Source organism: Streptomyces sp. NPDC054786 (assembly GCF_053611685.1).
The window spans coordinates 112,583-165,645 of sequence record NZ_JBSHAW010000007.1 but is presented as its reverse complement, the minus strand read 5'-3'; the positions used below and the strand labels follow the sequence as shown (position 1 = coordinate 165,645).

Annotated in this window: 49 protein-coding genes and 7 pseudogenes (1 of these 56 cut by a window edge); 31 read left to right on the top strand and 25 right to left on the bottom strand. The window is 67.9% G+C overall.

Annotation, left to right across the window (positions count from 1 at the left end; all coding sequences use genetic code 11):
- Positions 1–97: 97 nt before the first annotated feature.
- A complete protein-coding gene (locus ACWGI6_RS08755) occupies positions 98–2,179 on the bottom strand; it encodes an alkaline phosphatase family protein (protein WP_453266826.1) in 2,082 nt (693 codons plus the stop codon).
- 461 nt (positions 2,180–2,640) lie between these two features.
- Between ACWGI6_RS08755 and ACWGI6_RS08750 the strand changes: the two genes are divergently transcribed.
- Positions 2,641–2,982: a hypothetical protein gene (locus ACWGI6_RS08750; protein WP_453266825.1), complete on the top strand. Its 342-nt coding sequence runs from the start codon at positions 2,641–2,643 to the stop codon at positions 2,980–2,982.
- Between the two features lie 523 nt (positions 2,983–3,505).
- Here ACWGI6_RS08750 and ACWGI6_RS08745 read toward each other — a convergent pair.
- Positions 3,506–3,928: a hypothetical protein gene (locus ACWGI6_RS08745; protein ID WP_453266824.1), complete on the bottom strand. Its 423-nt coding sequence runs from the start codon at positions 3,926–3,928 to the stop codon at positions 3,506–3,508.
- A gap of 571 nt (positions 3,929–4,499) precedes the next feature.
- Between ACWGI6_RS08745 and ACWGI6_RS08740 the strand changes: the two genes are divergently transcribed.
- The 3 genes and pseudogenes from ACWGI6_RS08740 (at position 4,500) to ACWGI6_RS08730 (ending at position 7,517) form a co-directional block, all read left to right on the top strand.
- Positions 4,500–5,609 (top strand): serine hydrolase domain-containing protein, encoded by a 1,110-nt coding sequence (locus ACWGI6_RS08740; RefSeq protein WP_453266823.1) that lies wholly within the window; start codon positions 4,500–4,502, stop codon positions 5,607–5,609.
- 617 nt (positions 5,610–6,226) lie between these two features.
- Positions 6,227–7,042: pseudogene (locus ACWGI6_RS08735) on the top strand (IS5 family transposase); the annotation flags it as partial.
- A gap of 52 nt (positions 7,043–7,094) precedes the next feature.
- Entirely contained in the window at positions 7,095–7,517 is a 423-nt protein-coding gene (locus ACWGI6_RS08730) for a hypothetical protein (RefSeq protein WP_453266822.1), read from the top strand.
- 27 nt (positions 7,518–7,544) lie between these two features.
- Here ACWGI6_RS08730 and ACWGI6_RS08725 read toward each other — a convergent pair whose 3' ends face one another.
- Positions 7,545–8,411 (bottom strand): alpha/beta fold hydrolase, encoded by an 867-nt coding sequence (locus tag ACWGI6_RS08725; RefSeq protein ID WP_453266821.1) that lies wholly within the window; start codon positions 8,409–8,411, stop codon positions 7,545–7,547.
- Between the two features lie 65 nt (positions 8,412–8,476).
- On the opposite strand from ACWGI6_RS08725, the gene ACWGI6_RS08720 reads away from it, so the two are divergent.
- From ACWGI6_RS08720 to ACWGI6_RS08670, 11 genes and pseudogenes are all read left to right on the top strand, one after another.
- Positions 8,477–9,031 carry a helix-turn-helix domain-containing protein gene (locus ACWGI6_RS08720; protein ID WP_453266820.1) on the top strand — a complete coding sequence of 185 codons (555 nt, stop codon included), beginning with the start codon at positions 8,477–8,479 and terminating at the stop codon, positions 9,029–9,031.
- A gap of 37 nt (positions 9,032–9,068) precedes the next feature.
- Complete coding sequence (locus ACWGI6_RS08715) at positions 9,069–9,458, top strand: VOC family protein (RefSeq protein WP_453266819.1); 390 nt, start codon at positions 9,069–9,071, stop codon at positions 9,456–9,458.
- 224 nt (positions 9,459–9,682) lie between these two features.
- Positions 9,683–10,786: a hypothetical protein gene (locus ACWGI6_RS08710; RefSeq protein WP_453266818.1), complete on the top strand. Its 1,104-nt coding sequence runs from the start codon at positions 9,683–9,685 to the stop codon at positions 10,784–10,786.
- Positions 10,787–11,286: 500 nt separating this feature from the next.
- On the top strand, positions 11,287–12,018 hold the full coding sequence (locus ACWGI6_RS08705; RefSeq protein ID WP_453266817.1) for an SDR family oxidoreductase: 732 nt from the start codon (positions 11,287–11,289) through the stop codon (positions 12,016–12,018).
- Between the two features lie 30 nt (positions 12,019–12,048).
- Positions 12,049–12,495, top strand: coding sequence for a cupin domain-containing protein (locus tag ACWGI6_RS08700; RefSeq protein ID WP_453266816.1), 447 nt, complete (start codon positions 12,049–12,051; stop codon positions 12,493–12,495).
- Between the two features lie 482 nt (positions 12,496–12,977).
- A pseudogene (locus tag ACWGI6_RS08695) lies at positions 12,978–13,246 on the top strand (transposase); the annotation flags it as partial.
- 136 nt (positions 13,247–13,382) lie between these two features.
- Positions 13,383–14,522: an anion permease gene (locus tag ACWGI6_RS08690; RefSeq protein WP_453266815.1), complete on the top strand. Its 1,140-nt coding sequence runs from the start codon at positions 13,383–13,385 to the stop codon at positions 14,520–14,522.
- A 134-nt stretch (positions 14,523–14,656) separates the two neighbouring features.
- On the top strand, positions 14,657–14,896 hold the full coding sequence (locus ACWGI6_RS08685) for a hypothetical protein (protein WP_453266814.1): 240 nt from the start codon (positions 14,657–14,659) through the stop codon (positions 14,894–14,896).
- 769 nt (positions 14,897–15,665) lie between these two features.
- A complete protein-coding gene (locus ACWGI6_RS08680) occupies positions 15,666–15,974 on the top strand; it encodes a hypothetical protein (RefSeq protein WP_453266813.1) in 309 nt (102 codons plus the stop codon).
- A 43-nt stretch (positions 15,975–16,017) separates the two neighbouring features.
- A pseudogene (locus ACWGI6_RS08675) lies at positions 16,018–16,134 on the top strand (IS5/IS1182 family transposase); the annotation flags it as partial.
- Positions 16,108–16,434: a TetR-like C-terminal domain-containing protein gene (locus tag ACWGI6_RS08670; protein WP_453266869.1), complete on the top strand. Its 327-nt coding sequence runs from the start codon at positions 16,108–16,110 to the stop codon at positions 16,432–16,434. The pseudogene ACWGI6_RS08675 and the gene ACWGI6_RS08670, both read left to right, overlap by 27 nt.
- On the opposite strand, the gene ACWGI6_RS08665 is transcribed toward ACWGI6_RS08670, so the two are convergent.
- Together ACWGI6_RS08665 and ACWGI6_RS08660 are read right to left on the bottom strand one after the other, a co-directional pair.
- Entirely contained in the window at positions 16,422–17,900 is a 1,479-nt protein-coding gene (locus ACWGI6_RS08665; RefSeq protein ID WP_453266812.1) for a glycoside hydrolase family 43 protein, read from the bottom strand. The two genes, ACWGI6_RS08670 and ACWGI6_RS08665, sit on opposite strands and share 13 nt — an antisense overlap.
- Before the next feature lie 396 nt (positions 17,901–18,296).
- Complete coding sequence (locus ACWGI6_RS08660) at positions 18,297–18,437, bottom strand: hypothetical protein (RefSeq protein ID WP_453266811.1); 141 nt, start codon at positions 18,435–18,437, stop codon at positions 18,297–18,299.
- Between the two features lie 183 nt (positions 18,438–18,620).
- Here ACWGI6_RS08660 and ACWGI6_RS08655 point away from each other — a divergent pair, with 183 nt between their 5' ends.
- Positions 18,621–18,749 (top strand): hypothetical protein, encoded by a 129-nt coding sequence (locus ACWGI6_RS08655; RefSeq protein ID WP_453266810.1) that lies wholly within the window; start codon positions 18,621–18,623, stop codon positions 18,747–18,749.
- A 624-nt stretch (positions 18,750–19,373) separates the two neighbouring features.
- Here the strand turns inward: ACWGI6_RS08655 and ACWGI6_RS08650 are convergent.
- From ACWGI6_RS08650 to ACWGI6_RS08640, 3 genes are all read right to left on the bottom strand, one after another.
- Positions 19,374–20,207, bottom strand: a complete 834-nt coding sequence (locus ACWGI6_RS08650; RefSeq protein ID WP_453266809.1) for a PIG-L family deacetylase — start codon at positions 20,205–20,207, stop codon at positions 19,374–19,376.
- On the bottom strand, positions 20,204–20,578 hold the full coding sequence (locus ACWGI6_RS08645) for a transposase (RefSeq protein ID WP_453266868.1): 375 nt from the start codon (positions 20,576–20,578) through the stop codon (positions 20,204–20,206). Before ACWGI6_RS08645 ends, ACWGI6_RS08650 begins: the two co-directional genes overlap by 4 nt.
- Positions 20,579–20,690: 112 nt before the next feature.
- Positions 20,691–20,990: a hypothetical protein gene (locus ACWGI6_RS08640; RefSeq protein ID WP_453266808.1), complete on the bottom strand. Its 300-nt coding sequence runs from the start codon at positions 20,988–20,990 to the stop codon at positions 20,691–20,693.
- A 755-nt stretch (positions 20,991–21,745) separates the two neighbouring features.
- On the opposite strand from ACWGI6_RS08640, the gene ACWGI6_RS08635 reads away from it, so the two are divergent.
- Positions 21,746–22,561 carry an SDR family NAD(P)-dependent oxidoreductase gene (locus ACWGI6_RS08635; protein ID WP_453266807.1) on the top strand — a complete coding sequence of 272 codons (816 nt, stop codon included), beginning with the start codon at positions 21,746–21,748 and terminating at the stop codon, positions 22,559–22,561.
- Positions 22,562–23,007: 446 nt separating this feature from the next.
- Here the strand turns inward: ACWGI6_RS08635 and ACWGI6_RS08630 are convergent, their stop codons facing one another.
- From ACWGI6_RS08630 to ACWGI6_RS08615, 4 genes are all read right to left on the bottom strand, one after another.
- On the bottom strand, positions 23,008–23,706 hold the full coding sequence (locus ACWGI6_RS08630) for a DUF4232 domain-containing protein (RefSeq protein WP_453266806.1): 699 nt from the start codon (positions 23,704–23,706) through the stop codon (positions 23,008–23,010).
- A gap of 541 nt (positions 23,707–24,247) precedes the next feature.
- Positions 24,248–24,511, bottom strand: a complete 264-nt coding sequence (locus ACWGI6_RS08625) for a hypothetical protein (protein WP_453266867.1) — start codon at positions 24,509–24,511, stop codon at positions 24,248–24,250.
- Between the two features lie 1,487 nt (positions 24,512–25,998).
- Entirely contained in the window at positions 25,999–26,286 is a 288-nt protein-coding gene (locus ACWGI6_RS08620; protein WP_453266866.1) for a hypothetical protein, read from the bottom strand.
- Complete coding sequence (locus ACWGI6_RS08615; RefSeq protein ID WP_453266805.1) at positions 26,184–26,582, bottom strand: hypothetical protein; 399 nt, start codon at positions 26,580–26,582, stop codon at positions 26,184–26,186. The genes ACWGI6_RS08620 and ACWGI6_RS08615 overlap by 103 nt, the downstream gene beginning before the upstream one ends.
- 321 nt (positions 26,583–26,903) lie before the next feature.
- On the opposite strand from ACWGI6_RS08615, the pseudogene ACWGI6_RS08610 reads away from it, so the two are divergent.
- The 3 genes and pseudogenes from ACWGI6_RS08610 to ACWGI6_RS08600 all read left to right on the top strand — a co-directional run.
- Positions 26,904–27,773 (top strand): annotated as a pseudogene (locus ACWGI6_RS08610) (IS5 family transposase).
- A 50-nt stretch (positions 27,774–27,823) separates the two neighbouring features.
- Positions 27,824–28,630: a hypothetical protein gene (locus ACWGI6_RS08605; protein ID WP_453266804.1), complete on the top strand. Its 807-nt coding sequence runs from the start codon at positions 27,824–27,826 to the stop codon at positions 28,628–28,630.
- Between the two features lie 98 nt (positions 28,631–28,728).
- Positions 28,729–29,454: pseudogene (locus ACWGI6_RS08600) on the top strand (DDE-type integrase/transposase/recombinase); the annotation flags it as partial.
- 468 nt (positions 29,455–29,922) lie between these two features.
- Here ACWGI6_RS08600 and ACWGI6_RS08595 read toward each other — a convergent pair.
- From ACWGI6_RS08595 to ACWGI6_RS08585, 3 genes and pseudogenes are all read right to left on the bottom strand, one after another.
- Positions 29,923–30,206, bottom strand: a pseudogene (locus tag ACWGI6_RS08595) (hypothetical protein); the annotation flags it as partial.
- Between the two features lie 79 nt (positions 30,207–30,285).
- The gene (locus ACWGI6_RS08590; RefSeq protein WP_453266803.1) at positions 30,286–31,170 is read right to left on the bottom strand and encodes a SigB/SigF/SigG family RNA polymerase sigma factor; all 885 of its coding nucleotides are present in this window, start codon (positions 31,168–31,170) and stop codon (positions 30,286–30,288) included.
- Positions 31,171–31,808: 638 nt separating this feature from the next.
- Positions 31,809–32,086: pseudogene (locus ACWGI6_RS08585) on the bottom strand (arsenate reductase/protein-tyrosine-phosphatase family protein); the annotation flags it as partial.
- Between the two features lie 691 nt (positions 32,087–32,777).
- On the opposite strand from ACWGI6_RS08585, the gene ACWGI6_RS08580 reads away from it, so the two are divergent.
- Together ACWGI6_RS08580 and ACWGI6_RS08575 are read left to right on the top strand one after the other, a co-directional pair.
- Entirely contained in the window at positions 32,778–33,380 is a 603-nt protein-coding gene (locus tag ACWGI6_RS08580) for a GNAT family N-acetyltransferase (protein WP_453266802.1), read from the top strand.
- A 197-nt stretch (positions 33,381–33,577) separates the two neighbouring features.
- Positions 33,578–34,345 carry a lanthionine synthetase LanC family protein gene (locus ACWGI6_RS08575; RefSeq protein ID WP_453266801.1) on the top strand — a complete coding sequence of 256 codons (768 nt, stop codon included), beginning with the start codon at positions 33,578–33,580 and terminating at the stop codon, positions 34,343–34,345.
- Between the two features lie 247 nt (positions 34,346–34,592).
- Here ACWGI6_RS08575 and ACWGI6_RS08570 read toward each other — a convergent pair whose 3' ends face one another.
- Positions 34,593–34,823, bottom strand: coding sequence for a hypothetical protein (locus ACWGI6_RS08570; RefSeq protein WP_453266800.1), 231 nt, complete (start codon positions 34,821–34,823; stop codon positions 34,593–34,595).
- Between ACWGI6_RS08570 and ACWGI6_RS08565 the strand changes: the two genes are divergently transcribed.
- Together ACWGI6_RS08565 and ACWGI6_RS08560 are read left to right on the top strand one after the other, a co-directional pair.
- Complete coding sequence (locus ACWGI6_RS08565; RefSeq protein ID WP_453266799.1) at positions 34,822–35,640, top strand: phosphotransferase family protein; 819 nt, start codon at positions 34,822–34,824, stop codon at positions 35,638–35,640. The genes ACWGI6_RS08570 and ACWGI6_RS08565 overlap by 2 nt on opposite strands.
- A gap of 675 nt (positions 35,641–36,315) precedes the next feature.
- Complete coding sequence (locus ACWGI6_RS08560; RefSeq protein WP_453266865.1) at positions 36,316–36,723, top strand: RNHCP domain-containing protein; 408 nt, start codon at positions 36,316–36,318, stop codon at positions 36,721–36,723.
- 525 nt (positions 36,724–37,248) lie between these two features.
- Here the strand turns inward: ACWGI6_RS08560 and argG are convergent.
- Positions 37,249–38,694, bottom strand: a complete 1,446-nt coding sequence (argG, locus tag ACWGI6_RS08555; RefSeq protein ID WP_453266798.1) for an argininosuccinate synthase — start codon at positions 38,692–38,694, stop codon at positions 37,249–37,251.
- Positions 38,695–39,536: 842 nt separating this feature from the next.
- Positions 39,537–40,238, bottom strand: coding sequence for an FMN-dependent NADH-azoreductase (locus ACWGI6_RS08550; RefSeq protein WP_453266797.1), 702 nt, complete (start codon positions 40,236–40,238; stop codon positions 39,537–39,539).
- Between the two features lie 74 nt (positions 40,239–40,312).
- On the opposite strand from ACWGI6_RS08550, the gene ACWGI6_RS08545 reads away from it, so the two are divergent.
- The gene (locus ACWGI6_RS08545) at positions 40,313–41,194 is read left to right on the top strand and encodes a sigma-70 family RNA polymerase sigma factor (protein WP_453266796.1); all 882 of its coding nucleotides are present in this window, start codon (positions 40,313–40,315) and stop codon (positions 41,192–41,194) included.
- Between the two features lie 240 nt (positions 41,195–41,434).
- Here the strand turns inward: ACWGI6_RS08545 and ACWGI6_RS08540 are convergent, their stop codons facing one another.
- The 3 genes from ACWGI6_RS08540 to ACWGI6_RS08530 all read right to left on the bottom strand — a co-directional run bounded on the left by ACWGI6_RS08540 (position 41,435) and on the right by ACWGI6_RS08530 (position 43,783).
- Positions 41,435–42,259, bottom strand: coding sequence for an SDR family oxidoreductase (locus ACWGI6_RS08540; protein WP_453266795.1), 825 nt, complete (start codon positions 42,257–42,259; stop codon positions 41,435–41,437).
- Positions 42,260–42,529: 270 nt separating this feature from the next.
- On the bottom strand, positions 42,530–42,814 hold the full coding sequence (locus ACWGI6_RS08535) for an alpha/beta fold hydrolase (protein ID WP_453266794.1): 285 nt from the start codon (positions 42,812–42,814) through the stop codon (positions 42,530–42,532).
- Between the two features lie 651 nt (positions 42,815–43,465).
- Complete coding sequence (locus ACWGI6_RS08530) at positions 43,466–43,783, bottom strand: hypothetical protein (RefSeq protein WP_453266793.1); 318 nt, start codon at positions 43,781–43,783, stop codon at positions 43,466–43,468.
- On the opposite strand from ACWGI6_RS08530, the gene ACWGI6_RS08525 reads away from it, so the two are divergent.
- Positions 43,782–43,958, top strand: coding sequence for a DUF7691 family protein (locus tag ACWGI6_RS08525; RefSeq protein ID WP_453266792.1), 177 nt, complete (start codon positions 43,782–43,784; stop codon positions 43,956–43,958). The genes ACWGI6_RS08530 and ACWGI6_RS08525 overlap by 2 nt on opposite strands.
- Before the next feature lie 548 nt (positions 43,959–44,506).
- Positions 44,507–45,181 carry a maltokinase N-terminal cap-like domain-containing protein gene (locus ACWGI6_RS08520; protein WP_453266791.1) on the top strand — a complete coding sequence of 225 codons (675 nt, stop codon included), beginning with the start codon at positions 44,507–44,509 and terminating at the stop codon, positions 45,179–45,181.
- 320 nt (positions 45,182–45,501) lie between these two features.
- On the opposite strand, the gene ACWGI6_RS08515 is transcribed toward ACWGI6_RS08520, so the two are convergent.
- Together ACWGI6_RS08515 and ACWGI6_RS08510 are read right to left on the bottom strand one after the other, a co-directional pair.
- On the bottom strand, positions 45,502–47,445 hold the full coding sequence (locus ACWGI6_RS08515) for a YhgE/Pip family protein (protein WP_453266790.1): 1,944 nt from the start codon (positions 47,443–47,445) through the stop codon (positions 45,502–45,504).
- Positions 47,442–48,134, bottom strand: a complete 693-nt coding sequence (locus ACWGI6_RS08510) for an ATP-binding cassette domain-containing protein (protein ID WP_453266789.1) — start codon at positions 48,132–48,134, stop codon at positions 47,442–47,444. The genes ACWGI6_RS08515 and ACWGI6_RS08510 overlap by 4 nt, the downstream gene beginning before the upstream one ends.
- A 467-nt stretch (positions 48,135–48,601) precedes the next feature.
- On the opposite strand from ACWGI6_RS08510, the gene ACWGI6_RS08505 reads away from it, so the two are divergent.
- Entirely contained in the window at positions 48,602–49,345 is a 744-nt protein-coding gene (locus tag ACWGI6_RS08505; protein WP_453266788.1) for a hypothetical protein, read from the top strand.
- A 353-nt stretch (positions 49,346–49,698) separates the two neighbouring features.
- On the top strand, positions 49,699–50,082 hold the full coding sequence (locus ACWGI6_RS08500) for a hypothetical protein (RefSeq protein WP_453266787.1): 384 nt from the start codon (positions 49,699–49,701) through the stop codon (positions 50,080–50,082).
- A gap of 15 nt (positions 50,083–50,097) precedes the next feature.
- Here the strand turns inward: ACWGI6_RS08500 and ACWGI6_RS08495 are convergent, their stop codons facing one another.
- Together ACWGI6_RS08495 and ACWGI6_RS08490 are read right to left on the bottom strand one after the other, a co-directional pair.
- A complete protein-coding gene (locus ACWGI6_RS08495; RefSeq protein WP_453266786.1) occupies positions 50,098–50,433 on the bottom strand; it encodes a GNAT family N-acetyltransferase in 336 nt (111 codons plus the stop codon).
- A 449-nt stretch (positions 50,434–50,882) separates the two neighbouring features.
- Positions 50,883–51,380, bottom strand: a complete 498-nt coding sequence (locus tag ACWGI6_RS08490; protein WP_453266785.1) for a hypothetical protein — start codon at positions 51,378–51,380, stop codon at positions 50,883–50,885.
- A gap of 320 nt (positions 51,381–51,700) precedes the next feature.
- On the opposite strand from ACWGI6_RS08490, the gene ACWGI6_RS08485 reads away from it, so the two are divergent.
- Positions 51,701–52,306, top strand: a complete 606-nt coding sequence (locus ACWGI6_RS08485; protein WP_453266784.1) for a cadmium resistance transporter — start codon at positions 51,701–51,703, stop codon at positions 52,304–52,306.
- 414 nt (positions 52,307–52,720) lie between these two features.
- Positions 52,721–53,063 carry the 5' portion of a hypothetical protein gene (locus ACWGI6_RS08480; RefSeq protein ID WP_453266783.1) on the top strand. Its footprint extends 167 nt past the window's final position, so the window shows 343 of its 510 coding nt (coding positions 1–343); it begins with the start codon at positions 52,721–52,723; its stop codon lies beyond the right edge, outside the window.

The following is a 53,063-nucleotide window of genomic DNA, read 5'->3' as shown; positions in this document are numbered from 1 at the left end:
TCTGACATTTTATCGGTGGGGAGTTTTGGGGTCCGTGCCGTTGCCGCGGGGCGCGGGGGGCCTGGCCGGCCGCCGTCGCCACGGATGTCCTGGCCGATCAGTCCGTTCCGGTAGTGGCGATCCGGCCGGCGTAGCGCTGCGTCCAGGTCGTGTCGGTGTCGACGGTGACGACCACGTCGTAGTAGCCCTCCTGGGTCGGCCACATGACGGCCTTCGTCTCGCCGTAGGCCACCGTGACCTTCCGGGTACGGCCGAGGTAGTCGTGAGCGGTGAGCGTGTAGTTCACCGGCTTGGTGCCGTCGTTGTGCAACGTGAGCTTCACCTGAGCATCGTGCTTGGCGCCCTCGCCCTTCAGGAGGTCGGCTTCCACGCGCGGGAGGCCACCCTCCCCCTTTCCAGCGGGCGCGAGCTGGCCGGCGAAGGAGCGCACGAAGCCGTCGTTGGAGTAGATCGAGAACGCGTACTTGCCGTCGGTGGCCTTGGTGTCCCAGGTGTACTCGCGCGGCTTGCTCGCGGTGACGGTGAACGGCGTGCTGGAGAACGCCTGGTACTTGTCGGGGAAGACCTGGAAGCTCAAGGCCTTGTCTTTCGGGCCGCCGGTCAGGGTCATCCTGGCGGTGGCCGTCCCCGACGTGCGGTCCTCCGAGATCGTCGCGTGCGGATGGAAGCTCAGCGGGCGCGGTTTCATGTGGTTGGCGGCGATGGACACCGGCTGCTCGGCGTGCGGGTCCGGGAAGGTGGCCGGCCCCGGTTGCGGGTGGGCGAAGTCGAGCGCGCTGGTCAGGTCGCCCGCGATCGAGCGCCGCCAGTCGCTGATGTTGGGGCAACGGAACGGCTTGCCGAGGTGGGTCGCCCAGGTCTCGAGGAACTTGATCGTCGAGGTGTGGTCGAAGACTTCCGAGGCGACGTACCCGCCGCGGGTCCACGGCGAGACCAGCAGCATCGGCACCCGCGCACCGAAGCCGAGCGGGTAGTCGCCGGCGTACTCGCGCGCCGTGCCCGGCTCAGGCCATGGCGGCAGCACGTGGTCGAACTTCCCGTCGTTCTCGTCGTAGTTGAGGATGAAGAGGGTGTGGTTCCAGATATCGGGGTTGCTCTGCAGGATGTCGAGCACCTTCTTGACGTAGCGCTCGCCGTGCAGGGTGTCCGCGCTCGGGTGCTCGGACCAGCCGTACGGCGCCACGATCCAGGAGACTGCCGGCAGTGGGTGTTCCGCGCCCGGCCGGCAGGCCTCGTGGAGGTTTTTGAGGACCGCGTCGAGGTTGTCCTCGGAGTCGTCGTTCGGCGAGGTCATGCCGGAGTAGTACGTGGCGTTGCCGCGCCAGATCAGCCCGGTGCCGGGCCGCAGCTTGGGGTCGTCGGCGCTCAGCCCCTCGGGGTCGAACCCCTTGAAGTATTTCAGCTCGTTGTCGCCGTAGTCGCCGACCCAGGTGCTGAGGTAGCCCTGTCGCCCGTTGCCGCTGTTGTCGGAGTAGAGCCGCCAGTCGATGCCGGCCTGCTGGAGCTGCTCGGCCACCGTGATCCAGGGACGGGAGTAGTTGGACTCATCGGTGTTGCCCGTCTCGCTGTTGGCGGTGCCGCTCCACAGGTACTTTCGGTTGGGGTCGGTCGGCCCGAACTCGGAGCAGAAGTTCTGGTCGGCGATGGTGTACTGCGCGGCGACCGAGTGGTAGAAGCCCATGTAGGCGTCGCTGTGGTAGTTCATGCAGCTGGCGCCGTTGTGCTGCACCCACAGGTCCCACTTGCGATGGTCGGCGTCGCCCCAGGCTCCGTGGTCGTTGCCCCAGGCTCCGTCGTCGACCTGCGGGGTGACGATGTTGCCGCTGCCGTCCTTTTGCTGGAAGACGGTGGTGCCGTCCTGGAAACGCAGCGCCTGCTTGTCGTTGAAGCCCCGTATGCCGGGGAACGTGCCGAAGTAGTGGTCGAGGGACCGGTTCTCCTGCATCAGGATCACGACATGCTTCAGGTCGGACATGTTGCCCTGGAAGCCCTTTGGCACGACGTACCTGGGCTTCGGAGCGGCGTACGCGCCGCCCGCCCCGGCGGTCGCGCCGAGCACCAGCGCCCCGGCGACGCCCCCCGTGCCCTGGAGGAACCAACGGCGTGTGGTGCCGGTCGACGTCTCGGGTCTGTCGCCGAGCTCGGACTCGGACCTCGGAGTGATCGGATCGGGGGCCATGAAAGCTCCTCATATGGGCATGGACAGTCGGGGATGGGCGCTGCAGCCCGCTCATCGAAGCGAGTGGACACCAACTCTGTGTGAACACCGGCCGAGCGATCAGCAGGACAACGACTACGAGGTCGTCAACTTCTGCGTGTATGTGGTGTATGCCTCCTTCACGACATCGGCTTCGACGTCGAGGTGAAGTCCGCGGGCCTGGAGGACGCCTACGGCTACCACGACAACGACCGCCACCCGACTCGTCGCCGAGCCGGCGGCACCTGGAGCCGATATGCCCCCGGCGACCACACACGGTGACACCAGACCGGATCTCACTACGGAACAGGCGACACCTCCACATGAAAGCCCACCAGTTGACGCCGGGATTCGCGCGTCCGGAACCATGGTCGGGCTTCTCAAGTCCACGGTTCTACAAGGAAGATGGATCCGGTTACCGGTGAGATGACAGCAGCGGCGCGGTGGCGGCGTTCGCACCGTTGGCTTCGGGGGATCCCGAACAGGTCGGCCGTTACCGGCTGGCGGCACGGCTCGGCCTGGGCGGCATGGGCCGGGTGTACCTGGCGCGGTCGCCGAGCGGACGCACGGTCGCGGTGAAGATGGTGCGCGCCGCCTTGGCGGACGACCCCGGTTTTCGGCGGCGGTTTGTGCGGGAGGTGGCAGCGGCGCGCCGGGTGGCGGGCTTCTTCACCGCCGCGGTGGTCGACGCCGATGCGGAGGGCCGCCCGGCATGGCCGGCCACCGAGTACGTCCCAGGGCTTTCCCTGGGAGAAGCGGTGGCCGAGCACGGGGGCCTGGCCTGAGCATGCGGTGCGACAGCTGGGGGCCCGCGCTGGCCGAGGCACTCGGAGCCGTCCACCGCGCAGGCGTGACGCACCGGGACCCCAAACCGTCGAACGTACTGCTCGCGGGGGACGGCCCCTGGGTGATCGACTTCGGGATCTCGGTGGCGGCCGAGGACACCCGGCTCACGGAGAAGGGCGTGGTCATCGGACGAGCGGTGGAACCAGCTCCTGACCTATTCCGCCGGGGGCCGCGACACCGTGGTGAGGAAGAGCACGATCCGTGACGGCAGCGTGCTGGTCATCCTCTCCGGCTTGCCAGCCGTCGTCGACCAGCACCTCGACGCGGCCCTCGCCAAGGCGGCAGCAACCCGCTGACGCGCCGTAGCCGGTGCCCCGACCGCGGGGTCGGGGCACCGGCGCGTCACCAGGGCACCAGGACGGACAAGCCTGACCCGCACCCTGATCCGCCCAGCTCTGTATCTCATGGCAAACAGGAACTGAACCGCGCAGCTGCGGGCAGTGTTTGCGGCCGCGCCTGGAATCAGCGAACGTGCACCGTCACCACGTCAGAGGCGTTCAGACGCACGGGCTGGTGGTCGTGCGTGCTGGTCAGGCCGTACAGCACCGCGCGGAATTGCAGGTTGCCGCGACGCGCGGACGTGCCGTGTGCAGTGACCTGCGCGTCGCCCTCGACCGCGGCGCTGCAGTTCTCCTGGTGCCACCCTTCGCCGAAGCCGTTCTCCTCCAGGCACAGCTGATGCAGGTAGCCGGCGCTGTCGTCGCCGCCGTGCGCCTTGACCGTGATGGTCTTGCCGACCTGTGCCGTGTGCGGCGCCGTAATGTCCACACTGCCCTTGGCGAACGCAGGCCCGGCGGCCAGAGCCACCGACGCCAGACCCAGCGCACCGATCGCGGCCACACGGCCGCCCCGCGCCTTCATCCCGGTCTTCTTTGTCCTGGTCATGGACTTCCCTCCCGTGGGTCTCCCCCACATGGCGAGACCCACCCCCTTAACGAAGGCGCCCGGTGCGCCTCGCTGACTACCCAGATGAGCTGGCGATCCCACCCGTTGCATCACACCCAGTACCGTTACGAATCCACCACAAACCCGCCGACCATGCTGATCCCACATCAAACCGAATAGCGGCTCAGAAGCGATCGGAGCGAGTAACAAGCCCTCGTGGCGGAACAACGGGTTGCTGGTACGCGCGCGGACCGATGAGTTTCTCGGCGAGTTGAGGCCTCATCAAGACGGCGCGTAACACCTACCGGAAGGCATGATGGTTCGGCTTGCTGTCGCTGCTTCAGCAGTGTCGGTTGGCTGAGCATGCCTCATTGGCCCAAGGACGTGACATGTTGGACAGTGAACCGGATGATGCTGTGCTGGGGCCGTTTTCGTCTCCAGGCGCGCAAGCGAGGCCGTGGGCATTGGCGGTCGAGGCCGTCATCGTCGGCGACACCAGGCTGGATCGGGTCGCGCCGACTGCCGGATTCGCTTTCGGCAAGCTACCGACATCCAGCCAGACTCGCTACACGTGGCCGAGCCGGTGACGATGATGCCCTCCCTGCAGCAAAAGGTCCAAAGCGCCCTCGACGAACTCGTTGATGCCGAAGACGAAACCGGCTTGCAGGTTGCCGTTTACCACCACGGTGCTCTTGTTGTCGACGCCGTCGCCGGCGTCGCCGACAGCCAGACCGGGCGCAGGGTGACCCCGGAGACCCCGTTCTTCAGCTTCTCTGCCGGCAAGGTCATGACGTCGTTGATCGCTCACCTGCTCGTCAGGACCGGTGCTGTCGGATACGACACACGGGTGGTCGACCTGTGGCCGGAATTCGGCACCCACGGCAAGGCGACTGCGACTCTTCGACACGTGCTGACACACTCGGTCGGCGTGCCGGCGATACCTCGTGGCATCGGCCCTGCCGACCTGACTGACTGGTCGCGGGTCTGCACCGCGATCGCCGACGCCGAACCACGCTGGCGACCCGGGACCGAGACGGGGTACCACGCGTTCACCTTCGGCTTCCTCGTCGGCGAGGTCGCACGCCGGGCCACAGGCAAACCGATGCGCCAACTCCTGCACGAGTGGGTCACCGTGCCCCTGGGCCTCGACGGTGACCTGTACTTCGGTGTGCCCCGAACCGACCTGGCCCGGCTGGCGCGACTCGAAGACGCCGCACCACTCCCGGTCGGCCCACCTGACGGCGATGGCATTCTTGCGCCCTGGGAATTGCAACCGACCGCGGCCATGGGCAACAGCCACGAGATCCTGCAAGCGGACATCCCGTCGGTCGGCACCTTCACCGCGCGGGGAATCGCTGCCATGAATGCCGCGGTCCTCGACGGTCGGCTCATCGATTCACACCAACTCGAGGAGTTGACGGCGGTGGCCTTCGAGGGCACCGACCAGGTCTTCGGTAACCATGCGCGGCTGGCCCTGGGCTATCCGCTCGGCCGCATCGGTACTCGGCCGGACGAGGCACCTGCCACGTTCGGCTGGGTCGGTGGTGGCGGCAGCTACGTCTATGCCGACACCGCCACCGGCACCTCCTTCGCCATGGCCAAGACCCGTCTCACCCCCCACTTCAACACCGCACAACGACTCGCAGACCTGACCACGGCCGAGATCGACCCACATGCTTGAGTATCGACCGACACTGCGAAAATTCCGCTGACCGTTCGTCAGACCTAACCAATTGAACGTGGTTCCTGTTCGGGTGGTCTCTGAGCAGCCGGGGCATAACGGCAGGCCTCCTGTAGCTCCGGGTGGCGATCCCCACCGAGCAGCACCAGGAGGCCCTGCGTCGCAGTCTTTCGTGCCCGCGTCCTGTTCAACGCGCCGTCCCTGACGTGTGGCTGTCTCACGCACAGATTCGGCAACGCGGCGGACGGGCCGGAGCGGGTGCGGGTGTTACCGCTCCGATCCGACGGAGGCGGAGTGGCAGGTCGTCCGGCCGTTGCTGCCGGTCCGGGCCCGGTTTCAGGGGCGGGGCGGCCGACCGGAGGGCACTGTCATCGCGTGATGCTCGACGTGTTCCGCCAGGTCGTCGACAAGGGCCTGCAGGACATCTGATAACCCATCGACTTCCGTGCTGTGCCCCCTGGCCCCGGCTGAGGCACAGCGGCTTTCCGCGGCAGCACCGTTGAGCGGCGCGCCCTGAGAGGGTGTTGCGCTAGTCTGGGCGGCTCTCGTAGTGCTTGAAGGCGGGTTGTCCGGTTTGGGAGCTTGCGGTTCGCGGTGGTTGCGGTGTGCTGGTGGTCGTGGGTGAGCGCGCTCCGTACCCGAGCGACCTGTCCGATGAAGCCTGGAAGCTGATCCGGCCGGTCATCACCGCGTGGAAGGCCCGACACTCCTCGGTCAGCGGGCACGAGGGACAGTACGAGATACGGGAGATCATCGACGCGATCCTTTACCAGGCTCGCACCGGCTGCCAATGGCGCTATCTCCCTCACGACCTCCCTCCGTACACGGCCGTGTACTACTACTTCGCCAAGTGGCGCGACGATGGGACTACCGAGACTGTCCACGACCTGCTGCGCTGGCAGATCCGCGAGAGCCGCAAGCGGCGCGAGGACCCCTCCGCCGTCGTTTTGGACACCCAGACCGTGCGCGCCTCCACGAACGCGCCCAAGGAGACGACCGGGCTGGATGCGGGGAAGAAGAGCCCCGGCCGCAAACTCGGCATCGCCACTGACGTCCTGGGCGTGCTCATCGCCGTCGTCGTTGTCGCGGCCAGTGTCCACGACAACGCGATCGGCGTCACGCTGCTGGACAAGGTCGCCGCCTCCGCACCCACGGTGACCAAGGCGTGGGTGGACGCAGGGTTCGAGAACACCGTCGTTGACCACGGCGCCCGGCGGGGCATCGACGTGGACACCGTCCAACGCGAGCCCGGCACCAGAGGGTTCGCGCCGGAACCCAAACGGTGGGTGGTCGAGCAGACCCTGGGCACCCTCATGCTCCACCGGCGCCTCGCGCGCGACTACGAGACGAGGCCGGCCAGCTCGGTGGCGATGATCCACTGGTCCATGGCCGACGTCATGCTCCGCCGTCTCACCCGTGCTTCCACCCCGAGCGGGCACGACCCGCCGGCCTTGTGCTCAGCACCCTCGAAAAGCGAGAGCGTCGATGAGGGAACTCCTGGACAAAATCGAGACCCGGCAGCAGCTTGTTCGCGAGACGGCCGAACGGCTGCGTGACCAGATCGCCCGTCTCACTGAGCAACTCACCGCTGCCGAAAACACCTTGAGACGTCTGGAGATCACCCGCCAGGCCATCTGTGAACCGGCCGCCGAGGACGGCGCTCCGCCGCCCGAGCCGCTGCCTTCCGGATACCGAGAGATCCTGGCCGCCATCGAGGGAGCCGAGGAAGGACTCCGCGCCAAGGACGTCTGCCAGGTGCTCGGCCTGGGCACCGAGCCGCGGCACACCGAAAGCACTCGCGCCAAACTGAAACGCCTGGTGGGCCGCGGCATCCTCGCCGAGCCTGAACCCGGCCTGTTCACCCACGCCAAGTCGGCACCAGCCGCCCCAGAGGCCAACTCAAACTGACATCCGGCGAAGCCCGCACAACACCCTTCAGGCCGACCGGACGCGCCGGCCCGGAGCCCGGTCGAGGAGGCGTCCGACCCTGTCCGCGACGATCCCCGGCTGCTCAGCCTGAATGAAGTGCCCCGAGTCGACCTTTTCGAACCGCCCATCCGGCAGCGTCTGGACCCAACGTCGCTGATGTTCAGCGATGACGGCGTGCTGCTGTCCCCGTCCCTTCACGGGGCGGGATGCCGAAAGCAGGACGGTCGGACATGCCGGAAGGCGGGGCGGCCCGGCGCGGAGCTGAGGGATGGCTGCGGCCACGGACTTGAGCTCTTTCCTCGTCTGCGCGATGCCGGCCGGGATGAGGTCCTCGGCGAGCATGGTCGCGTAGGTGTCCGCCGGGAAGACACGGCGGATGTTCCCGCTGACCATGCGGGCCAGCGAGCGCGACCGGACCAGCGCCTGCGTCACGCCCATGGCACGGTCGACCTTGGCGGCGGTCTGGTCGAGAGTGTTGTAGACGGGCGCGCTCTCCGGCGTGGGATCGAGCAGCAATAGCCCCCGCAGCCGTGGCCCCAGACGTTCCACGGCGCGGCGTGCGACCAGCCCGCCCATGCTGTGTGCGACGAGCACGAAGGGGCCGGGGACGACTGCCTCGATCATGGCGACCAGGTCCGCGGCCATGTCGTCGATGCTCAGTTGCACCGCTGTCCGGCCACTGCGGCCGAAGCCGGCACGGTCGTAGGCCACCAGTCGCCCTCGATCCGTCAGCAGCGGCAGCACTGGCTCCCAGCAGGTACGCCCCAGGCCCCCGCCGGCTTCAAAGACCACCCACTCAGGCCCCGTACCGGACTCCTCGACATAGACGGACCGACCGTTCACCTGCACCGTCCGCCCCACTGCCTGCCCCATGTTCCCCTCCTACGGCACTGCGTTTTCAATTTCGATAACGGTATCGTATGTGAAACAGTAGCGTCATGGACACAGTCGACCTGCTTCTTCACCCTGTGCGTCTGCGAGTGGTGCACGCGCTTGCCGGCGGTCGGGTGCTGACCACCTCGCAGCTGTGCGCGCGCATGCCCGAGGTGTCGAAGGTGACCATGTACCGGCACGTCGCCCTGCTGACCGAGGCGGGCTTCCTGGAGGTCGCCGCGGAGCAGCGGGTGCGCGGCGCCGTCGAGCGGCACTATCGGCTGCGTCAGGACCGCCCTGTGGTCGGCATCGACGCGGCTGCCGCGATGTCGCTGGACGACCACCGCCGGGGCTTCGCCGCCGCCATGGCCGTGCTGATCGCGGAGTTCAACGCCTACCTCGACCGCGACGACGCCGACCCGGTCGCCGACTCGGTCTCCTACCGCCAGGGCACCCTCTGGCTCAGCCCGGACGAACTCGCCGAGATGAACCACAAGTTACTCGCGATTCTGGGCCCCCTGCTCGCCAACCAACCAGAGCCGGGCCGCGTACCGTATCTCCTCAGCCGGATCTTCTTCCCATCTGAGCAGGCGCCCTCTGACGAGGACCGGCCCGGCTGACAAAGGCTCACACAACAGCCTCTGAGAGGATCAGCGAATGACGGACTCCCCTCTGCGTGTGAATGCCCTCATCGTCGATGCCGCCGACCCCGTTCGGCTCGCCGCATTCTGGTCGGAGCTGCTCGGCAGGCCGGTTGTGGGCCGCACGGGACCGTACGTATGGCTGCGGCGCGAAAACGGCCTGGGCCTGGGATTTCAGCAGACCGCCGAGCCGAAGTCGGGCAAGAACCGCATGCACGTCGACATCAGCTCGCCCGACCCGGCCGCCGAGCAGCAGCGGGTCGAGGCGCTCGGCGGGCGCAGGCTGGAGCAGTACGCCGATGGCGGGTTCCTGGTGATGGCCGACCCCGAGGGCAATGAGTTCTGCATCATCCCCGAGGGCCCGGTCGGGCTCGATGACGAGGGGCGGGCCCACTACCTCAACTGACCGACACTCCCGCCCACCGGATCCGTCGCCGTCGCCCCATCCACGAACGTCGCGGCGACATTCCCGCGGCTCACCGCCGACTTGGGCGACAGTCGATACCAGTTCGAGTGGGAGCTGATGCGCCCACGCCGTGGCGGCGCTGCGGCTCCGAGGCGAAACGAATAACACGTTGGCCGGCCGCTTCCGGGCTGCGACGATGCCTCTGTTTCCCAAGCGGAGGACTTTTGATCGTTTTCACGTGTGCGGGGTGCGGCGCCAGGCTGACCATTCCGCTGTCCCAGGTCGCCCTGCCGGCTCACGCCCATCAGAAGTACGGGAACGGGATTCAGCTCCCGGTGCTCATGGAGTCGGGCACGTTCGCCGTGGACCCGGAGCCCTTGGGGCCGCCGTGGCGGACGTGGGAAAAGGTCGATCCGGACGAGGCTGCGGGCCGCGGCATCTATGCGCCGGTCTACGCCCTGTCCGACGGCCTGCCCGGCGCGATCGTCATCGCACCCGGAGACACACGCGGCACCGTGCTGATCCCGGAGAAAGGCGGCGGCTACTGCTGCGGCCTCGACTGGGCCGACGGCCCCAACATGGCCTGCGAGACGTGCGGCCTGCCCGTGGCGAGCAGGATTGACGACTGCTCGCTCTGGCAGGCGGTGTGGTTGGCCCCAAACGCCGTGCGTCGCCGCCTCGTCGACGACGCCGACGCCGCGCCGCTTTCCTGGGCGGAGCTGATGGCAGAGGGGAAGGGGACGCCCCCGTTCGAGCCGATCGCCACGTGGGGATCGTGGCTGAGGTCGGACCGTTTATGGTCGTGGAGCCCTCAGTGGGAGGCGGCAGTCGGCCGGGCGCTCGCCCACCTGTTGGCGGCCTCGGAAGGCCGGCCGGTGACCGTCCCGGAAGGCCTGACCGAGGAGGTGTTCCAACGCGCCCTCGACGCCCTGCTGCCCGCGGGTCCGCCGGTGCGGCGGGCCGTCCTGGCCGGACCGGGACGGCCTGCCGCCGCGGACGCCGACATCCTCCTCGTGCCGACCCATCCGCAGACGGGTGAGCCCTGGGCCCCGGCCAACCCGGCCGCCTCGGCATACTCGGTACCGCTGCCATTCGGGGTGTGGTTGTGGTTGGCCTTCCCCGAGCCGTACCTGCCCTTCCCTGCGTCGGGCGGCATGCCCGACGGCGTCCTTCGCGACGACCCGCCCCCGCCGCGCCCCCGTCACCTGTTCCGGGCCGACCCGGGGGCGTTCCGCGACACCCTGGTCCGGCTACCAGCCATCCGCAGCCCGTGGCTGCGCGAGATCCTCGAAAACCTCACACAGCACATGCGCGCCCGCCTCTTCTAGACAGCTGACAGAAGGCACCGACGCCCTCTCTCCGACCTATCCGGTGACCGTGCTGTCGCAATCGAACAATGCCGGACAGTGGTGCCTTCTGAGGTGGGGTTCTGGCTCAACTGCTGTGCTACAGGCTGGACGAGGACCTCGACCAGTTCATCGAACTGGCCTCCCAGGTCCGCGATGCGCGAGCCGCTGCAGGCGCCGGCCGGCACCCCGGTCGCCCCGCTCCTAGCCTCCGAAGCGATCAAGACCTGGAACCGGGAACTGAACACCCATCCATCAGCACAAACACCGTTGCGGTATTAGGTGTGGTCTCTCCGATCATGGAAGGGCGTCGCAGCAACCACCAGCGTTCCCAGGGATGGCCCTTGCATCAAGTGCCATCAGCGATGCCGTAAGCACGCAGCGCCACCAGCGTGCCAGCAGTTCACGGCCCAGCGTGCGCCGTGCACTGCATCGCCGCAATCTGGACGCATGACCTATCGGTGCGCGACGAAAGGTGACCCATGAAGTTCGCAGTCATCGGCGGTACCGGTCTGATCGGGTCGCAGGTCGTGAAGAAGCTGAACGCCGCCGGGCACGAGGCCGTGCCGCACTCGCCGACCGCAGGTGTCGACGTGATCACCGGCCAGGGCGTGGAGGAGGCGGTGGCCGGAGTAGACGGGATCGTCAATCTGACGAATTCGCCGACGTTCGACGACGCCTCTCCCGCCTTCTTCCAGACCTCGATGGACAACCTCCTGGCCGCCGGCCACAAGGGCGGGGTGGGGCACTTCGTCATCCTCTCGATCGTCGGCGCGGACCAGGTGCCCGACCTCGCCTATTACCGCGCCAAGGTCTTGCAGGAAGACATCCTCAAGGCCGGGCCGATCCCCTATTCGATCGTCCACGCCACCCAGTTCATGGAGTTCATCGACGCCTTCATGTCCTGGACCACCGAGGGCGACACCGTCCGCCTGCCCACCACCCCGCTCCAGCCGATCGCCGCAAAGGACGTCTCCGACACCGTCGCCGAAGTCGCCGCCGGTACGCCTCTGAACGGAACCCTCAACGTCGGCGGGCCCGACGTCCATCCCCTCGACGAACTCGGCCGGATCACCCTGAACGCCCGACCCGACGGCCGCACGGTCATCACCGACGACACCGCCGGCATGTTCGCCGCCGTCGACGGCGATGTGCTCACCACCAAGGGCGACGCACGCATCGCCCCCACCCACTACACCGACTGGCTCACCTGACCCGGCCGCCCCACCACTGGAGACCTCGCGATGTCGAACAACGAACAGACGGCAGGCAGCGCCGAGAGTCAACCACGCTCGGAAGCATGGAAGACCGCGCTCACCGTGCTGCAGTCGGCGAAACCGCCGTTCGTTCCGGAGGAGGCGGAGGCGATGACGGTGCTCGTCGAGTTCCCTCCCGGCGATCCCGGCACCCCTCCGCACCGGCACTCGGGACCTGCCTTCGGCTACGTGCTCGAGGGGGAGATGCTCTTCGAGCTGGAAGGTGAGCCGGAGCGGGTGATCAAGGCCGGGGAGACGTTCTGGGAGCCGGGCGGCGATGTCATCCACTACCAGGACGGAAACAACCGGACGGACTCCCGGAGCCGCTTCCTCGTCACCATGATGTGCGCACCGGGTCAGCCCATGCTCACTCTGGTCGACGACGAAGAGTTGGCCCGGCGCCGGCACCTACGAGCTCCCCGTCCGGGCACTTGACCCGCCACTGACAGCCGGTACTGAACCGATGGACGATCCGAGATCCGCGACCTTGATGCCATGGTCAGCGGCCTGCGCACCGCCCGCACGATCGGAAATGACCCGGCCCTGACCGACTGGCGTGGCCAGGAATTGCCGCCGGGCCCCGACCTCCACGACTATGAGCAAGGGACGGCATACCTGTACAAGCCGGACCTGCCCGCGCCTTGTGGCTCCAGGGCCAGTTCGTGAGCGGCGAAGGCGCTGGGACTGATGGCCCAGGTCCAGGCCCGGCGGATGCCGATCAGGCAGTCCGCAAGAAGACGGCTTCCTTTTGGAGGAACCAAACGAGTCGTCTCCCGAAGGTCGAAAACCGCCCGCGCAGCGGAGGAATACTCAACTCCGTTGGTATCGCACGCTGTTGACACATGGGTTCCCATGACCCACACGAAGGATCCCCCAGGGTAGGGCAGCACTCCCTCTAACAGGCCATCTCAACTGGCATGTTCGATAGGTCTGGCGTGGGGATTGTTGAGCGGCTGGTGCCGAATGAGCTGTGGGGACTGTTCCAGCGGCTGGTGCCGAATGAGCTGTGGGGACTGTTCCAGCGGGTGGCGCCGGAGACACCGATTCGTCCACAAGGCGGGGCCGGCGTCGGCACGGTGACCGGGAGGTGCTGGCTGCGATCGTGTGCGTCGCGACCTCGGGAGGCACGTGGAAGCAGCTGCCGTCTGCGTCGTTCGGTCCGTCGGGCGCCACAGCCCATCGGCGTGGCCGCCAGCGACCGGCCCGCGCCGTCGCATTGGCGGCGATCCTGAGCGGCACTTAGCGTGGGAAGAGACCGGCGGTTCGCACACATGGCTCGGTAGGCCCGCGTGGCCCGACCGCCCTCGACGTGGAGGACCGGGATGGCATCTGTCTCCTTCCTGCTCGTGGCCGTGATCCTCACCGCCCTGGCCTTCGACTTCACCAACGGGTTCCACGACACCGCCAACTCGATGGCCACCTCCATCGCCACCGGGGCGCTGAGCCCCCGGGTCGCCGTCGCCGTCGCGGGCCTGCTCAATCTGGGCGGAGCCTTCCTCTCCACGGAGGTAGCCAAAACGATCTCGGGCGGCATAGTCCAAGACAGCGAAGTGTCCCTGGTGATGATCTTCGCCGGGCTGATCGGGGCGATCCTGTGGAATCTGGTTACCTGGCTCCTCGGACTGCCCTCCAGCTCGTCCCACGCCCTGTTCGGCGGGCTGATCGGCGCGGTGTGGGTGGGGGCCGGGGGTTCCGCGGTGCGCTTCGGCGCGATCATCGAGAAGATCCTGATCCCTGCGGTGGCCTCGCCGGTGGTGGCCTGCGTGGTGGCGCTTCTGGCCACCTACCTCGCCTACACGATCACCCGGAGGACCCCGGCGCGCGCCGTCGGAAAAGGCTTCCGTGCGGGACAGATCGGGTCGGCGTCCTTGGTGGCACTGGCGCACGGCACCAATGACGCCCAGAAGACGATGGGGGTAATCACCCTGGCGCTCATCTCGAGCGGGGTGCTCAGCCATGGCGCGGGGCCGCCCTGGTGGGTGGTGCTGAGCGCGGGCCTGGCGATCTCCCTGGGCACGTACGCGGGCGGCTGGCGGATCATCCGGACCATGGGCAAGGGACTCACCGACATCCAGGCCCCGCAGGGGTTCGCCGCCGAGAGCAGCGCGACCGCGGTGATTCTCGCCTCGTCGCACATGGGCTTCGCGCTGTCGACCACCCAGGTGTGCACGGGCAGCATCCTCGGCGCGGGGCTGGGCCGCAGGCTGGCACACGTGCGCTGGGGCGTCGCAGGGCGGATCGCGGTGTCCTGGTTGCTGACACTGCCGTCCGCGGCCGCCGTGGGAGGCGTGGCAGCGTGGGTGGCTGGTCGGGGCGATGCGGGGGTGGCCCTGGTGGCGGGTGTCGCCCTGGCCGCCGCGGCAGCTTTCTACGTGCTCTCGCGCCGCCGCCCGGTGAGCCCTGAGAATGTCAATGAGGCGCCGCAAAACGCGGCGAAGCCCGCTGTCAGGTCGGCCTCCTGAGCCGGCCCGACCGGGCGGGCCGTCGCCGAGGCAGAGGCAGAAGCAGAGGCAGAAGCAGAGGCAGAGGCAGAGGCAGAGGCAGAGGCAGAGGCAGAGGCAGAGGCAGAGGCAGAGGCAGAGGCAGGAGGAACGGGATGGATATCGACTGGGGCACTCTGGCCGGGGTCTTCGGAGTCAGCCTCGGGATCACCGTGGTGGTCGTCGTGATGTTCTCGCTCGGCCTGGCCACCTGGGCCCACGCCGGACACGGGGAGCCCGCCCCCGACACGCCTCCAGGCCGGCACCAGAAGCTGGCAGCCGTCACGGCCGTGCTGTGCTTCGCCGCCTGCCTCGCGGTCGCCGCCTACGGGATCGATCTGATCGTTCCCGTCTGAACCCGCTCCTGCCACCTCACTCCCCCGCTGCGCGAGGTGCCCCGCACACCGGACCCGGGAAAGTGGCGGCGCCAGCAGGTGTCGGAGGCGGACTGAAGAACCGAGCAGTGTCGGAGCGCTGCTGGGCACGCGGCTCACCTGCTACGAGAAGGTGCTTGGGGAAGTCAGGGCATCGCATATCCGCATCTGTGCAGGTCAAGGCCCAGTGGCGGATGGCCTCTGCGTCGCGCACCAGGACTGCCGGGCTGTGGGGCTGCATGGGCGTCCGTGGGTGATCCAGGAGAGACTGGAAGGGGTATCTGCGCCGGGTCGTGTCGAGGCCACTCCCTGACCGTGCACAGCGGCTGATCAGCGGTTGCGGAACTTCGCGTGCGCCCTGTCTGTTGCGCCTCAGCTACGCCGCGGCGTAGCGGCTCTGGGCCAGGTGGGCCGCGGGAGTTATTGAGCGTCGTCGTGGTGTTGCCTCTCGACGTGCTGGTCAGTAGAGGGCGGTGGTGGTGCGTGACGCTGGGCCGCCGCGGCCTCCAGGTTCGGGCGGGCTACCGCCTGCAACTGCAGGTATCGCCAGCCTTGTTGGCGTGGCTGGTCAGCCTTGGGGCTGGTGGTGCCGCGGCGCACTGGCTGCTCTGACGAGGGCTACAGCCATGCCACGCCCACCCCAGGCGGGGCATCGCCTTGGCGGCGAATACCGCGTTCATTCGTTTAGTGATCGTTTATTGAGGCTCGGCAGGATGTGAAGTGTCGAGAAGGATCCTTCACAGGGGACGGTATGGCCAAGCTCTATCTGGAGAAGCTCAAGTGCGTCACGACTGAGGGCTGGAGCGGCTTCGACGAGCCGCTGCTTGTTGTCCAGAATCGTGGCACTGTATGGAATGGGACGGTGCTGGGAGACCGGATGTACACCGTCAAGTACGACTGCGACTTCACGGGAACGATTGCCGTCTCTCTCGGAGAGGTCGGCGGAGCAGTCGGGGATGGCACGCTCGGGGAGCAGTGGATCACGGATACGCCTGGTGAGCGCAGTCTGCGCTTCAGGGCGGATGGTGCTGAGTACAACCTGCTGTATGCGGTGGAGTAAGCGGTGTCCCGTAACTGCTGGTCACAGATGAGATGTTCTTGTGGTGGCTGGTGTGATCACAACGTCGGAGCCCTCCTGGACAGCCCCGTTCACCGGGCTGAGCCCGCGGCAGTTCGGCAAAGTGGTCACTGCGATGCGGCGCGAGGGCGCGGACCCGGTCTACGTGCGCTGGGGAATCGATCAGCCCGGCCACTACCGCACCCTCTTCGGCGGGCGGATGCCGGACGACCTTGTCCCCGGATCAACGCACGGTGCCGGCGCCGAACTTCTTGAGGTTGTCGTGACCTCCTTGGCGGCCGCCGCCGACGCAGGACTGTGGCACACCGGGGGCTGGTGGGAGTGGCCAGATCTCACCAGCGGGTCATCGGTCAACTCGACGCCGGCCCGCAACGGCATCCGGCGCCCAACCACCGGACACCCCGCAGCAGTCAGGCCGTCGGGGCGGTCTCAGCCGGTGTAGACCTCGGCCCGGTCCACGCTCACGAAGGATGCGGTGGACGGTGCGCTGTGTTTCCCGGTGACCCGAACGCGCAGGGTGTGCCTGCCGGAGGCCAGCCGCGGGCTGAGGTACTGGAGCGTCTCGCCCGTCCGGGGCGACCCGTAGAAGTCGACGTGCTGCTCGGGGCCTCCGTCGACGCTGATGGCGGCGATGCCATTGCCGGTGTCCTGTACGGACAACAGTGCGATACGGGTGCCGATGAAGGTGAAGTCCGCAGTGTTGCCCGCCCGGTCGCTCCAGTGGTCGTCGTCCCAGAAGCACTGGGTCGCGCACCCCGCCCCCGACTTCCAGGCACCCTGGTAGGAGACCTGGCCGGCTCCACTGGATCGGCCGTTGTCGTTGATCCAGTAATTGCCGTTGCCCGGGTCACCGGCAGGCAGGTCTTGCGTCGCGCCCAGGGCGAACGGCCGGCCCAGGTCCGGGCTGCCGTCCGCGTGCCATCCGATCGGCTGGGCCCGGGTCGTGCGGTTGCTGTAGGCGTAACCCGCGGTCGTCTTGGCGTGGTAGACGATCCAGTCCTGGGTGCCGTCGGGTGACCGGAAGAAGGCGTGGTGACCAGGGCCGTAGACCCCCTTGGAGTCGTTGCGGCCGAAGACCGGGCCGGGATGCTGCCGCCAGTTGCCGGGCGTCAGGGGGTCGGCGTTGTCCGGCAGGGACAGCATCCACAGCTGGTAGTCGGGCTTGCCGGTGTCGCAGGTCGAGTACGTCAGCCAGGTACGTCCGTTGCGGTTGAGGAACTCGGGCGCCTCGCGGACCTCTGGGCAGCCCCCGTCGGCCTTGAGGGCCACCGCGTCACCGGAGACGGTGTACGGGTTCGACATCGGGACGATGTTCAGACCGTTGTGCTGGTAGGGGTTGAGCCCCGAATACGCCAGGTAGAGCTTGCCGTTGTGCTGGAAGACGCTGGGGTCGATGGCAAAATCGTTAGCGTGGTGGGGCGGAGTCAGCTTCGCCTTGAAGTGGTACGGCCCGGCGGGGTCATCGGCGTCCGATTCCAGAACGTACAGCCGGTGATGGTCGTCCGTACCGTCGTCGGCCGTGTAGTACATGTACCAGCGGTCCCCGAAACGGTAGAACTCGGCCGCCCAGATGTGCTGGTTGCGTGTGGGGTCGGTGTCCCGCCACACGGTCACCGGGTCCGCGTCGAGCAGCGTGCCGAGCGAGGGCGAACTCCACATCTTGATGCTGTCGCCCTGGGTGGTGGTGAGGTGGTAGGCCCCTTTCGCATACGTCATGAAGGGGTCCGGCCCCGTGTTCAGCGGATTTCGGAACGTCCCCGCGGCCTTGACCGCCGGCGTCCGCCCCTGCCCCGCCCTCACCCCCGCTCCCGGCTGCGGTTTGCCCGCCTGGTCCTGTACGGCCCAGACCAGGCCGAGGAGCAGGGAGAGTATGGCTGCTAACAGGGCGATTTTCAGCTGACGAGGCATCAGCGAGACTCCTCATGGTGGCGCAATTGCTGGGGCATCGGGCTTGCATCCGGACGGACGTCACCCGGCAGCTATGCCATAACAGGCCTCCCCCTGATATCAACAGGTCCCGCCACAAAAGATCGCGCGGGGTCGGGGTGGTGACGACGGCGCCGTGCCAGGGGGCGCTCGGTTACCCGTTGTGGTCCAGGTTGCGGTACCAGTCCAGTGCGCCAGTGAAACCCGCGGCGTAGTTGGCGGTGAGCTCGTCAGGTCCTCCTCGGTGAGCCAGTCCGGCAGCTCCTCGGGTCGGTCATGTCCGCGAGCCAGCCCGGGCCGACTTGCCATCGAGCCGTCCGGCGGTCCGGCGGTCCGGCGGTCCGGCGGTCCGGCGGTCCGGCGGTCCGGATGGTGGGCCTAGCTTCCCGTCGCGACGCTGGTGGTGACAACAACCGCGACGATGACCGCCTCCACGTCACGGATCACCCCACGCACGCTCTCGGCCGCCCACTGCCCGGCCGCGACCGCCGCCCATCCGGCCGGCCTGTGGAACGTCATGGACGACCGGGTCGAGTGCGTTGCCGGGCTCGCGCGGGTCAGCGGGAGCATGGCCATCGGCCCGCGTGACACGCCCACCAGCTGGCGCGCCGAGACGGCAAGCATGCGCCTTCCAAAGACGACAGCGCCGCACCGCCGACTCCCGCGTCGCGACCATCGCGACGCGAGCGGGGGGTGCTGGTCATGCCGGCACAGGAACGAGAGGCCACGCTGGGCCGGATCCGCGCTTTCCTCGCGAGTAGGCCGGAGACCGCCCACGGCGACTTCACCCTCCCGATGCTGACCGGCGTATTGCGCGTCCGGCGGCTGTGAAGCATCACGTCGACGACGATCAATGACACGCCGCACACCGTCTTACAAAGACGGCTGATTCGTCTGGCGCTGACAGTCGGTCCACATCGCTCGGAGACGGCAGCGATGACCAACGCCAACTCGTGTGCTCGCTCGCCACTGGCAGCGCACGAGTGCGGTTGTGCACGGAGGACCGGCGCGCCAAGGGCCCCGGTCGCACGCCGTACTCCTTTGTTTCAGCGTGGGTGTGCGACCGGGACCCCGTCCCGGGGCGGACGGGTGTGAGGATGCCCCCGCTTCCGAGGCCCGTCCGCCCGTTCGGCTGTCCGACGGAATTGCTGTAGGGTCTCGCGGTTGGTGTCGGAGACCTGTCTGTCTTGATCGGAGCAGACCGCCGGGCTTGTGACCTGGGCTTTCGCGCACCTTCCGAGTCAGCAGCCCCAGGTCTCTCACCTGTGCGGTTGCCAGGTGGTTTGGGAACGAGCACGGTGTCGGGTCACAAGTGCGGGCACGCGTCGACGCCGTCGGCGAGGGCCTGGACGCGGGCTGCCGGAGCGGAACTCGCGTGGACAAGCCTCCGGGTGTGTGACCCGCTCGATCGCGCCGTGCGGTCAATGCGCGATCCCGGCCGGTCGGACGGGCGGATCAGCGCAGTCCGGCGAAGAGATCGTTCTCGGGTACGGCCGCGCCGGTGGCGTCCTGGACACGTACGAAGGTCTCCATGCCCATCAACTCGCCGAACCTCTCCTTGCCCATCTTGAGGAAGAAGATGTTCTCGCCCTGACTGGCGTGCGCGGCCAACGCGTCGAACTTCTGACCGCTGAACGCGGTGGTATCCACCCACGTGGTGATCTCGTCGTCGGGGAGGCCGATCTCGGCTATCGCGGCGGCCTCGGCAGGATCCGGCTCCGGCATGTCCTCATGAAACTCGCGCATGATCTCGCCGAACCGCTGCATCATCGAGCGGGGCATCGTGGTCCAGTAAACCTTCGGAGTCAGCGCGGCCATCTCCAGCGCCGCCATCGTGATGCGGTGAGCCTGTATGTGGTCGGGGTGGCCGTAGAAGCCGTTCTCGTCGTAGGTGACGACCACATCAGGTCGGTAGTGCCGCATGAGTTCAGCGAGTCGGGCCGCGCCTTCCTGCACGGGGGTCCGCCAGAAGGATCCGGGGGCGTCGTTGCTCGGCCAGCCCGTCATCCCGGAGTCGGCGTAGTCCAGCATCTCCAGATCGCTGACCTTCAGGACGTCACAGCTCGCCTCAAGTTCTTGACGGCGCATCAAGGCGACCGCCGCCGGATCGTGCCCGGGATCGCTCGGCTTGACACCCCCCGGTCCGTCACCGCGACCGCCGTCGGTACACGTCACGAGAACCGTGCGGATGCCTTCCGCCGCGTACCGCGCGAGGACCCCTCCGGTTCCGGTGGCCTCGTCGTCGGGGTGGGCGTGTACTGCCATGAGCGTCAAGGGCCGGTCAGTCATGAAACAGTCCTCCTGCAGAAATACGTCTTGGTCCGAGTGCGCGGCGGGCGTACCGCGATCCTGGGGCCCGGATCCTGGTGGGGCGGACGACCTCGTGGTCTCCGTGTTCCCCGCCCGTGCGGCGCCGGTCCCTCGGTCGATGCAACCGTGCCGCCGGACCGGCTGTTCCCGGCGCGGCCGCTTGGTCTTTCAGGCGTCGGCATTTCCACGCGAACGAGGTACAGCTCGGGCAGATCACGCCACGGCGCCCCGGTGCGAAACCGCCACGCCGTCGCCTCGACCACCGTGCGTCGGTCTACCGGCGGACGGCCCGTAGCCTTCACAGCGGGAAACAGAGGCCCGAGCACGGCCCACGCCTCATCAGAGATCACGTCACGCGACACAAGCACAAGGCTGCGCCCGACGACTTCCAAGCCCCTCTAGCAACACGCTCCGAGGCTGACCGAGACTCGTTGTCCTCGCGCACCACGAAGCGTCTACTGGTCAGACGGGATCGGTGAACGAGATCGGCTTGCCGGTGGCGTGGGCATATGCGATCTCCCTGCTCGTGGACTCGCCGATATACCCGCCGGGGTTGACGACCAGAACCCGGTCAGCCAGGTCGATCTTGCGCAGGTGGAGGGCGTCCAGCGCGGTCTTCTGCTCGTTGGTGATCAACTCGTCTGCTTCGCCTGGCGCGACCACAATGACACTTGCGAAGGTCAGATCACGGTTCGCCGCACGCATCTCGTCCACGAACCGGGTAGAGCCGCAGATGCAGACAATCTCAGGTCGGTCGGGCACGGCTCAGTCCTTCGGTCGAACGGGAAACCGTCAGTGTGCACGGTGACATCACAGACAGGCACACGAGCCAACAGTTTACGCAGCGAGATGGACACCACGCGGCTGCACCGTCGCAGGCGGGAGGCGTGGCCCGTACTGGGAATGGCGCTGCTCGACGGCGAAGTCTGGGGTGCACCCGGCTCACCAGCTTCCTTGAGCAACACGGCCTAGCTAAACCGGGTTGTTCTGGTTCTCCAGAACAACCCGCAGCCCACCCAGCAGGCGGCCGTCGCCGATCCATGCAGCAACTGTGTATGGATCTCACTCGGACCATCGCAGGTCTGTGAAGTTGTGCCGCCCGGCACGGCAGGCCGCTGCAGCGGCTCCCTCTGTTCCCGGGTCGGTCTGGGGCACGAGCAGCACCCATGTGCCGTCCGGGTCGTGCGAATGCCAGGCTGCACCCCAGCCCCGCCGAGCAGCACGGCCAGGAGCACGAGCACCCCCAGGAGCAGCGGCCGGTGCGGCGAGCTGCAGCTACAGGCCCTGAGCGAGGGTCTGGCAGTACCCGAGGGAGATTGCCGCCGCCTCCGCCGTCACACCGTTCCACCGATTAACCGCCGCTTTGCTCGGCGCTGCCCTTCGCCGCGGTCGTTCCTCACCCCGCACCCAGCCGCGGTGCCGACGGCAGCGGCACCCGGCCGGCCCGGCGGTGCCAACGCTTCGTATGCTCGCCGTACGGGGCACCGGAAGCCGACCACCTTCGGAGGCGAACGACCATGTCGGAACAGCGTGTTGTCCTGGTGACGGGCGGGGGAACGGGAATCGGGGCCGCCACCGCCCGGCTGCTGCGCACCGCCGGGCACCAGGTCGTGATCTCCGGGCGGCGGCCCGAGCCACTGCGCCGAGTGGCCGAGGAGACCGGAGCGCTGGCCCACCCTTCCGACGCCGCCGACCCCGAGGCCGTGCGCGAGCTCGTCGAGACGACGGTGACGACCTACGGGAGACTCGACGGTGTGGTGCTCAACGCCGGAACCGGGCGGGGCGGCGCGGTCGGCGACACCGCGGTCGAGGACTGGGAAGCGCTGATACGGACCAACCTCACCGGCCCGTTCCTGCTGCTGCGTGCCGCTCTGCCGCATCTGCTGGCGGCCCGCGGCGCGGTGGTCGCGGTCGCCTCGGTCGCCGCGCTCCGCAACAGCGTCGGCAACGCCGCCTATGCGACGTCCAAGGCGGGTTTGCTTCACCTCTGCCGCTCCCTCGCCGTCGACTACGGGTCGCAGGGACTGCGGGCCAACACGGTGTGCCCGGGCTGGGTACGTACGGAGATGGCCGACCAGCGGATGGCGCGGTTCGCGGCGGAGGCGGGGCTGGCGGGCGGTGCCGAGGCGGCATACGAGGAGGCGAACCGGCTGACTCCCGCCGGGCGGCCGGGTGATCCGGAGGAGGTCGCCGAGGCGATCGACTGGCTGCTGTCGCCCGCCGCGTCCTACGTCAACGGGGCCGTCCTCACCGTCGACGGCGGGGTGACCACGGTCGGCGTCGGCGGTGCCGCCTTCGACCACCGGATCGAGGCGCGCACCCCGCGCCTGTAGCGGACTCCCGGACAGGCCCGTTCCGGTCGCGCCCGGCCTCGGGGCCACTCCGGATGAGCCCCTCCCGGGTGCGGGCCGGCGGGGTCACCTCCCGAACGACGTCTCGACTTCGCTGATGATGCTTCGGGCCAACTCAGTCACGTCGTCCTCGACGGCCGGGAACTCCACGTTGTCGAGCATCCCGGCCTGATCGAGGTGGTCGCGGATCTTGTGTGCTGCCCCAGGACGAGCCGCTGGTGTCCCAGGCGAAGGAGGCGCCGGCACGGCGAGTCCGAGGCCGTACCCACCGTTTGCCATCGCACCGCATGACGCGCACGGTCGGGAGGCTCGGCTTCCCCTCCCACGACCAGCCGGACAGGATCGCCGGCACACCGACGCCGTGCCGGCGGAGTGCGGGACGCGCAGTGCGGCGCGTCCGGGACGACGCACCACTGGCCGACGGGCCGTCAGAAGTCGTACGGCTTCTTGGTGCTCCAGTTCAGCACGTCGGCCTCGTTCCAGCTGAACTGCGGCTTCTCGCCCTGGATGTCGACGGAGTAGAAGGGGCCGTTGTGACCGTCCGCGCCGCGCAGCGCGATGGCGAACGACTGCGCCGTGTGGTTCTTCGAGCCGTAGTCGAAGAGGTTCACCGCGCTGTACGCCTTGCCGCCGGGCTGGAGCGTGAGGTGCTTGCCGCCGCCGGGGTTGTCCTTCTTCGAGTGCGGCAGTGCGGCAACGTCGACGTCGCTGCCGAGCTTCACGGACGGGTACGAGGTCACCCAGCACGGCTTGGTGCCCTTGTTCGACGCGGTGACCAGCAGGTGGTCGCCCTGCTGCCCGGCGAACCGGTGCACGGCGGTGAGCAGCATCTCGTCGCCGCGGCACTGCTGGGCGCCGGCCGTTGTGCCCTTGCCCGCGACCTCGTCCGTCCCGCCCGAGGCGGTCGTCGAGCGCGCACCCTTCTTGGTGTCACCGCCGCTGTTGGCCTGCTCCGCGCCGCCCTTGCCGTCCCCGGTGGACGCGGACCGGCTCTGCGCGGTACCGGCGGCGTGGTCGCCGCCCGCCGCCTTCGAGCCGCCGTCGGCGCCGCCGCAGGCTGTCAGGCCCAGCGCCAGCGCGGCGGTGACGGCGGCCAGGGTGGCGGTACGAATCCGGGAAGTACGCATGATCAGGGTCCCCCTGTGTTTCGTGCGGGAGTTTTCTTCGGCCGTTCCCGCGGTGTGGACACCACCTTTCCCGGGGCCACTGACGTTCCGGAAACGCCTCACTCACGTCCCGCAAACAAACCGCGCGAACGGGTGAGGCCGAGCCACGGGCGGCTGGAGTTCCGCACCGTGGATCTGGCGCCCGCAGGCGGCCCCGAACAGTCCCACCTGCCCCCATGACCACCACCGACCGGCAGCACCGCCCGCGCTCAACTGGCCAAGTGCGACGCTCAGTCACACTGGGAGCCTGGGAGCTGAGCCGAAGCACGGTAGGTGTCACCTGCGGCGTCGGCTGACCTGCGGCTTCGACCGGGGCGAAGCACGATGTTTGTCACCGGGACGGCACGCTGTCTGTCACCAGCAGTGCGCAAAACACAATCGGTGTCATCGGGCTCCGGCGCTCCGGCGCTCCGCCAATCGTCTGAGCTGCCCGGCAGCCCCGACGGATAGTAGCTGTGTCAGAACGCGTGCGCCGGGCCATGACGGAAGTCGCTTCAACCGGTCACAGACCGGCGACGTCCCCGGCCCTCTTCAGCACGGAGGCGAGCCTGTCCACCACGGCGTCGTGCCGCCTCGCGCGCGCCGCCTGCTCCGCCGGCACCAGCCGCACGGCGGCCTCCACGGCACAGGCGTCCGGGTCGCCGAAGGCAGTCCGCGGGTGCTCTCCCGTATCCGCGCAGTGCGCCGTGACATCCTTGACCGCCTGGAGCACGACTGCCCGGTCCACGCCCGGCTGCATGGCCAGCCGCACCTGGAAACGCGCCATCCACTTTTCGCGGTCCTTCTCCCTCGCCGCGTCCGCCCTCTGGTCCTCCTTCTTCGCCACGTGCTCTCCCGGGTGATCGGCAGCCGTGCGCCGCGAGTTGCCCAGGAGCTGGTTCGGCACCGACCAGCGGAGCCGGCCCTCGCGGTCGCTCGGGTCCTTGAGGCACTCGTACTCGTCGTGGTTGTGGTCCTTGTCGCGCCCCAACTCGACCCGGCGGGCGTGCAGCTGCTGCCCGCGGGTGCGCTGAGCCTCCTCGTAGGCGGCGGAGCCGGGGGGGCGAGTGGCGTCCAGGCCGACGGAGACGGCGTCGGTGCGGTCGCAGTCGCGGTCGCGGTCGGGCCGTGCGTACTCCCCCTCCAGGAAGGTCACGATCTCCGCAGTGGCCAGCGGCGCGGGTGCCGTCACCTGGACTCTGACTAAGCAGCGGTTATCCAGAGTCCACTCGCTGACGTGCACTCAGAGGGCTGTACGTGAATTGATGTCCGGTTTGTTACCGCCTTAACGTGTGGCCGTGCGGACTCCGGGCTGGTACGGACTTGGCCGTGCTGGAGTGACCGTTCCGGGGCACGGACATGTTCCCGGCCGCCGGCTTCAGCCCTGCTCGGCCACGGCAAAGGCGGCCATGCCGAGCCGGACGGCGCCGGTCAGCCGCCGCCGAGACCACCACCCTGTCGAAAATGGGTCTCCGGCATCCGGTTGTCGTGATTCAACGGTTCCTTCGTCCCCAGGCGGGCCCAGACCAAGAACGTCCCCAGACCCACAGCCAGCAGACCGACCGGTACGAGTATCGCGAGAGCCCACTCGGGCATGCCGCCTCCCCCTTAGCGCTTCCTGACCTTCCAAGCTCCGTGCCACCACGGTAGAGCCCACCACTGACAACGAAGCCCAGGAAAGGCGAACGGCCCCTCAGATGAGGAGCCGTTTCTCTAAGCGGTGAAGGTCAGAGGATCGACGGTTACGGCAGATCCGCCACAACCGATGCGATGGGGGTCAGGAACGGGGAGCAGGCAGTGATGGGCTGTCCTCGGCGACGAGGGAGTCTCGCCCGGCAGCCAGCTCGGGCACGTACTTTTAGGCATGGCTAGGTAGAAGCTGCAGACGCAGTCCAAGGCCTCCTCGGGGCCGCCGGCGAAGCTGCCCGTGGGCAGGATGGTGTCTTCGTACCTGCCACTGCCTGCGAGATGGAGAGCGAAGCGCCAGGTGCTGGTGAGTTCGGCTCCCACTCTCGTCGAGGCCTTGGAACCCGCTTGTTCGCGGCGACAGGTGGTCGCGGGCGGAGCGGTATCAGCTTTCAAGCCGCGCCTGCTCCGGTGGCACGGTCGCGGAGAGGGCGTGCAGATCGTCGAAGGCTTGGAGGAGATGTGCGTCCAAGCTCTGTGAGGGGTCGTCGATCCAGGCTTGGGCGGCGTGGTGGAAGGTGGCCCAGCCGGTCTGTGCGGCCAGGCTGGCCAGCCGGTCGGGGACATCGCGCTGACGTAGCGCCTCCGCTACGGCTTCGGTGAGGCGGCCTTGGCCAAGTCGCGTTCCCGGAGGGCTGGGGTCTTGGCGATGACCGCTAGCCGCGGCTCGGAGAACGGGCGGTTGTCCTCAAGGATTCGTCCGGCTTTCCGGAAGGCGCACAGCAGAATGCCGAGTGTCTGCAGGCCATCGGGGGCGTCGGCGACCTCCTGCGTCAGCGCGGCACGTAGGCCGGCTTCGCCATCGAAGAGCACCTCGCGTTTGTCCGGGACGTGCCGGAAGAACGTGCGCTCGTTGACGCCTGCCCGGGCGGCGATCTCAGCTGTGGTGGTCTGATGGTGAGCCAGACCTGCAACGCCGCCACCAGGAGGGAGCGCCCGTCCTTCACCCCGACGGACAGCAAGTCATGGAGCAGCATGCCCAAGGCAAATAGATTGCCTGCCGCGATGATGAATACCAAGGTCAGGGACACGAGGCGGGAGACTCCGGCCTCCCGAGTGAGGCGCTTGGGGTTGATCGCGAACAACGGTATGAGCAGCAGGAGTTCCAAGCCTGGCAGTACATAGCGCGGCGCGGCCAGCAGCTGTTGCGGCAAAGCCACGTAGAGGGCCATCGCCGAAAGGATGGCGATCACCCCTGGCAGACGTGCTTCTCCGCGCCGCTCGTGCCGGGGGTGCTTCGTACGAGCCACGGTGCGGACACCCGATAGTTCCCTCTCCTTCATAGCCTGCAACCTGCTGATGATCAAGGAGGCCGGAGTCCAGCCACCCGCGGACGGGCCCGAAGCCGGGCAGATGCGCTGACCGTCCTGCCATCACGACGAGAGAAGAGGTAAACAACGCTGCCTCCAACTGCAGTCGTAAGGCCGTGGATCGGCGATGGTCATTAGCGCGTGTATCGAAAGTGGATCTTGAGGGTGCGATGATCTTGCTTCGTGGCACGTGGAGATCTGACGGATGTGCAGTGGGCCCGCTTGGAGCCGCTGTTGCCGGTGAGTAAGAAGCCGGGACGCCCGCCGATATGGACCAGGCGGCAGCTGATCGACGGCATACAGTGGCGGACGCGGACCGGGGCTCCGTGGCGGGATGTCCCGGAACGGTACGGGCCTTGGGGTGTACGACCTGTTCCGCCGCTGGCAGCGGGACGGCGCCTGGAAGCGAATCCTGGCGGACCTGCAGGCCGACGCGGACGCCAAGGGCCTGATCACCTGGGATGTCTCGGTGGACTCCACCGTCGCCCGCGCCCACCAGCACGCCGCCGAGGCCCGCAAAAGGGGGACCTGCAGAAGGAACCCCCGGGCGGCGTCGAGACCGAGCCCGACCACCATGGCCTCGGGCGCTCGCGCGGCGGCCTGACCACCAAGGCCCATCTCGCCTGCGAGCAGGGGCAAAAGCCCCTGGCGATGCTGGTCACCCCGGGCCAGTGGGGCGACTCCCCGCAGTTCCGGGCCGTCCTGGGGCGTATCCGGGTGGCCCGGCCGCACGGTGGACATCCCAGGACCCGGCCGGTCCGGGTGCTCGGCGACAAGGCGTACAGTTCCCGCGCGAACCGCGCGTACCTACGCGAACGTGACATCCGCTGCACCATCGCCGCACCCGACAACCAGGCCTGCAACCGCAAGAAGCGCGGATCCGCCGGCGGCCGCCCGCCCGCCTTCGACCGCGAGGTCTACAAGCAGAGGCACGCTGTCGAATGCGGGATCAACCGCCCCAAAGGACACCGCGCGGTCGCGACGAGATACGACAAACTCGCCGTCCGCTACGAAGCCACACTGACTATCGCCGCCATCAACGAGTGGCTGTGACCAGAACAGTCGACGCGCCTCCTCCGTTTATGCAGTCGTACCATGCGACCATGACGCTCGAAATGTCCCTTGAGTGGATCAGTCAACCGGACGCGGAAGAGCGTCTCTACGAGGAGCTGTACGCAAGGGCTGGGCAACCCTTGCCTTCTCTGGACGATGACGAGAACCGCCCGCGCACCATCGGGAACGTCGCGGCTCGGCGCGAGGGGACTCTGCTGGGCTGGGCATGGCTCTACGAGGACCCAGACGGCGAGCACGCCGCACGCGTGCAGGCCCTGTATGTACCGCGCGAAGCCCGCCGCCTCGAAACCGGCCACTACAGCCCTCTCCCGCCGCCCGCCGAGGAGTTCGAGATGGTCACGGGCCTGTACCGCCGGGCCGCGCAAGAGGCCCGAGCCGCCAGCTACCGCACCCTGCGGTGGAGCGGCCCGGATACCGGTGCCGACGGCCAGGCCGCGACCGCCCTGAACGCATACGGACACGGCGAATACGCCCGTACCTGGAGCACCAACCCGGCCACGTGGCAGCCTCCTGTCGGCCTGCCCGACGCCCCCGCCCGGCGGCTGCCCGAACCGGACCTCACGCTGGCAACGGCGGACGCGGAAATCTCGGCCGCCATCGAGGGACACATGGCCCACCTCAACGCCGGGGAAGCAATCCGTTACCAGCGCACCAAGCCGCGCACCCTCGCCCCGCTCATCGCGCAACTCGTCACACACCTGCGGCACGACCACCCCACGGTCACCGAACTGAACATCTGGGAATTCGACGACACCGTACGCCAGGCCCTGCCACTGGCAGGGCTGAGCATCACCGAACGTCACATGGCGTATGAGCTTCCCCTCACACCTTCATGACCTCGTCGCACCCAGAGGCTCGGCCAGCACATTCGAAACACGCCCTAGATCTAAAACTGACGGAGGTTGTTGACAGGTGGGTCTCTGATTCCTAGGAGACCTGCATGGACGTCGTGGAGAAGATCTTGTGGCTGCGTCGTCAGCGCCACTTCGGCCCAGCCAAGATCGCCATGTACCTGCAGCGCTACCACGACGTGGCCATCAGCACATCCGGGGTCTGGCGGATCCTGAAGAAGGTCGGGCTGAACCGGCTGCCGGCCTCGCAGCGCTACAAGCGCCACACCACCCGCTGGAAGCGCTACGAGAAGCAGCGCCCCGGCCACCAGCTGCAGGTCGACGTCAAGTTCATCGAGCCGCTCGGCCAGAGCGGCCGCAAGAAGCGCTACTACCAGTACACCGCGATCGACGACTGCACCAGGTTGCGCATCCTGCGCGCCTACCCCCGCAACGACCAGAAGACCGCAGTCCAGTTCATCGACTACGTGCTGGCCAAGCTCCCCTTCGCCGTCGAGCAGGTCCAGACCGACAACGGTCAGGAATTTGGCCAGTCCTTCCACTGGCACCTGCTCGACAAGGGCATCGGCCACATCCGCATCAAGCCGCGTACCCCACGGCTGAACGGCAAGGTCGAACGATCCCACCGCATCGACTCCGAGGAGTTCTATCGCCTGCTGGAGGGACAGGCCATCGACGACGTCAGCCTCTTCAACATCAAGCTGCAGGAGTGGGAGGACTACTACAACTGCCATCGCCCCCACGGAGCCCTCGCCGGCTGGACTCCCTACGAACGCCTACGCCAGAAATCCCAAGACCCACTGTCATAGGCGTCCGTCAGTCGCACAACTAGACGGCGCGACTGTTCTCTTTCCCTGGGGGTGGCGCTCAAGGCACCGACGATCGGGCCGGATGCAAAGCAGAGGCGGCGGCGCCGCGGGGAACCGAAGAGCCTCCCAGGCGGAGATAGAGGGAGAGGCCGTGCCAGCTGCCGGTGATCCCGCCAACTGACCGCCCCGGTGCGTCGAGGCGAGGAGCGCGGTGAACCACCAGCCCCGGAGTGCAGAGCAGCGGGCCCCATGCGTCATCTGGGTGCTCGCCGCGGGCCCGTTCCTGCAGGGGGCACCACCGAGTTCGTCATCACACCGGCAACAGGACGCCCGCCTGCCAGGGCCACGGAGAACTCCTCGCCCAGGATCCCCGGGCAACAGACCCAGCCAGCACCGCCGCGTAAAAGCCCTGTGTAGCCAGCGGTCGCGCCATCAGGTTCATCCAGCAAGGAGCCCCGCTCGCGGGAACTAACGGGTGTGGTCAGCAGCTGCTAGGGCTCGGCAGTACAGATCCTTGCGCAGTTCCAGCTTGTTCATGGTCGAGCGGCCCTCGTCGCTCTTCTTCGCCTCTTCATACACCTGGCCCCTCGTCGCGTCCTGCAAGCCGCCGCTGGAGGGCCGCCACCCCGCTGCGAGGATGACTTCGGATCCCGGGTCGAGGCCTCGCCGGCCGACTTCCCGTCCCCTGATCTCGCACGTTCCTTGTTGACGGTCCACGCGGCGATCTCCTTCAGGTGCAAACAGCTAGCTCCCAAGCCGCCCCTGCACCCAGGCGCGTGGTACCGCCTGCCCTTACCCAAGCAGCTGGTTTGGCGGACAAGAAGTACTCGGCTATGCCTCGGCGAGGAGGCTTTCGCGCAGGGTGGCGTAGATTCGGGTGAGGATGCGGGAGACATGCATTTGGGACAGGCCCATTTCCTTGCCGATCTCGGACTGTGTCATCTCCGAGCCGAAGCGGAGCTCGAGAAGGGTGCGTTCACGCTCATCCAGCTCGGCCAGGTGTGGTTTGAGGGCCTGGAGGTCCTCGGCCAGTGCGAGGGCGGGGTCTTCGTTGCCGATCAGGTCGGCGATGAGCCCGGTCTGCTGCTTGCCGCCGCCGGCTTCGATGGGCCGGTCAATGGAGCCGGCGTCGTAACCGTTGCAGGCGACCAGTCCCTCAATGACCTCCTCCTCCCCCAGCCCCAAGTGGGCTGCGAAGTCGGCGACGGACGGCTCGGGGTTGCCGCGCCCTTCGAACACTTCGCGGGCGCGGGCAAGGTCCAGGCGCAGCTCCTGCAGCCGCCGTGGGACGTGCACGGACCAGGTCGTGTCACGGAAGAACCGCTTGATCTCACCGGCGATATAGGGGATGGCGAAGGTGGTGAACTCGTTCTCCAGCGACACATCGAAGCGGTCGATGGCCTTGATCAGGCCGATCGTGCCGACCTGTACCACGTCTTCCATCTCCTGCCCGCGGCTGCGGAAGCGGCGCGTGACATAGCGCACCAGAGACAGGTTCATTTCGATGAGCGTGTTGCGCGCGTACTGGTACTCCGGCGTGCCTTCCTCCAGGTCCGACAACCGCTCGAAGAAGAGCTTCGACAGGCGACGTGCGTCCTGCGGGGCGACGTGCTGAGCCTCCTCCACCTGCGGCACAGACGACCGGGCAGTCTCACATGCGGCGCTCCTGTCCGAGCGGTTCACCGAGATGTGGGCCTGCGTCGCTGCCATTGTCATGGCTGCTCCTCCCTGCTCTCCCCTTCATATCGTCACGCCGTCACCTACCCAATGACCACATACAAAACTGCCATGAGGCAACTATTTCCGCGTGGCAACCATGGCCACAGTTTCGGTGGCCGGCCCGCCGCGAACGCCTTCCACTCCTGAAACCACCACTCGACGCCCAGTACCTCCCGTCCACCGGCGGTGCCCCAGAGAGGTGTTGAAGGGAGAAGCCGGACGACGGGCACGCGCTCCGACCCTGTTCATGAAGGCAAGGAACGAGCCGACCAGGTATGACCCACCTCGCGGTGCTGCGCGATCTTGTCTCTCCTCGCAGATTGAGACGCAACTGGCTCGCGCCCTACCGGGCACTCCGCCTGGAGGGACTCCTCCTCATCGAGGCCCGGCTCGTGCGCAGAGCCCGGGCGGTCTCTCCCGCCCACAGATCTGTTTGGGGCTCGGCGATACAGCCCTGGCGGGGACGCTGCGTGACTCGGGCAGGCCTCGCATCCGCCTTCACAGTCCAGGACATCTGGTCAACATCCGGCGATCAGGAGCAGGGGGCCCCACTGCGGCTGGGCAATTGCCGGACGTAAAAGGACCCGGCAGCTGGCACCCACACCGAGCAGCCTCGTGGTGAGGCGCTCGCGCGACTACCTGGGCAGCAATTCGTTCAGCAGCCGCCGGATACGCTGCTCGCTCTCGTCCCAGATGGGGCGGACCGCCTCGATGCCCTGCCCAGCAGGGTCGGGCAACTGCCAGTCGAGGTACCGCATACCGGGGAAGACCGGGCAGGTGTCTCCGCATCCCATCGTGATCACGACGTCGGTGCCTGTACGGCTTCGACGGTAAGAACCTTGGGCACCTCGGCCAAGACGTCGATGCCTACCTCGGCCATCGCCGCGACGACGGTCGGGTTCACGGCGTCGGGTCGCCCCGAACTTGCCTGCCAGCACGGCCCGTTGTCCTTCCAACCCGCTCATGCCAGACCAACGAACCACCGAGCGGAAAGCTACGAGTTAGAGATCTGCGCGCCCTTAGACCATTATCAGATATGGCCGAGGTGGACAGTGACCACGCGGTGGACTTCGCAGCGTCGCAGCGCATCCGGCCCTGGGGGCCGTACAGCTGTGGACGATCGAGCACCCACCGATGCCACTGGAGCACAAGGGCCGTGACGGGGTCCGGGTGCCCAGTCGCCGCCCGCCCGTACGGCGACCGTGGTGCCAAGCGACTCGCCGATGACGGCGAACCTCTCGTGCCCGGCTGGACGACGTCAGACAGGACGACCTCCCCAGCCTCCATGCCCTCGCCGCAGGCATCGACCCCGACCGCGACGCCGTTATCGCCGACCTCACCCTCCCCTGTAACTCGGGCGTAGTCGAAGGACACATCAACCACATCAAGATGCTCAAACGCCAGATGTTCGGGCGCGCCGGCTTCCCACTCCTCCGTAAATGCGCCCTACTGTCGTGACGGAGAGTTGCGAACCCACTCAACCTGAGCCAGAACCCGAGGAATGACGTCGCTCTTGGCTGAGGACTCTCAACCGTGCCTGGATGCGTAGCAATCAGCCGATAATGCGGTGTCGGCCCCAGCTTGGCTGCGAGAGCATCCGATGCATGGAAGAGCCTGCCGAAAGCCTCAGTTCTGACGAGGTTGAATTGCGCCGGTGGCGCATGAGCGATCTCGACGCCTTGGAACGGGCGATCTACGAGTCTCTGGACCACCTGGTGCCGTGGATGCCCTGGGCAGCCGACCCTGGCAGACAGCAAACCTGTGACTTCCTCGCCCGGAAGCAGGCAGAGTGGGAGACCAGGCAAGCCTTCGGCTATGCCATCACGTCAAATGCCGCGGTGATCGGCAGCTGCGACCTCATGCGCCGCATGGGTGCGGGCGGCCTCGATATCGGCTACTGGCTTCACCCTCATTGGACCGGACGAGGTATGGCCACGATGGCCACTGCGGCTCTTGTCCACCAGGGCCTCCAGCTCGCGGGCATCGACCGCATCGAGATCCATCACGATGCTGCCAACCCCGCCAGCGGAGCCGTCGCCCGCCGCTTGGGATTCACTGAGGTTGAGCGCATACAAGTACCTGAGGGTCCCGAAGCTCCTGGAGAAGTGGGGATTCATGTCATCTGGCGGATGACGGCAGACCAATGGAAGGCAAGGACAGCTCAGCGAACCGGCAGGGATGGATGCGGTCTCCCTCATCGAGGATGATCGCGCGTACTGGGTGACGCAGGTTCACGAATGGCATCCGGACACGCTAACCGCCCGGGGCAAGGGTGCTGTGATCGGGCGGTGGACCGAGCACCGTAGCTCACCGTCACTGGCCACAAAGCTGAGCCAGAAACCGAGATTTGACGGCACTGGGGTACTCGCCAGGGCAGCATCGGGGCGCTCCTGATGTACTCGCGTTGGAGCCCTACCTGCGCACCGTCGAGCAGACCCCGGCAGGTGTCCCCTGGGAGGCGCTCAAGGGCAGGGTTTCGCGGTTCCACCACATCTCGCACGGCACGCTCGGCATCGTGTATGCGCTGGCCTGCGTCGGTCGGGCCGCCGGCCGCGCCGACTTCGTCGAGCTGACGCGAGCGGGTGCCGCAGACGTCGTGGCACGAAACGAGGCCGACCCGGCCGGTTTCCTCGTTCCCCACTCCGACCCGCAGGATTTTCCCGAGGTCACCGCCCGCTACAGCTACGCCTGGTGTCACGGTCCAGCAGGCGACGCTCAGGTCTTCCGGCTACTTCGCGAAGTCTTCGACGACTCTGCCTGGCAGGATCTCGCCGATTGCTGTTGGCACACTGTGACCCAGTCCGGGCTACCACGCCGACTGCGCCCCGACTTCTGGGACAACAGTGGCCGGTGCTGTGGCACGGCCGGGGTCCTGGCTCTTGCTTGTGACCGGATGGCCGAGCAGGGCGACCACCCGGACTTCGCGCGGCTCCTCGTCGCGGACATCTTCTGCCACTCGACCCGAGACACCAACGGCGTGCGATGGTCGAACCTCGAACACCGGGCCTCGCCGAGCGTTCTCGAACCCCGCACCGGCTGGGCCATGGGCAATGCCGGCATCGTGCGCGAGTTGCTGCGCTTCATACACATAAGCCGTGGAGCAGATCCGGCTTATGCGGTCACCTGGCCGGATCAGTCAGCGGTTCGGAGCGGCTCGATCCGGGCCTGTTGAGGCCCTCGAAGGACACATCAGGCCACCACCTCACCGGTCCACGACACCCGTCCCTGTCACGCACCGGACACCCAGCGGTGCATGCCGCTGAGCTGGGCAACCGTGATGCTCTCCGGACTCACAGGAACCTCAACCCGAGAGCAGTGCAGTGCCTGACGTCGAACGGGGCGCCGCCCACAGCCCGCACCGTGAAGCCCGGCTCGACCGTGCCGGTCTTCTTCTCCAGTTGGCGTTGAGGCGGGCGGCGTCACCGGGCGGCGTGCCGGACCTGGGTGTAAGGACCGAGGCGGAGCAGGGCGTAGCCGGCGCCGTCGCTGCGGCAAGCTTCGACATGGACGCCGTGGCGCGCCGACGCCATACCGACGTCGACGGGGAGGTCCAGGCCCGCCGCGGCGTGGGTGAGCATCGCGTAGGCCGGGTTCCAAAAGGGCCCTGAGGCCGCGGTGCCCGTGCCACTGCTGGGAGGATCGCGTCTCATGACTTCCGTTCCATGGAGTACTCACGCTGTCGAGCTCCGGTCCGACAGCGTGATCAAGAGGTTCCGGCGTGAGAGTCGTGGAGAGTGCAAGCGGGAGTGGCGTGCGCTGACGCTGCTCGCCGCGCATGCACCGGGGTTGGCCCCCGTCCCTCAAAGCGCGGACCTTGCGGCTGAGGAGCCGGTGGTGGTGATGTCGCGCCTGCCGGGTGAGCCGCTGCGGGGAGAGGTACTCAGCGATCAGCTGCTCAAGGCTCTGGCCACGGCAGTGAGCGAGCTTTATGTGGCTGTGCCGGAGGATGTCCTGGCTGAGGTGCCCCTCCGGCCGGGCCGGCAGCATCAACTCATCGCCCAGATCCGCGCCTGGGTGCCGCAGGTTCGCCCACGAGTGAGCGTTGAGGCGGGCGAGGCCATGGACCTCGGCCTTGAATGGCTCGCCCGTTCAGGAATGGACGGAGTCAGCAGTCGGGACGTTCCGATGGTTTTTGGCCCAGGGGACGGCAACCTTGCCAACTATCTGTGGGACGGCACTCGCGTGCGGGTCGTCGACTTCGAGGACTCCGGTCTCAGCGACCGGCCTTTCGAGCTGGCGGAGATCACAGAGCACGTGGGCAGCTGGGTAGGCCCGCCCCTCGATGTCGAGGCGTTCCTGGAACTGTTCGACCTGAATGCCGCCGAACGCGCGCGTTTGCCGGAATGCCGCAGGCTGCTGGCCCTCGTGTGGTTGTTCCTCCTGTCCCTCGACGACCCTGAGCATCCTCGCAACTCGCCGGGAACGGCTGAGCGGCAAGCCGCCCGGCTGTCCAGGCTTCTCGCCTGAGGGCATGCGCCCTTCCGAGCCGGGACTGATCACGAGGTCGTCGCTGACCACCACGGGCGCGGGTCCCGCCGTAGGCCGACGGGGACTTCCTCGTGGACCTTGGCCAGGACTTCCTGAACTCGACAGCCCGGTGCGACGGTGAAGGGAGCCGATGACCTTGCTCTTCGCCGCCTCAAGGGCGGCGAACAGAGTGGTGGTGCCGGCGCGAAGGTAACCGTGGCTTCGGCGTTCTGGCATGCCGGGCATCATCGGCACCCGCCTGCCCGTCACTCCGCCCCGACCTGCACAAGCCGTCTGACCAGCACTCTTCCAGACGACCGCGGGCCCCGAATAAGATGGTGAACGTCTCCGCAGCACACCGACGGACGACGGAGGCCCAGAGATCAAGGAGGTGGCGTGATCACGATGAAGCATGCCGCTGCTGATGTTGCCTGACGGGGGACGACGCCGACGGCAGTGAGACTGGATGGACACCTACCGGCGGCACGTGGCACACCCGCGTGACAGTGGCTGGGACAAATACACAAACCCGGTCGTGGTCCGGATCCAGAGTGTAAGCGCACTCTGGTGAAGCTGGAGCCGGAAGTAATCGCCCGCCCAGAGCGGCGGTGAACCGCGTCACTCCCCAGTCAAGCCTGCGACCCCTGCTCCGGCAGGGGGAGAACGAACGGAACCCTGCGCCTCCGAGTTGAAGACCCCTTCGACTCGCTGAGGAGCAGCACCATCAGCAGAACAACCGAAAACACCGGCTTCACCTGCGGAAACTGCGGCAAGGTGGTCGCGGCACTGGTCAACGGAAGCTACCGCAACCACTGCCCGCACTGCCTGCACTCGCTGCACGTGGACATCTCGCCCGGAGACCGCGCCAACGACTGCCGCGCGCTGATGCGCCCGGTCGCCGTCGAGCACCACTCCGCCAAGGGCTACATGATCGTCCACCTATGCACAGGCTGCGGCGCCCGCCGTCGCAATCGCATGGCCGACGACCCGCGCCAAGGCGACGACCTTGACACCGTCCTCGCCCTCATGCGCCTCAGCCCTCACGAAGCCGGACACACCAACCGGCGCCGGACACACGTCTGACGCCCCCGCGGCTCCCGCCCCCGGCGGGAGCCGCTTCCCTATTGCCCAAAGACTCAACACCCCAGCTCCACTCGTGAGATCAGAAACAGGCGATGAGCTTGGTATTTATGGTCCTCCTGCTCCGAGAGCTCCGTAGCCGAGCCCGGCCTGGGGACTGAGGAGGGTGGGGACCATGGCCGCCGGTGGGCCGAGGTGGATCTGGACAGTGGCGTCGAGGACGCAACGCTACTCATCCTGGAGTGGCTCGGCGAGCAGGGTGTAGGGGCCTTTATCAGGGTCGATGCGGAGCGTATGCGGGACTTTCTTGCCGAGTGCCCATCAGGCGGGAAGCGGCTCCCGGTCGGCCGGCGGGTGTCATCGCTCTCCGGTACGACCCTCCACACCACATTGGGGCTCCGTGGCAGTGACGGCATGACCAGGGCCCCCGGGTGACGGAAAGGGCCGACTCGACGCTGTTGGCGCCGAGCCGGCCTTCCTGTGGTGCATCCCCTCGGGGGTGCCGAGCTTTCCGCTCGACGGGACTGGTCAGTCCGTGCCGGACTCCATCGCGGCGCGGTCCAGCATCTCGTCGTCACCGGAGACCTCGCCGCGGGAGGCGATGACCTCGGCGCCGCCCTCCGGCATGCTGCCGATCAGCCCGGTCGCGGCCGCCTGGGCGGCGCCGATAGCGGGATTGGCGGTGCCGATCAGGCCGAGCCCGGCGTACTGCTCCAGCTTGGCGCGCGAGTCGGCGATGTCGAGGTTGCGCATGGTGAGCTGGCCGATCCGGTCCACGGGGCCGAACGCCGAGTCCTCGGTGCGCTCCATGGACAGCTTGTCCGGGTGGTAGCTGAACGCCGGGCCCGTGCTGTCGAGGATCGAGTAGTCCTCACCGCGCCGCAGCCGCAGGGTCACCTCGCCGGTGACGGCCGCGCCCACCCAGCGCTGCAGCGACTCGCGCACCATCAGCGCCTGCGGGTCCAGCCAGCGGCCCTCGTACATCAGCCGGCCGAGGCGCCGTCCCTCGTTGTGGTACTGGGCGAGGGTGTCCTCGTTGTGGATCGCGTTGACCAGGCGCTCGTACGCCGCGTGCAGCAGGGCCATACCGGGCGCCTCGTAGATGCCGCGGCTCTTGGCCTCGATGATCCGGTTCTCGATCTGGTCGGACATGCCCATGCCGTGCCGACCGCCGACGGCGTTCGCCTCCATCACCAGGTCGACCGGGGAAGCGAACTCCTTGCCGTTGATCGTCACCGGGCGGCCCTGGTCGAAGCCGATCGTCACATCCTCGGCGGCGATCTCGACCGAGGGGTCCCAGAACCGCACGCCCATGATCGGGTCGACGGTCTCGACGCCGGTGTCGAGGTGCTCCAGGGTCTTGGCCTCGTGGGTGGCGCCCCAGATGTTGGCGTCGGTGGAGTACGCCTTCTCCGTGCTGTCGCGGTAGGGCAGGCCGTGGGCGAGCAGCCACTCCGACATTTCCTTGCGGCCGCCGAGCTCGGTCACGAAGTCCGCGTCCAGCCACGGCTTGTAGATCCGCAGGTGCGGGTTGGCGAGCAGGCCGTACCGGTAGAAGCGCTCGATGTCGTTGCCCTTGAAGGTCGAGCCGTCGCCCCAGATCTGTACGTCGTCCTCGAGCATCGCCCGGACCAGGAGGGTGCCCGTGACGGCGCGGCCGAGCGGCGTGGTGTTGAAGTAGGCACGCCCGCCCGAGCGGATGTGGAACGCCCCGCAGGTGAGCGCTGCCAGGCCCTCCTCGACCAGAGCCGCGCGGCAGTCGACCAAGCGTGCGATCTCGGCACCGTAGGTCTTCGCACGGCCGGGCACCGAGGCGATGTCGGGCTCGTCGTACTGGCCGATGTCGGCGGTGTAGGTGCACGGGATGGCGCCCTTGTCGCGCATCCACGCGACCGCGACCGAGGTGTCGAGGCCGCCAGAGAAGGCGATGCCGACACGCTCGCCGGCGGGAAGGGAGGTGAGGACCTTAGACATAGAAAGAGTATGCACGGTCTCGCATGATCATGCAAAGGGGCTCGGCGAAGGCAGGGGATCGATGACGACAAGGACGGCTGCAGCACCCGCAACGAAGTCCTTCTTGTCGCAGCCGTCACCCAGCCCACCCCGTCACTGCCGGCTGAAAATTCACCGGTGGCACCTGGCACTCCTACTACGACGACATCACCGGCGACGAGCCGTCCGGCCTTGACATCGACCACGTGGTGCCGCCGGCCGAGGCCTGGGCCTCCGGCGCCTCCCAGTGGACCGCCGCCTGCCGTCTGCCGTCTGCCGTCTGCCGTCTGCCGTCTGCCGTCTGCCGTCTGCCGCCCGGCCTACACCAACGAACTCGGCGCCGACGTTGCGGCAGCGGTGTGGCGCAGCGTCACGGCATCTCCGGTGTTGTCCCAGGCGTGGGGGCGAAGGTCTCGTAGAGTTCGCCGCGATTGTCGTGGTCGATGCCGCCTTGAACGCGGACCATCGAGTGGCCGCTGAGGCGCACATCGCCGAAGTAGTAGATGTGCCCAGAGGGTCGAGGGGGGTCCGGCCGCATGGCGGTCAACCGCCATGCGGCCGGTGTTCTTCACCGTCACGTACTCGGCGTTCAGGCCCCCGGTTGGAGCGGGCGTCGCGCCCGGGACTGTCGTACCGGATCGAGCCGAGCACCACCGCCGAGCCGTGGTGCTGCGCGGCCGGCCCATGGTGACCACGACCGCGGCTGTGGCCGGCAGCGGCGGCCGGACAGGCGGAGGTCGCGGCGAGCATGGCGGAGCCGAGGAGCGCGGCGGCGATGCGCATGGGTGGATCTGCCGCACGAACCGTGGGCGATGGACTTCTGATCAGTGCGTAGCCGACCGGGTTGCGGCGGTGGCCAGCGCGGTCATCTTGGCTCGCGCCGCAGCCAGCGACGCCGCCGCCAGTGGTCGGCAGCGGTTCAGGTGCGGGACAAGTCCGGCCAAGGTCATCTCAGCGCTGACGAAATTCATGCCCTCCTCCGCCATCCCCTGCTTGCCGAAGTATGCCCGCAGACAGGGTGTTTGGAAGTCCCATGCCTCCCGTGGCGTGCCTGGGCCATAGGCCCCGCCCCGCGTGCTGATCACCACTAGCCTCGTACTCCGCAGCAGGCTGTCCCCGGTCGCTGCGTCGATGAAAACCCCCGGGAAGCCCACCCGGTCAAGCCATGCCTTCAGCGACGCGGATACCGAGTAGTTGTACATCGGGGCACCGACCAGCACGGTGTCTGCCTCGAGCAGTTCGGTGACCAGCGGGCGGGTCAGTGCCCACTCCCGCTTCTCGGCCGGGCTCTCGATCAGCATGTCCACTCCGGACAGTGGGACGAGGCCGTGTTGCTCCACTCGTCGGCCGAGCGAGCAATAGGCCGTATCCAGAGGCGGCACAGGGTCGGCAGCCAGGTCGCGGTATCGGTACCCGGCCGGGCCGTGCACGGCCCGCCAGGTGTCTGCGAACAATACGGTCAGTTGCCTGCTGACCGAGTCGCCGGAACGATCGGCACTGGAATCCAGGTGCAGCAAGGATGACACCGGTTCTCCTGTCACTTCAGGTTCGTTGCGTTCGTCATGAGAGGTGACGGGAGCAAGGCCAGGAAAGGTGACCGGTGGACGAGCGCAATGGGCTGGCGGAACGATTCGAGGAGCAGCGTGGCATGCTCCGGGCAGTTGCCTACCGGATGCTTGGCTCCCTGGACGAGGCCGCTGATGCTGTGCAGGAAGCGTGGCTCCGTCTGAGCCGGGTCGATGCCGACCATCTGGACAACCTGGCCGGCTGGCTGCGAACAGTGGTGACCCGCATCTGTCTCGACATACTGCGCTCCCGCAGGTCACGACCAGAAGACTTGACCGAGCAGCAGGTGCTCGACGCAGTCTCCGACTCCACTCAGGGGAACCTTCCCGAGGGTGAGGCGTTGTTGGCCGACTCGGTGAGCCGAGCGCTACTCGTGGTGCTGGACAGGCTTGGCCCCGCCGAACGGATCGCGTTCGTCCTGCACGATATGTTCGCCGTACCGTTCGACCAGATCGCGCCCATCGTGGAACGCACGCCGGTGGCCACGAAGAAGCTCGCCAGCCGCGCGCGCCGCAAGGTACAGGGCACTCCCGTGGGTCCAACCGCCGAACTCGCCCGGCGTCGGCAGGTCGTCTCAGCGTTCCTTGCCGCGTCGCGGACCGGTGACCTCACCGCGGTCCTTGCGGTGTTGGCCCCCGACGTGGTGCGCCGCGCCGACCCGGCCGCCGTGCCGCCAGGCGGAGCCACGGAGGTGCGTGGCGCTCGGGGCGTGGCGGAGGGGACGGTCGTCCTTGCCCGCAGGTCGCAGCTCGCCGAATTGGCACTGGTCAACGGCGAGGTGGGAGTCATCGTGGCCCCGCGCGGCCAACTGCTGCTCGCTCTCACCTTCACCATCGAGGATGACAAGATCGCCGAGTACGAGGTGATCGCCGACCCCGCACGCCTCCGGCAACTCGACCTCGCCGTCCTCAACTGACCAGTTGCGAGAGTTCTGCGAGCCTCTCGCCGATGTGGACGGCACGGGCCCGCAGCAGGCCGGACGTGGTCCTCGGCGACAAGGCGCACCAAGCTTGCAGCAGTGGCATGGTGTCGCCACCAGCTGCGGGGAAGACCGCAATCATTTACTTGGCCGGACTGCACATCGGCGGCGTGTTACTCCGGTCCGTCCGGTGATCCAGAGGAAAGTCCTGACGGTCTGCGGCACTCTGCTTTCGTCCTACCGGACCTGGAGGAACTCCCGGGCTCCACGCAGCCGTGTGCGTACGCGCCGCTGTGTGGCGCTGCTGTCGAGGCGGACGTCGAGTGCCCCGGGCATGAGGGTGTCGGCCCGGCGCCCGGCAGGCAGCCGGGTCGGGTCGAGTCCGTCGCGTTGGGCGAGGAGAACGCCGAGTTCGTGACGGCTGAGGGCGTCCGCTCCGGCGAGGTGGAACATCCCGGCCTGGTCGGACATGGTGAGTTCCCGCAGGGCGGAGGCCAGGTCTTCGACATGCACCGGGCAGCGCATGTCGTCGGTGAACAGGACGCCGTCGTCCGTGCCGGCGGCCAGGGCATGGACCATGCGCTCGTGCACGGAATTGCCGCGCCCGATGATCAATGAGGTGCGTGCGACCGCGGCGGTGGGCGCCAGGAGCCGCACAGCGGTCTCGGCGGCGGCCTTTGCCGCACCATACGGGGTGACCGGGTCGGGCAGGCAGGTCTCGTCGTAGTGAATCCGGGAGCCGGAGAACACGGCGTCGCTGGAGACGTGGACCAGGCGGCAACCGCGTTTCGTCGCGGCCATCGCCACGCGGATCGAGCCGTCGGCGGTGACCGCCCAGTCGCTCCTACCGCTCGTTGCGTTGATGACGGCACCGGGGGCAACCGCGGCCAGTACCTCGTCGACGTGCCCGGGGGCGCGGAGGTCGAGTTGGTGCCACGAGGCTCCGGGAATGCTGCCGGGCCGGGAACAATACGTCGCGGCCGTCTCCCAGCCCGCAGCCGTAGTCTGGCGCACAAGTTCCGACCCCAGGAACCCGCTGCCGCCGATGATCAGAACCTTCATGGCGTCCTACGGTAGGGCAGCCCAGCCCAGCTCCGCTCGGGCACCGATTGCCCGGGCCTCGGCACAGCAAGGCCGGCGAAGACCGCAACCATTGCCCCTTCCCGGTGACCTGCCCGGCTCCACGTCGCGAGCGTCTTCATCCGGTCCTCCGGTCCTCCGCGCCACCGCTCCACCGCTCCACCGCTCCACCGCTCCACCGGTCCACCGGTCCTCCGCTCCTCCGGCGTACCAATGCACCGGATCGCAGAAGAACCGGTTCGGCGGCCAGGCTCATGGCAGGAAGAAGTCCCGTACGAGGCGGCCTACTTCTTCCGGTGCCTGGAGGTGCAGCATGTGGCCGGCCTCCTGCACCTGGGCGATGCGCAGGCGCGGCGGGCCGACTTCCCGTAGCGCTTCGAGCCCGTTCCGTACCCCGGCCACCGGTGCCTCGTTCAGCTCCCGGAAGGGCGCGGGCAGCCGGTCCAGCGGCGGTGCCTGCCCACCGTGCACGAGGAGCGTGGGGCAGGCCGCCTCGCGTACGGCGGTGAAGGCGTCCCAACCCTCCAGCGGCTCCATCGGCGCCGCTTGGGCTGATGCTGCGGGCTTGCGCCGGTAGCGGCCGTCCCCCAGCGGCTGGAGGGCCGGGCGCCGGCTTCCTCCAGCACTGTGTCCAGGCCGTACACGGCAGCCGCCTGACGGGCCCGTTCGACGGCGAGTTCGGCCTGTCCGGCATCGAGGATGTCCGGCACGAGTGCCGCCGAGTGCGCCGCGAGCTGCTGGGCGCGCCGCTCCGCGACGACCTCGGCGTCCAGGCCCGGGTACAGTTCCGGTCGGCCGCCGCCGAGGCCGTCGAGATCGACCACACCGGGGCAGTCGGGCCGCCGTTGGCCGTGGCACAGCGCGATCATGCCGCCCAGGGAGTGGCCGACCACGTGGGGGTTGTCCAGCGCGAGCACCCTCCCGGTCTTCCTGGAGCACATGTTGTGCCCGTTCACCGCGACCACACCGGACCTCCCCGCGCTGCGCGTCGCCGCCCACAAACTGATCCTCGCGGTGGGGCGCGATTCCCGTACCAAGGAGCCCCCTGTACGGCCCGGCCACCCGGCTGGCGGAACTCCTGGGCCGGCAGGCCGTCGAGTTCCCCGGCGGCCACGTCGGATGCACCGCATACCCGCAGGAGTTCGCCGCGCGACTGCTGACGGCCCTCGACGCGACCACGAGCGAGTCTCACCACCTCAGTTGACGCTGCCGGATTTCCTGCGTGGGGCCGGGCGCGCCGGTGCGCCGTAGGCCCGAGGACTGCGCCATACAAGGCTCCGTGGCCGCATCCCCGACACGGACGAAGCCCTCGCTGACGTGCCCGCCGGTCAACGGCTGCTCTTCAGCGTGCTTCACAGAGTCAGTCTGGCCGACCACCCCAGCCGCGATCACCTCAATAATGGCAATCAAGGCAAGACCGGGAGGTGAACGGCGAGTTGAGAGGCTCTGCGAGAACCGCTGCTTGTCGAGTCCGATGTCAGTGGCGAGTGGCAGCATGGCACTCATGAGCCGAATCATCTCCTTCAACACCGCCGACAAAGCCGACGTCGTGGCATTTCTCGGGGCCGCCGGAAGCCTGACATCCGACCAGCAGAGCAACCTCGACGTCATGCGCGAGCTCGCGCAGGCCAGCCAACTCGACCTTGATCACCAGGGCATCGACTTGGGCCTGTCCCGATGATGTGCTGGAGAGCCGTGTAGTAGGCGCCGGCCGCGTACTCGGCGTCTGAGCCGGCATGGCCAGCTATGAGATGATCCAGCACCTATGACACCCAACTCCTCATCGAAAAGCTGGAGTTCGAGCACGACGAGTGGGAGCACGCCACCAAGAACATCGACTGGTACACCCAGGACACGATCTTCTTCTCCATAAAGGGCTGACCAGTGGAGCGCCACGGACCGGACCACGCCGGCCCAGGTTCTGTACGACGCCTGCGAGAAGACCGTCCAGCAGACCGCTGACCTGTTGGCATGCGGCGGGCGACGTGTGTACGCGAGAGCGGACACGGTGAGGGACCCTACGACGTGGACGGCGCCCCCATTCCGCGCTCGCCGGGCGTGGCCGATGTCATCGTGTCCGGCCAAGCAGCCCCGGGCGGCCTGCTCGGTGCGCTGGGCCGTATTCCGTCCTGCTGCTCTGCACTCCCCTTCTCATCAGGAGCTTCGTCGACGCCACCCAGATGGGAAGGTACGAAGCTCGCACCCGCTCAACGGAGGAGAACCCTCGGCATGGCCGTCATCCACCACACCGCCCTCAATCCGACCAAGCTTGAACTGCTCACCTCCTGGCTTCCCTCCCGATCGTGGTACCACGGCGTCACGGGCGAACCGGAGTTGTCCAAGGCCGGCGGCTTCCGGCTGGACGATCCGCAGGGTGAGGTCGGGATCGAGTTCATGGCGGTCGCCGACACCTCCGGTGCCCACCCGGCCACCTATCTGGTACCGCTCACCTATCGCAGTGCCCCGCTCGACGGGGCGGACCACGCCCTCGTCGGCACGATGCAGCACGGAGTTCTGGGGCGGCGCTGGGCATACGACGGCTGCCACGACCCCGTGCTGGTGGCCCAGTTGCTCGCCCTGATCGAGGGCCGCGTCCAGGCTCAGGACCAGAACGCCAGCGACACCCCCGACCGGGAGGTCACCCGCTCCTACGCCGGTGACGGCCCTACCCTCACGGACTTCGCCCCCACCGCCCCCACCGCCACCGACGACCAAGAGGGCACCGAACTGCCGGCCCCGCCTGGCGCGACCCTCCGCTTGCAGCGGGTCCTGCGGCCCTCCCCCGGCGGCTCGGCCCTCCGTCCACAGGGGGCAACCGGCCACGTCGGCGGTGCCTGGCAACTTCCGGACGGCACCCGCGCCCGGGGGCTGTTCGCCACCCTGCACGCCGTCCCCCAGATCTAGGCAGTGCCCTGTCGATCAGGACGTCGCTTGATGTGGAGTGGTGGATGGGAGCGGATTGACGATACGGCCTGAGGGCAGATCCGAACTCGTCCGCCGACGGGTGTCCAGCCTGTCGAGCCGGCGTGCGAAGAGCGCATCGAGAGCGCTACCCGCCCAGCCTCCTCCTGCCGGCGGCCGACAGGCGGCCAAGCGGCCCTTCCGGCAGATCGCGTTCGGGCCCGGTATCTAACGGGCCATTCGTTTCCGGTGCGGGCCCGGATTGGTCGCACGGCGAGCCTGGCACGGCGATGGGCGAGCCTGTCGCGGCACTGCCCCGGCACTCACAGGGAGACGTCCGGGTGGAGGCGCCCGATGGTCCACACCCGTTGGCGTCGTACGGCGAGGGCAGTGATGGCGAGAAAACCGGCCGTGAAGAGGAAGAGGACGACAAAATCCCGCAGCAGGTTCGCGGTGAGCCCGCCCGATACGGTGACCCGCAATCCGTCAACCAGGTAGGTCATCGGGAGCATCGGGTTCAGCACCTGGAAGAAGGCCGGCTCGGTAGGCAGCGGATAGAGCCCGCCGGAGGCGGTGAGCTGGAGGATGAGCAGGACCAGTGACAAGACGTCGCCCGGCACCCCGAAGACGGTGCGCAGGCAGTGATCGACGGCTACGAAGGCCGCTGCTGCGGTGACCAGGAGCGCGAGCGTCCCGAAGCGGTTGACGGGACTGAGCCCCAGGGTGAGGTCGACGACGCCGTAGAGCACGAGCGCCCCCACGGCGCCGAGTACCGCCGCCGGCAGCCATCCCGCGACGGCGGTGGTGAACGCACCGACCCGACCGGCCAGGGCACGGACGTTGAGCGGGCGCAGCATCAGGTAGGCGAAGAGGCCGAACACCCACAGGGCGATGCCGAAGAAGAACGGAGCCAGACCGCGTCCGTAGACCCCAGCCGGATGCAGGTTGCCGCGATCGATGTGTACGGGTGTGCCCAGTACCTCGGCGGCGTGGGCGACCTGGTCGGGGCTGGTGCGGGGAATTTTGTGCAGTCCGTCGTCCACGGTGCGGGAGACGTCGGAGGCACCGTCGTGCGCCTGGTCGGCGGCGGAGCGCAGGGCTCCGGAGCCCTTTTCCAAGGTGCCTAGCCCGTCGGACAGGCCGCGCGCGCCGTCGGCAGCGCTGTGGGACCCGGTGTCGACGAGACGGAGCGGGGTGTGCAGGGCCAGCACATCACTTCTGAGTGAGCCGATGTCGCCCTGGAGGCGCTCGGCGTCACGGAGGGAGTGCCGGGCATTGTTCTCCGCGGCGGCGGCCCGGCCGTCGAGGTCGGTGGCAGTGGAATCCAGATCACGGGCGTGGCTCAGGGCGGTTCGGTAGACGGGGTCGTCCCGTAATTCGGGGTGGGAATCGGCGAGATCGGTGAGGTCCGTCACGGCACGCGAAGTGCCCTTGCGGGTGGCGGTGGTGGCGGTGTGCACCGCGTCCAGGCCGTCGGTGGTCAGCCGGGCGGTGGTCACCAGGGCGGAGACAGCTCCGGGCAAGCGGTCGGCGGCGGCCCGGTCGAGGCGGCCGGAGAGGTCGTCGATCTGCCCGGTGGCACGGGCGATCTGCCGCGCCCCGGCGGCGACGCCGTCGGCACCGTCGTGCAGGGTGGAGGTCCCCGACGCGACCGTGGAAGTGCCCTGCTGCGCCACGCGGGTGGCACCCACCAACCGGTGTGCGCCATCAGCCGCGGTGGACAGCTTGTCGCGCACGTCCGACAACTCACCGTAGACGCTCCGCACATAAGCGGCATGCGTGGCGGAGTTGACCTGGTCCTGCAGCTTGTTCTGCACCACCTCGGTCATGATGCCGGCGATGTAGTTGTTGGCATCGTTGAGTTCGATCCGGATGCCCGCCTGTTGCGGGCGGGTGTCGGCACCGGTGGCGAGTTTGCGGCTGAAGTCGGATGGGATGTCGATGGTGAAGAAGTAGCGTCCGTGCTCCAGCCCGTCCCTCGCCTCGTCCGGTCCGACGAAGTGCCAGTCGAAGGTGCCGGACGCCTTGAGCTGCTGGACCAGCTGGTCGCCGGCGTTGACCCGGTTGCCCTGCCGGGCATGCGCCGGCTGGTCCTGGTTGACGACGGCAACCGGCATGCGGTCGGTCTTGCCGTACGGATCCCAGTTCGCCCAGAGGTACATGGCGCCGTACAACAACGGCACCAGGCAGAGCAGGACCGGGACCAGTCGGCGCATCGGGCCTCGGAAGCGCCGGAGTTCCAGCAGCGCCAGCTTGACGGCTTTCATGTGTCGGCGTCCTCTCGGACAGCGGCCGTCTCGGCCGGGAGACGGTCCCGGCTGCGCCGCGGAAGTAACAGCGCGATCAGGCCGGGAGTGGGCGAGGGCGGCTGGAGGCAGCCGGCCAGCACGGTGGGACCGTTGTCCTGGACCCGGTGCAGGGCCTCCCACACGGGTCCGTGCGCGTCGGGCGGCAGGCCGTCGTCGACGTCGTCGACCACGAGGGCGCCGGGCTGTTCGGCGAGGGCCAGTGCGGTCGCCAGCAGCAGCCCGTCAGCCGGACCGAGGTCCTCGACCAGATCTGCCTCTCGTGGGGCGAGGTCCAGGGTCTCGAATGCCTGGCGGATGCGGCGCTCCGTCACACCGGGGCTGGTCAGGCAGCGTTCGGCCATCACCTCCCGCACCCGCAGCCGCCCTTCGAGATCGACCGCGGGCGCGGCCCGGGCGATGGCGACCAGCTTGCGTACCCGTCGCCCCTCCGCGGGCAGGACATACCCACCGACCTGGATGGCTCCGCCGGAGAGCCGCATCCGCCCGGCAAGCGCAAGCAGCAGAGAGGTACGCCCGGAACCGGCCGGGCCGTGAACAGCCAGCAGTCCGCCCGCCGGTACGTCCAGGTCCACCCCCTCGAACACCGGGCCTCTCGCTCCCCGCACGCTCGCCCCGCGGGCCACCACGTCAACTCCAGCAGCTGTCATGCAGCAAGTCCTAACCGGGAGCGGTCAACCCACCCCTGGAGCACGCCAGTTGTGACGCTCTTCACGTGATGGTGGCGGCGTCCCGGCGCCCGAGGGGGACGTGACGGTTGGGTGGCGGTGATGGTCGGGTTTCCCCGCACGCCGACGAATAGCAGACATCCCTCGGCACCCTCCCCTGCCTGCCCCCCGCGACCACTTCACCACTGTCCGTATTCCCCGGCGGCATCGAAACCGGCGAGACGCCGCCGGTGGGCGGCGGCCCGGCTCGATCGAGGACGTGCTTGAAGTGCGGCCAGATGCCCGGCCCGGCCAGCGACTGCCGTACGAGGGCGAGTAGGACGGCCGCTACAAACTGCCGGGGCACAAGGGCAAGATCGGTACGATCACGGCCTACTGCCAGGGCGTCAACCGGTGCCCTGACGTCGTGAACACCGTCTGACTCGCACTCTCAGGGAGAATCGATCACCGTGGTTGAGGACGACCCCACCGCCGGCCGAACCCCGCGCGACATTCTCCTTGAGAGCCTGCTGGGGAGGCTGCGAGAGTTCGTGGCCTCCCCGTTGACGCCGGGTTCGCATGTGCTGCGGGGGCTGCTCCCGCCAATAGACGACGATCGTGGTGCGATAGTTGTCTTGTGGGACGGCCTAGACCTTGGCTCCACATACGCCCTGGAGATCCCGCTGCTCGACGATGACGGCGAGGAAATCCCACACGATCAGGTCATCGCCGCACTTCGCGCATGCATCGCCCACCGCGAGGCTCTGGGCCCGCCCTCCCACGACGAGGTCTTCCCGGTCCCCGTATTCGACGCCCGGCGTCACTTCCTCCGTGCCCTCCAAGCTCCACCCGTCACCCTGGCGGATGCCCTGTACCTGCCGCTGCTTTCCCTCGGCCCGGCGAACGACGCAGCGTCCATCGATGAAGACCTGGAAGGCGAAGCAGACGCAACAGGTGAGGTGGAGTGGCGTCTCCTCGGCTTCATGCTCGTTGACGAGCGTTACGCCCGGTACTACGTCAGATGGACGGAAACCGGTGACGTCTGGGGACTCGACTTCTGCATGCGCGACGAGGCAGGGAACGTCGACTCACGCGGCGGCACCGCCGACATGATCTTCCCGGCGCTGGCGTCGTCCCACGACCTCGACCGTTTCCAGCGACCGGTCTCCGATAGCCGCTGCCAGGCCGTATACGACCTCACCACCTGGTGCTGACTCCGGCCGACGGCTGCCGAACCGCACCCCGGCGCGTGGTGGACGCCACGACGGCTGGCGCCTTACGGCTGCCTTCTGTCTGCCGCGGTCAGCCTCATCCGCCCCAAAGCGGCGACCAGCAGCACCCGGTCCGCCGGCGCCACACTCCACAGACGCCCCCTGGCTCACTGGCTCCACACCCTCGCGCCACAGTGGATGATCAGCTTGCCGAACTGACGCGAGCTCACCCCAGCGAACGGGCCTATCCAGGACGACTCAGACGTCGTGATCACACGAGCCACAGGGAGACCATTTCAGTTGCCATCGCCCTTGCCCCGGCCGATCCTGTGTGCTCGGTCAACAAGGAGGACATGATGGGGCTCGTTCTGTTCCCAGGAGACGACGACACCGGCAGCCCAGACGTCTCCTGGTCCTACACCAGCTTCGGAGTCTTCCGGCAGTGGCTGGCGCAAGCTGAGGGCTTCACGCTCCACGACATGGACGGCTTCGGCGGACAGCGCCCGTGGAGCGACGTCTCCACCAGGCTGGCACCACTCCTCGATCACCCCGACGACGCCGGCCCCGACCTCACACCCACCCAATGCGCAGCGATGCTGCCTCGCCTGCAGGAGATCGGCGACCGCCGACAAGAGGCAAACGTCGATCCTCTCCTCCAACGACACATCGACGACGTCCGCCAGTTGGTGGTCGTTCTGCAGCTTTGTGTCGAGAAGGACGTCGACCTCCTCTTCGGCTAGGACCCGTCCGGGCGATCACAAAGGAGTCGCCGTGGGCAGCTCCTTCATGAGGACGATGCTGTCGTAGTTGGTGACGTCCCACCGCCAAGTGCCGATCGGCGCGTACCCACGTCGTTGGTACCAGTCGACGAGTTCTGTCGCCTCTGAGGAGGTATCAATGACGACCTGCGTCGATCCAAGGGCAGCGATCCGTGACTCTGCCAACGCCAGCAGTCGGTGTCCGAGGCCAGTGCCTCGTTGCGACGGCTCGACGGCCAGTTGCCAGAACGAGCCTCTTCCGGCTGGTGCGGGGTATCCATCCCACCGGAGTGGTGTGAGGAGCTGACACCGTGACGGTGCCGACGATGGCATGCCCGTCCAGTGCGACCCAGCACTCGCCTTTGCTCAGGCGGTGCTGGGTGTCCTGCGGAGTCTGGTAGGAGGCGAAGAAGACCGCCCGGCGGCGGCGTGGTCCGCGTAGGCACGGTGGAGCAGAAGAGTCAGCTGCTCCACCGAATCATCTTTGAGGAAGCGCCGGACCTGCACGGTTGTTGACGGACCGGTTCCCGTCGAGTTGCTGTTCATCCGCTCAGCCAAGCATGCTTCTGGGGCCTGTCCGGCTGGGTCAGTGACTTGATTGGTCCGCGACGTTGTTCCGGGGTATGGGGCGGGGCGCCCGCCGTACCGCGCCGTGGCTGCGTGCCGGCAAAGACGGTGGTTTGTTCGCCCAGATGCAGCTGTCCAGCAGGCACACAAAGCCGCTGTGGCTTTGTTCACAGCTTGTCGGGCACCATCACCCCCCGGCCACACCGCAGCAGTCGTCATCCGGTGAAGGTCCACAGCGGATCGATCGGGCGGATGCCGCGGACCCACGAGCGGTGAACCATCGGCAGACATGCCTGAATACTGCACGCATCCGGGTCGCTCTCTTCCTCCGGCGCTATCGACCAGTTCATGGCCGGTGGCGGCTCCCCGGAAAGGAACCCGAAGTACACCTCGTCCCAGGAGGGGTACGAGCTCCGCAGCACATACTCGTCCGGAACATCCAGATCCAAGACAACGACTCCCCTGTCGAAGTCGTTGTCGCTGAGCAGCAGCCGGGCCGTCTCCAGCACCCGGATGTCGCGGGTGTCCGGTTCGGCCCACGCCCACACCGGCGGCCGGCCTTCACAGTCGATCCCCCGCCGCAGCATTTCGGCGACCATCACCTGGTAGACAGGGCGCAGCGACGGTTCCACACGGTCCCACTCACCGACCAGTCGACCTGTCTCCTCCAGTACCCCGGCGACGGCACGGTGCTGCGCTGTCCACAACTGCATGCCGTGACCCTGCCATGCACCGTCAAACCCGCCAACTCGCTCCCACCGTGATCCGTCAGGCTCAGCGGGCTGCCAAGCTCGGCGGGTGGTGAAGGACGGCCGCGTTGACTCTGCGCTACGCCGACGGTTCGGGATCCGCTGACGGCCGGTGGCGCAGCTGGGCCTTCCACTGGGCGGCACCTGACGGCGTCGTGTTCGATGTTCACGAGAAGGGACACCATGGAGGCCGGCGCTGCCCCTCGTCCCCGCGCACAGGGCTGATATGGGCTCCCGGTAGCGTCACCAAGGGCATCACACCACTGACAGGAGAGCGCCTACTCGTGAACCTGGGCATCATCGGTCAGGCGGCCGGGCTGTTCGCCGTCACCAACATCGACGACATCCTGATCCTGGCGCTGTTCTTCGCCCAGGGGGCTGGACACCACAGCTCCACGCGCCGCATCGTGCTTGGCCAGTACCTGGGCTTCGCTGCGATCCTCGCTGTGGCGGTGACCGCCGCGGTCGGCGCTACGTTCCTGCCCGAGTCCGCCGTCCCCTACTTCGGTCTGCTGCCGCTCGCGCTGGGCCTCAGGGCCGCCTGGCAGGCGTGGAAGAACCGCCGCGACGGCGACGGGGACGAGGAGAAGGAGCAGGCCAAGGCGGGTGGGCCCAGCCCGCTGGAGGTCGCCGCGGTCACCTTCGCCAATGGCGGCGACAACATCGGCGTCTACGTTCCCGTCTTCGCCACCGCCGGCGTCGGCGGGATGAGCGTGTACGCCGTGGTGTTCCTCGTGGTGGTGGCGGTGTGGTGCTTCGCAGGCCGGTACTTCGCCACCCGTCCGGTGATCGCCAAGGCCCTCGCCCGCTGGGGCCACATCCTGCTGCCGCTGGTCCTCATCGCCATCGGCCTGCTCATCCTCGTCGAAGGCGGGGCATTCGGCCTGTGACCTGGCTGACGCATCCGCCAAGAGCAGTTCGTTTTGCTCGCGGCAGCCAGGTTGCTCCCAAACTGCCCGTCACCGCCAGTGCCTGCGGGTCCTTGACGCCCTCACCGGCCACGTCCGGTCTTTGCCCACACTCTCACCGATCGCCAGGGCAAACGGCTCCCCCAGTGGCTCGGCGCCATCCGCCAGGACGACCTGCCAAGCATCCACACCCCCACAGCGGGCATCGACCGCGACCGTGACGCAGTGATCGCCGGCTTGACCTTGCCCTGGAACTCAGGCGTGGTCGAAGGCCAGGTCAATCGGATCACGTTGCTCGAACGCCAAATGTTCGGCCGGGCCGGCTTCCAACTCCCACGGATGCGAGTCCTGTTGTCGTGACGGATAGCGACACTGCCGGCCGATAGGTTCACAGGTATGGACATTGACGACGACGAGTACGAGGAACTGCGCCAGCTCGACCAGCTCAGGTCCGACAACTGGGTCCTGAACGCCTGGCTGACCGTCCAGCGCTCCGAATTCCCCGGCTGGGCCGAACAGGCCCCCGGCGCATGGGACTTCAGCCTCGACTCGCTCGCCCGCCTCGAAAGCCTGATCCGCGACCGCTACGCCACCACCGAGCAGGCCCACCAGGACGAAGGGGGCGACTTCCTCCAGACCGCCTCGTGGTACGTCGGGGAAGTCCACAACCGGCACTTCGGCACCGTGTGGCAGTACCACCCCGATTCGATGGAAATCCCCGGCGCATGGCCGTTCGTCA

Bases quoted from the DNA above. Each gene is read 5' to 3' on its own strand.
- argG (WP_453266798.1), bottom strand. From the start codon at position 38,694: ATGTCTAAGGTCCTCACCTCCCTTCCCGCCGGCGAGCGTGTCGGCATC.
- ACWGI6_RS08715 (WP_453266819.1), top strand. From the start codon at position 9,069: ATGACGGACTCCCCTCTGCGTGTGAATGCCCTCATCGTCGATGCCGCC.
- ACWGI6_RS08690 (WP_453266815.1), top strand. From the start codon at position 13,383: ATGGCATCTGTCTCCTTCCTGCTCGTGGCCGTGATCCTCACCGCCCTG.
- ACWGI6_RS08655 (WP_453266810.1), top strand. From the start codon at position 18,621: ATGCCGGCACAGGAACGAGAGGCCACGCTGGGCCGGATCCGCGCTTTC.
- ACWGI6_RS08670 (WP_453266869.1), top strand. From the start codon at position 16,108: ATGCGGCGCGAGGGCGCGGACCCGGTCTACGTGCGCTGGGGAATCGAT.
- ACWGI6_RS08510 (WP_453266789.1), bottom strand. From the start codon at position 48,134: ATGACAGCTGCTGGAGTTGACGTGGTGGCCCGCGGGGCGAGCGTGCGG.
- ACWGI6_RS08635 (WP_453266807.1), top strand. From the start codon at position 21,746: ATGTCGGAACAGCGTGTTGTCCTGGTGACGGGCGGGGGAACGGGAATC.
- ACWGI6_RS08660 (WP_453266811.1), bottom strand. From the start codon at position 18,437: ATGACGTTCCACAGGCCGGCCGGATGGGCGGCGGTCGCGGCCGGGCAG.
- ACWGI6_RS08650 (WP_453266809.1), bottom strand. From the start codon at position 20,207: ATGACTGACCGGCCCTTGACGCTCATGGCAGTACACGCCCACCCCGAC.
- ACWGI6_RS08525 (WP_453266792.1), top strand. From the start codon at position 43,782: ATGAGCCGAATCATCTCCTTCAACACCGCCGACAAAGCCGACGTCGTG.
- ACWGI6_RS08680 (WP_453266813.1), top strand. From the start codon at position 15,666: ATGGCCAAGCTCTATCTGGAGAAGCTCAAGTGCGTCACGACTGAGGGC.
- ACWGI6_RS08730 (WP_453266822.1), top strand. From the start codon at position 7,095: ATGAGGGAACTCCTGGACAAAATCGAGACCCGGCAGCAGCTTGTTCGC.
- ACWGI6_RS08495 (WP_453266786.1), bottom strand. From the start codon at position 50,433: ATGCCATCGTCGGCACCGTCACGGTGTCAGCTCCTCACACCACTCCGG.
- ACWGI6_RS08515 (WP_453266790.1), bottom strand. From the start codon at position 47,445: ATGAAAGCCGTCAAGCTGGCGCTGCTGGAACTCCGGCGCTTCCGAGGC.
- ACWGI6_RS08580 (WP_453266802.1), top strand. From the start codon at position 32,778: ATGGAAGAGCCTGCCGAAAGCCTCAGTTCTGACGAGGTTGAATTGCGC.
- ACWGI6_RS08700 (WP_453266816.1), top strand. From the start codon at position 12,049: ATGTCGAACAACGAACAGACGGCAGGCAGCGCCGAGAGTCAACCACGC.
- ACWGI6_RS08705 (WP_453266817.1), top strand. From the start codon at position 11,287: ATGAAGTTCGCAGTCATCGGCGGTACCGGTCTGATCGGGTCGCAGGTC.
- ACWGI6_RS08725 (WP_453266821.1), bottom strand. From the start codon at position 8,411: ATGGGGCAGGCAGTGGGGCGGACGGTGCAGGTGAACGGTCGGTCCGTC.
- ACWGI6_RS08540 (WP_453266795.1), bottom strand. From the start codon at position 42,259: ATGAAGGTTCTGATCATCGGCGGCAGCGGGTTCCTGGGGTCGGAACTT.
- ACWGI6_RS08535 (WP_453266794.1), bottom strand. From the start codon at position 42,814: ATGGAGCCGCTGGAGGGTTGGGACGCCTTCACCGCCGTACGCGAGGCG.
- ACWGI6_RS08605 (WP_453266804.1), top strand. From the start codon at position 27,824: ATGACGCTCGAAATGTCCCTTGAGTGGATCAGTCAACCGGACGCGGAA.
- ACWGI6_RS08500 (WP_453266787.1), top strand. From the start codon at position 49,699: ATGGGGCTCGTTCTGTTCCCAGGAGACGACGACACCGGCAGCCCAGAC.
- ACWGI6_RS08755 (WP_453266826.1), bottom strand. From the start codon at position 2,179: ATGGCCCCCGATCCGATCACTCCGAGGTCCGAGTCCGAGCTCGGCGAC.
- ACWGI6_RS08745 (WP_453266824.1), bottom strand. From the start codon at position 3,928: ATGACCAGGACAAAGAAGACCGGGATGAAGGCGCGGGGCGGCCGTGTG.
- ACWGI6_RS08685 (WP_453266814.1), top strand. From the start codon at position 14,657: ATGGATATCGACTGGGGCACTCTGGCCGGGGTCTTCGGAGTCAGCCTC.
- ACWGI6_RS08520 (WP_453266791.1), top strand. From the start codon at position 44,507: ATGGCCGTCATCCACCACACCGCCCTCAATCCGACCAAGCTTGAACTG.
- ACWGI6_RS08565 (WP_453266799.1), top strand. From the start codon at position 34,822: ATGACTTCCGTTCCATGGAGTACTCACGCTGTCGAGCTCCGGTCCGAC.
- ACWGI6_RS08665 (WP_453266812.1), bottom strand. From the start codon at position 17,900: ATGCCTCGTCAGCTGAAAATCGCCCTGTTAGCAGCCATACTCTCCCTG.
- ACWGI6_RS08590 (WP_453266803.1), bottom strand. From the start codon at position 31,170: ATGACAATGGCAGCGACGCAGGCCCACATCTCGGTGAACCGCTCGGAC.
- ACWGI6_RS08625 (WP_453266867.1), bottom strand. From the start codon at position 24,511: ATGGCGCGTTTCCAGGTGCGGCTGGCCATGCAGCCGGGCGTGGACCGG.
- ACWGI6_RS08530 (WP_453266793.1), bottom strand. From the start codon at position 43,783: ATGAGTGCCATGCTGCCACTCGCCACTGACATCGGACTCGACAAGCAG.
- ACWGI6_RS08490 (WP_453266785.1), bottom strand. From the start codon at position 51,380: ATGCAGTTGTGGACAGCGCAGCACCGTGCCGTCGCCGGGGTACTGGAG.
- ACWGI6_RS08630 (WP_453266806.1), bottom strand. From the start codon at position 23,706: ATGCGTACTTCCCGGATTCGTACCGCCACCCTGGCCGCCGTCACCGCC.
- ACWGI6_RS08720 (WP_453266820.1), top strand. From the start codon at position 8,477: ATGGACACAGTCGACCTGCTTCTTCACCCTGTGCGTCTGCGAGTGGTG.
- ACWGI6_RS08570 (WP_453266800.1), bottom strand. From the start codon at position 34,823: ATGAGACGCGATCCTCCCAGCAGTGGCACGGGCACCGCGGCCTCAGGG.
- ACWGI6_RS08615 (WP_453266805.1), bottom strand. From the start codon at position 26,582: ATGGCCCTCTACGTGGCTTTGCCGCAACAGCTGCTGGCCGCGCCGCGC.